A 57,671-nucleotide genomic window follows, 5' to 3' on the forward strand; every position below is an offset into this window, starting at 1 on the left:
AAGGCTGAGATGCGGTCGGTAGCTACCATGACCAACTTTTCACCATTGATGTTGTACACATCACGAACTTTTCCGTGGTACACGCTTTTCTGTCCGGGAAAGTTAAATTCAGTTGCTGTTAATGCTTTCATCTTTGTAATATTTACGATTTGAGAATTTACTGTTTCTGTTCAATCTTGCTATCAGCTTGTTCGGCTTTGCGTCGTTCACGCTCCGCTTTCGCTTCCTTGTCGAACTTCTCGTAGGCCTCCACAATCTGAGTTACCAACTTGTGGCGTACGATGTCTTTCTTGTTCAGCTCCACAAAACTGATGCCTTTTACGCCTTTCAGAATCTTCAGTGCCTGCACCAGACCGGAAGTCTGGGAAGAAGGCAAGTCAATCTGCGTCATGTCCCCCGTGACAATCATCTTGGTGTTCATGCCCATGCGGGTGAGGAACATCTTGATTTGCTGGGTGGTCGTGTTCTGCGCTTCATCCAGAATGACAACGGCATCGTTCAGTGTACGTCCGCGCATAAAGGCGAGAGGGGCAATCTGGATGATGTTCAGCTCCATATACTCTTTCAGCTTGGCGGCAGGTATCATGTCCTGCAGGGCGTCATAGAGTGGTTGCAGATACGGGTCTATCTTGTCCTTCATGTCGCCGGGCAGGAAACCGAGCTTTTCTCCGGCTTCTACGGCGGGGCGGCTGAGGATGATTTTCTTTATCTCCTTATTCTTTAGTGCCCGCACGGCAAGCGCGATGGCGGTATAGGTTTTTCCTGAACCGGCAGGACCGATGGCAAACAGCATGTCATTCTTGGCAAATGCCTCTACCAGCTTCAGCTGGTTCTCGCTGCGCGGGATAATCGGCTTTCCGGTTACGCTGAATACAATGACATTGCCCGACTTTTCCGCTTGCGGGGCATTGCCTTTGATGATGTCTATAATGACCTCTTCTTTCAAAGAATTGTATTCGGCACAGTATTTCTCCAGTTTGGTGATGTTTTCCTCAAATGCACACATTTCCTCCTCATCACCCAATACTTTGATGACATTGCCGCGGGCAACAATGCGGAGCTTGGGATACAAGGCTTTTATCAGCTGCATGTTGGCGTTGTTTACGCCATAAAATATTACCGGGTCAATATCTTCAAGAACAATCAGTTTTTCTATCATTGATATGTTTTAAGTTCAATTCGTTCTTTTAGTGAAACGTTCTGCAAATGTAGTGAAACGTTTGGATACTTAAACAGTTCCATTGGGTATTTTTTTTGCAGTGGCTTCGGGTAGATTGTCGGTAATTGTTGCACGACGATGCCGTTTCCTTTTTTTGAGCATCCGATACGTTGTCGGTTCAGCGTCTGTTCCTTCATGTTGAAGATGATATTGGGGTCGAAGTGCTGCCCGTTGACGCGTGTCTCGAAGTGCAGATGCTCAGTAGAGGCGCGTCCGGTGCGTCCGGTCAGTGCGATGGGCTGTCCGGCTTTGACTGTGTCGCCACAATGTACAAGGTTTTTGAAGTTGTGGCTGTATATCGTTTCCAGTCCGAAGTCATGGCGTACGACGACGACATTGCCGTAGGCGCTATAAGGCTTGGACATCCGTACTACGCCGTTGAAGGCACTCCGTATGGTGTCTTTGGCGCAGGTCTTGATGTCTATGCCGCTGTGGCGTCCCCGCCCCCGTCCGTAAGGGGAGATGACTTTTCCTCCAGGCAGGGGAAAGGAGTATTCCGTGTCCGGAATGTCCTCCAAAGGTAGCTCTATCAGTTCTCTTTGCGAAAACAGTCCCGGAGTGGCAACGCGAATATGGTTGGTTTCCATGGCGGAAAAGACCGTTTTCTTCCCTTGTGCCGTGGCACCAAGGGCTATGAGCAGGAGAGGGACAAGAATACGGATTTTCATTTATTCAAAATATTGTATACTCCCACCGGTAGAGGAAGCATATTTCTCCAACAGTTCCAATATCATTTCGGCTGCTTCTTTCAGACCTTCCTGCCCGTTGTAGCCGTTGACAATGGCAAGGATATGGCGGGTTTCAAGTTTCATCTTGGTGCGTTCGTGGTCGCTGGTCGGGGTACCGATACCGCCTATACGGTCGCGGTAGACGGGCAGCCCTTCTATGTTCAGCATGCCGCGGCCTATACCCTCGAACGATTCCTCGGCACGTCCTATGCCCAGCTCAAGGTCGCTTCCTTGTATCTCGTCGGCATCAAATCCGCCGATAGAGTGGCCCGTACGTAGGGAGACAAGGTTGATAAGGTCTACCAACGTATCTATCTGATAGAGTTCCAATCCGCGCAGCAGTCGCCGTCTCAGTGCTTCGGCCGAGGGACGGTAGCGGCTGGGGTCCTTGCCGCAACGTTTGTAGGCTTCGCGGGTGGCGGCAATGACGGGTTGGTACTTGATGCTGTCCGTGGTTTCACGGGCTCTTAGCTCTTGGGTGAAAGTTGCGATTTCCTGCCACAACCCTTCGCAATATGGGGTATTTGTCACTTCGGCAAATACGGCTGCACCGCGGAATTCGGGGCAATTCTGCTTGATTTCTTTAGAAAGTGTGATATGATACATTAATGCAATCCGTTTGAATGGGTTAACATGATTCCCGACAATATCCTTCCGGATTTGATACCCATCCGGCGTGCCGAGAAAAACTCTTCATATTGGGTAAAAGTACATATATTGGCTGTCTCCACTTGTGCGGAAGGTACTCCGAAGTCCAGTAGTTGCAGTCGGTTGGCAGCCCATAGGTCGATATGGTATTTGTGGGTGGCGGGTTTCCATTCGGAGATGTAATCCATCTGGAAACCGTTCTTGCGGAATGCTTCATAGACTTCGTCGCCTACCTCGAAGGCGGAAAGGGAGATGCCGGGGCCGATGCAGGCTATCACTTCTTTGCCCTCTGTGCCATAGCGGGCACGCATCTTGTCGAGTGTGTGGCCGAGGATGTAATTCACAGTGCCGCGCCATCCGGCATGAACAGCGGCTATCACGGCATTCTTCCGGTCGTAGAGCAGGATGGGAATGCAGTCTGCCGTAGAGATGCAGATGCAGCAGCCCGGTTCACGGGTTATCAGTGCATCAATGCCCTGCAACATGGAGTGGCGTTCTTCTGCTGTTGCATGCAGATAAGTTCCGTCAATGACAAGTGCCTTTGTCCCGTGGGTCTGAAACGGGATGACCAGTTCTTGGGGGCGTTGGGGCAGGGAAGAACATACTATTTCCTGGTTGCGGCGTACAGCTTCGGCTTCGTCTCCCGTGTAAGGTGTACAGTTGAGGGAGGCATAGTTACCTTGGCTGCATCCACCGTGGCGGGTGGTTACAAAACAAGAAATGCCGGGATATGAGGCAAGCAGCTCATATCCCAACATTTTCCTATCTTCTGTAAGAGGAATCATTTTTTATCTTCCTCCCAATCTTCTTCGTATTCAAAGTCCTCGAGGTCCTCTATGTCCTCGTCGTCGTTGACGTATTCATAGCTGAGGTCCTCGTCCTCACCCTCTTCTTTCAATTCTTCCTGCAGGTGGCTGAGGTCTTTGGCGCGATGGGCAATGCTGTCCACTTTGCCTTCTATCTTATTACTTTCCTTGTTCAGCTCTTCCCAAAGGATGTCTTTCAGCGTAGAGATGCCCATGCCGGAGACAGCAGAGATGAATATATGCGGAATCCCTTCGGGCAGTGTCGGCTCTATCTCGTCCATCAGTTCCTGGTCGAGCATGTCGCATTTGGTGACGGCAAGCACTCTCTGTTTGTCCAGCATTTCGGGGTTGAAAGTGCGAAGCTCGTTCAACAGGATTTCGTATTCCTTACGGATGTCGTCACTGTCGGCAGGCACCATGAACAGCAACAATGAGTTGCGCTCGATGTGGCGCAGGAAACGCAATCCTAAGCCTTTGCCGGCACTGGCTCCTTCGATGATGCCGGGAATGTCTGCCATCACAAACGATTTGCTGTCGCGATAGGACACGATGCCCAGATTGGGTTCCAGCGTTGTAAACGGATAATTGGCGATTTTGGGCTTCGCCGCAGAAACGGATGCCAGTAAAGTAGATTTTCCTGCATTGGGGAAACCTACCAGACCGACGTCTGCCAGCAGCTTCAGTTCCATGATTACCGTCAACTCCTGCATCGGTTCGCCCGGTTGTGCAAAGCGGGGAGCCTGGCGTGTGGCGGTTTTGAAGTGCCAGTTGCCCAGACCTCCGCGTCCGCCTTTCAGCAGGATGACTTCTTGTTCGTGCTCGGTGACGTCGCAGATATATTCACCCGTTTCGGCGTTGTACACCACCGTGCCGCAGGGAACTTCAATCACCTTGTCCGCTCCGTCTTTCCCGAAACTGCGGTTCTTGGAACCGGATTCTCCGTGACCTGCCAGGATGTGGCGATCGTACTTCAGATGGAGTAGCGTCCAGTAGTTGCGGTTACCCCGCAGGATGACATGGCCTCCTCGTCCTCCGTCACCTCCGTCGGGGCCTCCGTTGGGTATGTATTTCTCACGCCGCATATGCGTAGAACCTCGTCCGCCCTTTCCGGAGCGGCAATATATTTTTACGTAGTCAACAAAATTCGATTCAGCCATATTCTGTTTTATTGTTATTTCACTGCGTCAATAGCCTTGCAAACATCGGCAAAGATTTCTTCCAATACGCCGAAGCCCTGGATGTGTTGGTATTTGCCGTCCTGCTTGTACCAGTCAATCAGCGGAGCTGTCTGTGAGTGGTAAACCACCAGACGCTTCTTGATTGTCTCTTCATTGTCGTCTGCACGTCCTGATTCTTGTCCGCGCTTGATAAGGCGTTTCATCAGTTCTTCTTCGGGCACGTCGAGGTCGAGCATTACGCTGACTTCCTGTCCGCGTTCGGCGAGCATCTTCTTTAATGCTTCAGCCTGGGCGATTGTTCTGGGGAAGCCGTCGAAAATCACGCCTTTGCTATCCTTGAAGCTGTCGAATACGCTTGCCAGAATATCAATCATCAACTCATCGGGAATCAACTGGCCCTGGTCGATATAACCTTTAGCAGTCTTGCCCAGTTCTGTACCGTTTTTCATTTCAGCACGGAGCACGTCTCCGGTAGAGATGTGGTTGATGCCATACTTTTCTACAATCTTTTTACTTTGTGTTCCCTTACCTGAACCGGGAGCACCAAAAATTACAATGTTCAACATTTGCTTAGTTATTATTTAATGATTTACTATATTATGTCTGTATCAGTCTACTACAGTATAAATGTCGGGATAGTTGCGCCCGAAGCCGTCATAATCCAACCCGTAGCCCACGATGAAATCGTTCGGAATATTCATGGCCACATATTCTATGTTCAAATCAACTTTCAGCTTATCGGGTTTCACCAGTAGAGAGGCAATATGAATCTCCCTGGGACCGCGAGTGCCGAGGGTGTCCAGTAAGCGTTGCATGGTGAGTCCCGTATCTACGATATCCTCTACAATGACCACTGTACGGTCTGTGAGGTCTTCATTGATGCCTATTACTTCCTTGATTACCCCGGTAGAGGATACTCCTTGATAAGATGCCAATTTGACAAACGAAATTTCGCAGGGAATCGTGATTCGTTTCAGCAAATCGGAGGTAAACATGAACGAACCGTTCAGTACGCTGAGGAATAGAGGATTCTTTCCTGCCAGGTCGCGGTTGATTTCGTTCGCTACACGGGTTACTTCTTTCAGTATGTCCTGCTCCTTGATGGAGACTGTGAACATCTTGTCTTTTATTTGTATGGTATCCATAGATGGGATGTTTTTAGAAAGTTGGGGCAAAAATACGATATTTGTTTGAAAGTGAAAAGTTTTGTTCTAGTATATTCTCAAAGGGCTATGAATTAGTTGGATCCGTTACTAAAAACCAGTTTATGAATGCATGGTTTTCATCAACGGAATCGGATGCAATTTCAACCTTGGAAAATTCAAATCCGAGAAACTGACAGAACTTTTTTGTAGTACGCGTCAGGAATAGACAGATAAAACTTTCCACTGGAGTAGAGAACAGTCTAGAATAGTGAAATGTAAAAAATAAGTGGTGTGTGTCGGTTGTCGGCTGACAGAACCAGACAGCTATGTCAATAACTTTAGGAAACTCTTATTTCTCAGTTTCTGGAGATATTGTAACTCCGGAGTAAGACGATATTCAGCTCGAATATTTGTAATGCCATAGTTCCCGACGCTGGACTTTCTTGTAATTTTATTAAGCCAAGACGGTGCTCCCACCGATTATGGTTATAGAATTTCGATTTCTTCAGCTTCTTATGATTTTTCTTCCGGTACAAGCTCTCATTGCATGTAAACTTGTCTATAGGTCTTCTGTAGATGTCGGATCCGAAAATTATGTATCTGCAATATCCTTCGAAGGAACAGTGTTTATGGTGAAAATATTACAGATTTTCATTGATTGATAAGATGCTATGCCAGATAATGGTAGCGGAAGACCTCTTGAAGATAGCATCTGTCGTTACTTCTTTCTTGACTAGGTTTTGTCAGAATCTTGTGTCGATACTGCTATTTCTGATTGGTTATGTATGGTTGATGCACTAATGACAGAAAAAAACAATGCTTAGGAGTAAGAAAACAAAGAGAAATATGTTGAAAAATGTACTCCAAAAGTTTTTTATCTAACCTTTGGAGTACATTTTATTTGAGACAGCTTTCTTTCGACTTTTTATTTTTTATGTTGGAGAATTCGGGATTAGCCGATTCTTCTTTCTGCTTTTCTGTTCCTACTCTAGAAGTGTAACTTTCCTAATCTTCGTTATGCTCGTAATATCTCCGAGTATACCCTATAGATTCCATCTTCTCTTTAATTGATAGTTTAATTATTTGCATTCTTGAATTCAATGTAGGGCAATACTGGAAATCGGTTATCATGATACTAATTTATTCTGTCTTTTTATCAGTAACCAATTACAGATTCGCTTTTTTATATATAATAATTGTGTTTTTGGTGTAAGTCTTGTCATTTCCATTATGATGGCAACGGTCGTCTTAAATTTCGAACATTCTGCTCCGTGCCAGCATGCAGGCTCCAACTACACCAGCCTTGTCTTTTAACTTGGAAACAGTCACCGTGGCGTCTTTGTTGACCAGATTCAATGAGTATTTCCTTATTGCCGTTTTGATTGGCTGTACTATATAGTCTCCCGTCGATGATAATGTGCCTCCGATTATTACCAGTTCCGGATTGAATATGCTGATCAGTCCTGCTATTTGCCTTCCCAACTTTTGGCCTATTTCTTCCACTATCTCAATACATAGCAAATCCTCTTTATTGACTGCAGTGATGATTTCGTCCAATGTGGGTGGATTTTCTATAGTTCGTTTTGACAGTATGGAACTTTCTCCTTTACCGATTCTTTCCAATAGGATGCGGTGCAGTGCCGAACCTGAGGCTTCCGTTTCCAGGCATCCTTTTTTGCCGCAATGGCACAGTATTTCATTGTCGAATACATTGACGTGCCCGAATTCTCCGGAAAATCCGGATTTTCCCGTGTATACCTTCCCGTCTATGATGATGCCAATTCCAAGTCCCCAGCTTATATTGACAAAGATGATGTCTTTTTCCCCTTTGACGCATCCTTGCATATGTTCTCCATAGGTCATGGCCCTTGTGTCGTTGTCTATACAGACTGGGTACCCTATTTTTTCATTCAGCACATCTGCCAAAGGACGCTCTGAAAAGTTGAACATACTGAAACTGTATCCTGATTCCGGATTTACTCTTCCAGAGATGTTGATGCAGATGTTCATTATCTTCTTGTCATTGATTTCTGTTTCCTTTATGAAGCCTCGAATGAGTGCACATAGTTCTTCCAAAGCCTCTTGTGTATTTTCGAACTTGTACGGTATGTTCATCCTGATTTCCACCATATCTCCCTTGAAATTGATTAGTCCTATGTTTATGGCAAATTTTTTAATGTCCACCCCAATGAAGTATCCTGATTCTGGGTTGAGCCCGTATAGGCTTGGGTGACGGCCGCTACTAGTCTCCAGTTTTCCATAGTCATTTATATAGTTGTCCTCACACATTTCATTGATAAATTTGGTAATTGTGGGCACACTTAGGTCAAGTTCCTTGGCCAAATCAGTAATAGTGGAGCTTCCATTATATATATAATGTGTGATGATCCTTTTTTTTAAGAGTGCATTCTTGCTCCCGGTTTCCATTTCTTTTAATAAATCCTGCTTCATTAGTGTATATTTTTAAATTATTCGCCTTATTTTTATTTTATATATTGGTATACTAAAGTATATGGGTTAATATTATTGTATTCTGTCTATTGTTTTGCAATTTATTTAGTAATAACCGGTTAATATATGTTAAATATATGGTATATATTAATTAAATACTTTATTAAGTATTGCAAAGATAATAAATATATCTATATTTGTGACGTGATAAATGAATAATAATGGTTAATGTCCATAACGATGAAAAACATAATTGGATTTTTTTCTAAAATATGCATTCAATAGGGCTTTTAATATATAATGGTTGATCTTAATTTTATTAATGATGAAAACACGCAGGGATTTTTTAAAAAAGACCGCTTTGTTTGGTGCATCTGCATTCATGCCCCCTTCATTGTTGGGGCAAGAGAGTGATGGGAATTGTTCTTTTTCTCGGGAGACTACCTCTTCCATGCTGGTTCCCATGGGTGATGCACTTAAAATTACCGGTACATTTTTAGATGAGATATCTCATGATATTCCCCATCAGAATTGGGGAGAAATAGAATGGGATCGGGATTTCCGGTATATGCGGGATGTTGGGATTGATACGGTTATTATGATTCGTTCCGGTTATCGTAAATTCATTACTTACCCTTCGAAGCACTTGTTAAGCAAGGGTTGTTATATGCCTTCTGTTGATTTGTTGGATATGTTTCTTCGACTGGCAGAAAAATATCACATGAAGTTTTATTTTGGTTTATATGACTCTGGTAAGTATTGGGATACCGGTGATTTGTCGTGGGAGATTGAGGATAATAAGTATGTGATTGATGAAGTGTGGGATAAATACGGTGAAAAATATAAGAGTTTTGGTGGCTGGTATATTAGTGGTGAAATAAGCCGTAAGACGAAAGGCGCTATTGATGCCTTTCGTACAATGGGTAAACAATGCAAAGATGTATCCGGAGGTTTACCGACTTTTATTTCTCCATGGATTGATGGGAAAAAGGCTGTTATGGGAACAGGCAAGCTAACAAAAGAAGATGCTGTCTCTGTTCAGGAACATGAAAGGGAATGGAATGAAATTTTCGATGGCGTTCATGATGTGGTTGACGCTTGTGCCTTCCAAGATGGACATATTGATTATGATGAACTGGATGCTTTTTTTGCTGTAAATAAGAAATTGGCTGATAAATATGGTATGCAGTGCTGGACAAATGCCGAAACTTTTGACCGTGATATGCCCATTGATTTCTTGCCTATTAAGTTTGATAAGTTGCGTATGAAATTGGAAGCTGCCAAACGGGCAGGTTATGACAAAGCTATCACTTTTGAATTTTCTCATTTTATGAGTCCGCAATCGGCGTATTTGCAGGCAGGGCATTTATATAATAGGTATAAAGAATATTTTAATATAAGATGACATGAAAAACATAATAAGACAGTTATTGGTATTTTTTGTTTTTGTCGTCAGCTTAAATTTGGCGGCACAAACTCTACCTGTTATAACGGGACAGGTTAAATGTCAGGGACGTGGAGTTGCGAATGTAGTGGTTACAAATGGTTTCGATTGTGTTTCGACCGATGTTGCCGGCAAATATACTATTCCTTATCATCGTGATGCCCGTTTTGTATATGTTACTACTCCAGCAGGTTATTTGCCCCAACGGGATGGTAGCCTCCCTTTGTTTTATCAACGCATTACTAAAGGGACTTCTGTATATGATTTTTCTTTAGTCAAAAATTCTAAGAATGATGACAAGCATCTTTTCTTGGTTCAGGCCGATGTTCAGCTTGGAAAAGACGAAGATGTTACTGCTTATTCAGAATATCTGAGGGATGTGAAGGAATTTGTCGACAAATGTTCGAAATATGATTTATTTATGCTGGATTGTGGTGATATTGTAGGTAATGCCTTGTCGCTTTTTTCCTCATATAAAAAAGCATCGGACGTGTTGGATGTCCCTATGTATCGAGTGATTGGAAATCATGATATGGAATATGGAGTACGTTCTTACGAGCATTCGTATAAATCCTATGAAGAGAATTTCGGCCCTATTTATTATTCCTTTAACCGTGGAAAGGCTCATTATATCGTGCTTGATAACTGTTACTATATCAATAGGCATTACCGCTACATCGGTTATATTGATGAGCGTACTTTGCAATGGATTGAGAAGGATTTGGCCTTTGTGCCGAAGGACCATTTGGTGTTTGTTTCCATGCATATCCCTTCCAGTTCTACTAAGGAGCTGGAATTTAATGCGCTACTTCCTGATGAGACCAGTAATGCTTCAAGCTTGTATGACCTCTTGAAAGGGTACGAGGCACATTTGCTGACTGGTCATACCCATAACAACGGTAATGTTGTATTCAATGATAGCTTGATGGAACATAACACAGCAGCTGTATGCGGTACTTTTTGGAAGGCTGATATTTGCACCGATGGCACTCCCGCTGGTTATGGTGTATATGAAGTTGATGGAAACAAGCTGACTTGGCGTTATAAGAGTGCGGGGTATCCCATTGAACATCAATTCAGGGCTTATCCGGTAGGAGTTTCAGAGGATTACCCTGAGTATATTCTTGCGAATGTATGGAATTGGGATGAAAACTGGAAGGTAGAGTGGTATGAGAATGGGAAATGTATGGGTGAAATGGAGCATTTCACGGGCTTTGATCCGGAAGCAAAAGCCATTTGCTCGGATAAAAAGCGCGTAGAGTATGATTGGATTTCTCCGATAAAAACAGAACACATGTTTCGTGCTTTACCTAAAAATGGTAGTGCTTCAATGGAGGTGTGTGTGACAGACCGTTTTGGTAATGTATATAAAGTTAAACTATAAACAATGATGAAGAAAAATGTAAATATCGGATATTTAGTATTTCTGTCCTTTGTTGCAGCCTTAGGAGGTTTTCTCTTTGGCTATGATACTGCTGTGATTTCTGGTACCATTGCCCAAGTGACTGTACTTTTTCATTTGGATACCTTGCAGCAGGGATGGTATGTGGGTTGTGCGCTGATAGGCTCTATTGTGGGTGTACTTTTTGCTGGCGTGTTGAGCGATAAGTTCGGTCGTAAACTGACGATGGTTCTTTCTGCTGTGTTGTTTTCCACTTCGGCCATAGGCTGTGCCATTTGTGCTAATTTCGATGAGTTGGTTGTATATCGTATTATTGGTGGTGTGGGTATTGGTGTTGTTTCTATTATATCTCCTTTGTATATCTCAGAAGTTTCTGTGGCCCAATACAGAGGACGTTTAGTCTCTTTGTACCAATTGGCCGTTACAGTAGGATTTTTGGGCGCTTATTTGGTAAATTTCCAGTTGCTTGGATATTCAGAAAGTCATGTCGTTTCTGGTATAGGTTTATTTGAAAAAATCTTTGTAGCTGAAGTATGGCGTGGCATGTTGGGGATGGAAACACTACCAGCTCTTTTGTTTTTTACCATTATCTTTTTTATTCCCGAAAGCCCTCGTTGGTTGATTTTGAAAGGTAGAGAAGAACGTGGTCTTAATGTTTTGCAACGAATTTACAACTCGGCTGAGGAGGCTATGAACCAGATGAACGAAACCAAATCTGTTGTATCAGAAACTAAATCCGAGTGGGCATTATTGTTGCAGCCTGGCATTCTGAAAGCTGTGATAATCGGTGTTGCCATTGCCATATTGGGACAGTTCATGGGTGTGAATGCCGTATTGTATTATGGTCCTTCTATTTTTGAGAAAGCTGGGCTTTCCGGTGGTGATTCTTTGTTTTATCAAGTGTTGGTTGGCTTGGTTAATACGTTGACTACTGTCTTGGCACTTGCTATTATTGATAGAGTGGGACGTAAGAAGTTGGTATATTATGGCGTTTCAGGGATGGTTCTTTCTTTGTTGCTTATCGGTATTTACTTTTTGTGGGAAGAGAGTTTGGGGTTGTCAAGTCTTTTCTTGTTGGTTTGCTTCTTGTCTTATGTGTTTTGTTGTGCTGTATCTATTTGTGCAGTGGTATTTGTGCTTCTTTCAGAAATGTATCCTACCAAAGTACGTGGTTTGGCTATGTCTATAGCAGGATTTTCTCTTTGGATTGGAACATATTTAATTGGGCAGTTGACTCCTTGGATGCTCCAGAATCTTACCCCCGCCGGAACATTCTTCTTGTTTGCTGCAATGTGTGTGCCTTATATGCTCATTGTATGGAAACTTGTACCGGAAACGACTGGCAAATCTTTGGAAGAGATAGAACGGTATTGGACACGTATGAAATAAATTGACCTTATGAACTAAAATATAAAAAAAATATGGACTTTAAAAAATTAGCAACACAGTATAAGGATGAACTGATGAATCATATTCTTCCTTTTTGGCTTGAATGTTCTCAAGATCATGAATATGGTGGATATTTTACATGCTTGGATCGTCAAGGCAATGTATTTGATACGGATAAATTTATTTGGTTGCAGGGACGTGAGGTATGGATGTTTTCGATGCTTTATAATAAGGTAGAGAAGCGTCAAGAGTGGTTAGATTGTGCCATTCAAGGAGGAGAATTCTTGAAAAAGTATGGTCACGATGGTAACTATAACTGGTATTTCTCATTGGACAGACAAGGAAATCCATTAGTTGAGCCTTATAATATTTTTTCATATACGTTTGCTACGATGGCATTTGGGCAGTTAAGCTTAGCCACAGGGAATGAAGAGTATGCAGAAATTGCCAAGAAAACGTTTGATATAATCTTGTCGAAGGTTGATAATCCCAAAGGGCATTGGAATAAGTTGCATGCAGGTACACGTGATTTGAAGAACTTTGCATTGCCAATGATTTTATGCAATTTGGCTTTGGAGATAGAACATTTGCTGGATGAGGATTATCTGGAAAAGACCATGGAAGTCTGTATCCATGAGGTTATGGAAGAATTTTATCGTCTGGAATTAGGAGGTATTATTGTTGAAAACATACAAATGGACGGACAGCTTTCCGATTCGTTCGAGGGAAGACAAATTACTCCCGGACATGCAATTGAAGCCATGTGGTTTATCATGGACTTAGGGAAACGTTTGGGGCGTTTGGACTTGATAGAAAAGGCGAAAAATACCACTTTGACTATGCTCGATTACGGCTGGGATAAAGAGTTCGGAGGTATTTATTATTTTATGGATCGTAAAGGTTGTCCTCCTCAACAATTGGAGTGGGATCAGAAGCTTTGGTGGGTACATATCGAGACTCTGATTTCTCTATTGAAAGGGTATCATTTGACTGGCGACCAGCAATGTTTGGAGTGGTTTAATAAAGTGCATGATTATACATGGACTCATTTTAAAGATACAGAACATCCTGAATGGTTTGGATACCTGAATAGAAGAGGTGAAGTTTTGCTTCCGCTGAAAGGTGGAAAATGGAAAGGATGTTTCCATGTTCCCAGAGGATTGTATCAGTGTTGGACTGTTTTGGAGGAAATAGCAAATTCATAAATAGAATCTGTATGAGCAAAATCATAGTAGTAGGCAGTTCAAATACGGATATGGTAGTGCATACCTCCCATTTACCAGCACCGGGAGAGACAATCCTTGGTGGTAAGTTTCTTATGAATCAGGGTGGTAAAGGAGCAAATCAGGCAGTTGCAGTGAAGCGATTGGGGGGTGACTTGTTATTTGTGGCGAGAGTGGGCAATGATGTTTTGGGACAGCAGACCTTGCGTGTTTTTCAAAATGAAGGCATAGAAACAAGCTATATTGCTTTAGATAATGAAACTCCATCCGGAGTTGCGTTGATAAGCGTGGACCAATATGCTGAAAATTGTATTGTTGTGGCTTCGGGGGCTAATATGTTACTTGGACAAGAGGATATTGACAGTATGGAAAAAGAGATGTTGGTTGGAGATATATTATTGATGCAACTGGAAATTCCTCTTTCAACTGTAGAATATGCTGCACGGAAGGCTTATGAAAAGGGAGTGAAAGTTGTATTGAATCCTGCTCCTGCCTGTTCTTTGCCGGAATCTTTGTTCCAATATTTATATATGATAACTCCCAATCGGATAGAGGCTGAAATGCTGACCGGAGTTAAGATAAACAGCAAAGAAGACGTGGCTATGGCGGCTGGTGTCTTGTATCGGAAAGGTGTGAAAAATATAATAATAACTTTGGGTAGCGAAGGAAGCTTTGTAAGAGAAGGAGAAAAAACTTATTATGTAGATGCCTACAAAGTGGTTCCGGTTGATACTACGGCCGCAGGAGATACTTTCAATGGAGCTGTTTGCGTGGGTGTTTCCGAAGGGATGAGCTTGGAACAAGCAGTATTGTTTGCATCTAAAGCTTCTTCTATTTCTGTTACAAGAATGGGGGCTCAATCATCTATTCCTTATCGGAAAGAGTTGGATATGAATAATTTAGTTTAATCTGTTAAAAGAAGAATATTGTGGATAGACGTCATTTTTTATCAATGTTAGGTCTGGGAGCAGTTGGTTTGGCTCTGCCGGGAGTAGCTCAAGCAGATATTTTAAAGCAAGCAGCTGCCAATCCGAATATAAAACCTATTTCCGGTTCTTGGTTTGAATTTCAGCATCCGGGAGGTAAAGAAGGAGTATATTGGGACAAAGACTTAAGACAGTTTACTGCTGCCCAGTGGAGAGAAAAAATTCGTGAAATCAGTGAGACCGGTATGGAATATTTGGTGATGATGAATGTGGCTGCTCACGGCAAAGCTTTTTTTGATACGAAATTGGCTCCTAAATTTGAAATGGGTTGTGAAGATCCTATTGAAACAGTCCTTTCTGCGGCAGATGAGTTTGGTGTGAAGTTCTTTGTGAGCAATGATTATTGGGGACCGGATCTTGATGCTCATCGGATGATGACAGATAGGGAACTGGGTAAGAAAAGGAATCAATCAATGGAAGAAATCTATAAGAAATATGGGCATCACAAGAGCTTTTATGGGTGGTATTTCCCTAATGAATCGTGGTTAGATCCTTATTTTTGCGATTTTGTGATACCTTATGTCAATGAGTGTGCGCAAGTGGCTAAGTCGTTGAATGCTAACTGTGTGAATATAATAGCTCCATACAATATAAAGAAAGAAAAATGTGATGATTATTTTGTGAGACAGCTTGAACAACTCAATGTGGAAATCGTGGCCTATCAGGATGGAGTGGGAGTAGGTGCAACCAGATTGGAAGATTCTGCCCGTTATTATGAGAATTTGTCGAAAGCGCATCAAAAGGCAGGGCGTTCCAGAATATGGGCTGATATGGAGTTGTTTTACTTTGAACAGACCACTCATGGCAGTTTACTTCCAGCGGACTTTAACAATAGAATAATTCATCAAATGGAAGCTATTTCACCTTTCGTGGACAAAATTTTGGTTTACCAATATCTTGGAATCATGAACAAACCCCAATCTAAGGCTCATGCCGGATTAAGAGGAGAGACGGTAAGGTTATATAATCAATATATGGATTGGTATAACAAACAAAATTTTAAATGAATAGGAATGATATGAAAAGAATTGTATACTTTTTAGTTTCTCTGTTGGGATTTACCAAACTGGCAGCACAAGATCCTGCTGATTTTGTTCTTCCATCTATTATAAGTGATCATGCAGTGATGCAACGTGATGCCGAAGTAAAGCTTTGGGGATGGTGTCCCAGTGTTTGGGATTTGAAGATTGTATGTAGTTGGGCTCCCAATGATACGGTTCATGTATCTTCTGATAAATATAAGTATTGGGAAACTTATATAAACACTCCCAAAGCCGAAGGACCGCACGCCATTCGGTTTTATGGTTGGGAAGGTAAACTTTGCGCAGAAGTGAAAGACATTCTGATGGGAGAAACTTGGCTTTGTTCCGGTCAGTCAAATATGGAGTATTGCTTTAAGTGGCGTGTAGATGACATCACCGATAGAAGTATACTGTTTGACAATAAAAAGATTCGTTTTTTCAAGGTGGCTAAGTCATCCTCCGCGTATCCGGTTGAAAGAATTCAGGGAAAGTGGGAAATTTGTTCTCCCGAAATTGCAGAAGATTTTAGCGTAGTGGCTTTTTGCTTTGGAAAAAGGCTGAATGAAGAATTGGGTAATCTTCCTATCGGGTTGATAGGCTCTTATTGGGGAGGTACAGCCATTGAGCCTTGGATGGACGAATTTACATTGCGTCATGAGAAATTGGAAGAAAAGACTAAAGCATTGACTGCCGGATGGGCACCGACTGCAAATTCTTCTCTTTACAATGCAATGATTCATCCCATTATAAACTACACTATTGCCGGGGTTGTCTGGTATCAAGGAGAAGCCAATAATGAAAGGCATCAGGATTATGGAGTTATGTTTGATGCTATGATTAGAGGTTGGCGTAATGCTTTTCATCATTATTTGCCTTTCTATTTTGTCCAGATAACTCCTTGGAGTGGTTATGCGGATAAAAATGCTGCATATTTGCGTGAACAACAAGCCGATGTGGCTGCTACATTGAGAAATACTGGTATGGTTGTGGCGGGAGACTTAGTAAACGACCTAACAGATATTCATCCGAGTCTGAAGAGACAAGTAGGAGAACGATTAGCTAATATGGCTTTGAAAAATAGTTATCATAAAGAGGATATACAACCGTATTCGCCTATGCTAAAATCCTTTAGAGTAGATGGTCGTAAAGTAATAGTAACAACTACCGCTATTGGCAAACTTGCTTGCAAGGATAAGGTCATTCGTCACTTTGAGGTCGTGGATAAAGAGGGTAATTTGCATCCGGCTAAGGCTTCTATATTAAAGAATGGAGATATCAGTGTCATTGCCGATAAGGTGAAGGAACCGGTAGGAGTACGTTATTGTTTTTCCAATGATGCTATGCCTAATTTATTTGATAGTAACGGATTGCCTTTGGCTCCATTTAGAACAGATCGTAAAAAATGAAAAAGTCTTTATTATATTTAATTTGTTGTTTTATTTGCTTCTCTGCTTTTTCTCAAGCTTCTGATTTGAAGTTTCGTGACGGGAAGTTCAAGATTGTTCAGTTGACAGACCTGCATTGGGTAGAGAGTGATTCTTATAAATTGAAGAATGACAGCACTTGTCATTTGATTCGTGAAGTTATTCGTATAGAAGATCCCGATTTGGTTGTTCTTACAGGTGATGTAGTAGTTTCCTGGAATGCTAAGAAAGGATGGGAGAAATTGACCAAAATATTTGGGGAAACCAAAACTCCTTTTGTTGTGACCTTTGGTAATCATGATGAAGAAACGGATATGAACAATGCTCAGATATTGGACTATCTGTGTACACGACCTTATAACCTGACTTATGATGCTGAAAAAGGACTTTCGGGCTCGGGCAATTGCATGTTGACCGTCCGTTCTTCTGATGCTACATCTGAAAAATGGGTACTCTATTTCTTCGATTCTCACAATAATACCAAAGACCGTTCTTTTGGTTATTATGATTGGATTAAGCATAATCAGATAGAGTGGTATAGGAAAAGTAGCAGTCGGGTTACCGCTCGCAACAAGCGCATATTGCCTTCCTTGGCTTTCTTCCATATTCCTCTGCCAGAGCATGAAACGGCAAGGTGGACATGCCGGGAGTTTGGCGAGAAGCAGGAGGGTGTTTGTGCTCCAAGTGTAAATACCGGATTATACTCTTCGTTTATAGAAAAGAGGGATGTTATTGGGGTGTTTGTAGGTCATGACCATAATAATGACTATATGGTTGATTTAGACGGTAACATAACTTTGGCCTATGGTCGGAAGACGGGTTATCCTTCTGCCTATAATGAAACGCTTAGCCGAGGGGTACGTGTCATTAATCTGCATGAAGACGAATCGGTTTTTGATACTTATATAAGAGATTTGAAAGGAACTTATTTTCATTATCAATTTGAGCAGAAAAATAAGGGCAGTAATATTCCTCGTTTCAGTGGTTCCTTTGTGCAAGAGTTTTTGGTAGCAAATTGGGACAACGAACGTTGGAATCAGGAAATGGATATGCTGAAAGAAGCTGGCATGAAGTACTTGATTTATGCACCTGCATTGCTGGTAGATGAAAAGGGGAAAACAACTACAAATTATCCGTCTGCTCTGACGAAGAAGAAGCAAGGCAATAGAACGCTTGAAAAGTGTTTGCAAAGTGCGCAAAAAAATGGCATTAAAGTATTTGTAGGATTAAACTTTAATGAACGTTGGTGGAAAGTGGATTATGATGCTCGCTGGTTACTGGAGCAAATGGAAATGGGTAATAAGGTGGCAGATGAGCTTGTTGTTTTGTATAAAGAAAAGTATCCGGATGCCATGTATGGTTGGTATTGGGTTTGGGAGGTAGACAACTTGAACTGTATGACTTCTGAGCGTCAATCAATTTTGGCAGAGGCATTGAATACGAATTTGAATCATCTTTCTGAGATTGCTCCGGAAATGCCCCTTATGTTGTCTCCGTTTATGAATTACAAGGTAGGTGGAAATGCTGAAGAATGTGGCAAGATGTGGACGAACGTCTTTGCGCAAACCGACTTCCGTCCGGGAGATATATTCGCTCCTCAGGATTGTGTCGGTGCAGGTGGACTGAATTTGGATAATTTGTGGGAATGGTTTTCTAATTTGAAGAAGGCTGTCAATACTAAACCTGGGCTGAAGTTTTGGGGAAATGTAGAGACATTCGATCAGCGCTTTTGGACTAGCGCTCCTTTAGAAAGGGTTCAAAAACAGTTAGAGATTGTAAATGGCTATGTTGGCAATTTGATTTGTTTTGCATACAATCATTACAATAGCCCGTTTGTAGTTAATCCGGCGTATCATCAGGCATATCTTCAATATTGCCGGACGGGATGTTTGCCTATAATGGATATTCCTGAAAAAGTGAAGAATGCTGCTGTACGAAAGGTGGCTAAGGGAATTGAAGTTTCTTGGATACCGAATGAAATGAAAGCAGTTGACGGATATAGTATCTATCGTGATGGGCAGTTGATTATGAAATTACAAATACGTGACGGACAACTTCCGAGAACTTTTGTTGATGCAGAAGGTACAGTAGATAATGTTTATGAAGTAGCTGTTTATAATGTGATTGGTAAAGAATCTGCTAAAGTAAAAGCTGAATAACAATTGTAAAATTGATAAATATGAAGAATGTAACTTTTATTATTTGGGCTTTTGTTGTACTGTGTGCAGGATGCAGTTCTTCCACTTCAGTTGTGCAAGATGAAGTCTCTATGACTAAAAAACAATTGGCTGATAAAGTGAAAGGTGGTTGGGCAGCGAAAACCATTGGTTGTACCTATGGAGGACCGGTTGAATTTCTGCATAATGGTACTATGATTCAAGACTATACTCCCATAAAATGGTCCAAAGATAGAGTGAAATATTATTATGATACATTTCCCGGATTGTATGATGATATATATGTGGATATTGTATTTGTGAATGTGTTCGACCGTTTGGGTTTAGAGGCACCGGCCGATTCTTTTGCTGTTTCGTTTGCTGATGCCGGATTTCCTTTGTGGCATGCCAACCAAGTTGCAAAATATAATATTAAGCAAGGCATTATGCCCCCCATATCCGGACATTGGTTGAATAATCCTCATGCAGATGATATTGACTATCAGATAGAAGCAGATTTTGCAGGTCTAATGTCACCGGGCATGCCTAATACTGCTTCTGAAATTTCAGATAAAATCGGTCACATCTTTACGTATGGCGACGGCTGGTATGGTGGTGTGTATGTGGGCGCTCTATATTCCATGGCTTTTGTTTCAGATGATATGGAGTATGTGGTAGAAGAGGCATTGAATACAATTCCCGAGCAAAGTGATTTTTATGCTTGCATAAAAGATGTGATTGGTTGGTATCGGCAATATCCAGATGACTGGAAACAGACTTGGTTTGAATGCCAGAAGAAGTGGACTTCGGAAGTGGGGTGTCCCGATGGCGTTTTTGTTCCGTTTAATATTGATGCCAAGATAAATAGTGCCTATGTGGCTATAGGTCTGTTATATGGCAAGAAAGATTTTTATCAGACTATTGATATTTCGGCACGTTGTGGGCAAGATTCTGATTGTAATGCGGCTACTGCTGCCGGTATATTGGGTACAATGCTTGGATATAGTAATATTCCGGAATTATGGAAAGAAAGTCTTTACGAAGTAGAGGACATCCCATTTGCCTATACGGAAGTTTCGCTGAATAAGCTTTATGAGTTAAGTCTGAAACAAGCTTTGCAGGTGATAGAGCAAGAAGGAGGTTCTGTTCAGGGAGAGCAGGTTGTTATTAAAACGCAACAGCCGGTTGCTGTAAAGTATGAGAAAGCTTTTGAAGGTCATTATCCGGCAGAGAAGAAAGCTGTTAACCTTTTGTTACAGGATGCTACAGAGTTTATGTTTGATGGTAACGGATTTGTTTTGAAAGGATATGTGAAGTGTGCTGATGAATCGTATGTTGCGAGTGTTGCGATGTATATAGATGGTGCTTTAGCAGAAACTGCCAATCTTCCCGTTGCTAAATCTACTTCTATAGATGACAGAAGGGTTGATTCGTTTCATAAATACCAGTTGCCTGATACAGCGCACACGGTTGTTTTGAAATGGTTGAATCCTCGTACGGATGCACAAGTTTATTTAGGTGAGGCGGTTATTTATTCCAGCCAGCCCAATCAATTAACCTATAAATAATTAATTGTAATGTATATAGTTGAAAATTATGGATTGGCAGTAGCTCTTTGTTGGGTTACCATGCTTTGCTGGGGTTCTTGGGGAAATACTCAAAAGCTGGCAGCGAAAACTTGGCGGTATGAACTTTTTTATTGGGATTATGTCGTTGGTATTCTTCTCTTCTCTTTGATATGGGGATTTACTCTGGGAAGTACGGGCGAAGCAGGTAGGGGCTTTGTCGATGATTTGCTTCAGGTTGATATCTCTAATTTGGTGAGTGCGTTTTTGGGAGGTGTCATTTTTAATGCATCCAACATTTTGTTATCTTCTTCCATGTCATTGGCTGGTATGTCTGTCGCTTTCCCCGTAGGCGTTGGGTTAGCTCTGGTATTGGGTGTATTTATAAATTACTTTAGTGCTCCTCAAGGTGATGCAACTGTTCTGTTTTCTGGAGTATTTCTGATTGTACTTGCTATTATTTTTAATGGTATAGCTTCTGGGAAAGTTGCTAAAGGAGGAACAGACCAGGCAATGAGGAAAAAAGGGATTATTATAGCTGTGTGTGCAGGTATATTAATGGCATTTTTCTATCGTTTTGTAGCGGCAGCTATGGATTTAGAGAATCTGGAAGCACCGACTGTGGGTATGATGACTCCTTATTCAGCATTGTTTGTATTTGCAGTGGGTATTTTTGTCAGCAATTTTTTCTTCAATACATTGGTCATGAAGAAACCCTTTGTCGGCAAGCCGATTGCGTATAGTGACTATTTCAGTGGAAATGTGAAGACGCATCTTGTTGGAATTCTGGGAGGAACCATCTGGGCATTGGGGACTGCTTGTAGTTATATTGCTGCAGGGAAAGCTGGTGCAGCTATCTCCTATGCTTTGGGACAAGGTGCCACTATGGTTGCTGCCTTATGGGGAATATTTATCTGGAAAGAATTCAAGGGCGCATCTAAGTCAATAAATTTGCTGCTTGTATTTATGCTGATACTTTTCCTTTCAGGCTTGGGGTTGATAATTATATCTGGTGGTAATTAAATTCTTTATTTTAAATAATATACTATGAGACAAAAAAAACAAATGAAAATGTTGGGACTATTGGGATTGTTGGCTGTATTACCAATAATTTCTGCATGTGCGGGAAATAAGGGTTCTGACGAATCTCGAAAAGAAAAAATGGTCCAATCGGTTTCTGTGGTACAGCCTATTACGGGTACATGGATTAATTTAGCCTACAAGGATGTGCGGAATAAGTATACTAATCCACAACATTTCGATAATATGGATCCTAAATTATGGACTGCTAAAGTGCGTGAATTGGCTAACATGGGGATTGAATATTTGGTGTTCATGGAGGTTGCTAATGAAGGGAAAGCATATTATCCGTCAAAGTTGATGCCGTGGTTATATAATGATAAATTGCAAAGCCCCGTTGATGCGATTCTTGACGAAGCTGCCAAACATGGCATGAAGGTTTTTATGAGTACCGGTTGGGCAAAAGATCAGGATGATAATCTGCTTGATCCAGTGATTAAGGAGCGTCAGCTTCAGATTATGGAGGAATTGGCATCTCTCTATAAAAACCATAAAGCTTTCTATGGCTGGTATCTTCCGGTTGAAGATTGTCTTTGCCCTATCTTTGCCGAGCATGCTGTTCAGTCAGTAAATGCATTGACAGAGAAGGCTCATTCTTTGACTCCCGGAAAGAAGACCTTGATTTCTCCGTATGGTATTGGTCTGTCCGAATTTGATCATCCTGATTTTGAGAAGCAGATGGCAAAATTGAAAGTCGATATTATTGCTTATCAAGATGAGGTGGGGTGTGTACGTGACAAATTTACTCTTCCTCGCTTGAAAAAGAATTGGCAAAGGATGCGCGATATTCACAATCGCCTGAATATTGAGATGTGGGCGAACTGCGAAACCTTTACTTGGGAAGAGGGAACCAATGACCGCCAATCTGCTTTGATTCCGGCTGCTTATTCCCGTTTGCTGTCACAGCAGGTAGCGGCTTCGGTTGCTGGTGTCGACAAAATAATTTCGTTTATGTTCGGTGGAATTATCGAAGACCCAAAGTCTGCTTATCAATTGGGACAACCTGTGTGGTCTAATAATTTATACAACAATTATATGGCTTGGAAAGAAGGTGACAGTTTTTGGAAATTATTTGAAGCTACTTTGCTTGACAAGTTGGTCAATTCAGCCAAATCGGAAATGATTGGTAAAGTTGATATGAAGGCACTGGCAGATGGCCGGGTAGCCGAAGAGGATAGTGGGGACAGCCGTTGGGTAAGGTTTGAAAAAGGTCATCATGAGGTAGTGATTGATTTGCAAAAGAATACTTCGCTTCAAAAGGTGCTGGTACGTACTTTGAACTATAATCAGGAAAAGATAGGCGCTCCTTTGAAGGTTTATGTTTACACTTCCCAGGATGGTCAGACTTATAATCTGGCTTCAATAAAGGATGCTCCGTATTTTCCTAACAACAAGCATGATGCTTGGATTGACGCAGTCTTGATTGATAATTTAAAAGAAAAGACACGTTATGTGAAAGTTGCTTTTGACGCTTTGGAAAATGTGTATATGGATGAGATTTTTGTAAATCCAAGTATTCGTTAACCGGGTAATATAATGAAGGAATAATAGGGTCATCCGGAAAATATGAAATATAGTTTGAGATGAATTGATATTATATGGGAATGAAGCCGCCCGGATATGGAAGATGCAGCCATCTTAAACAGATATGTCTAAGTAGAAAAAGTATGATTTCAGGCTAATAGAAACGTCAATTATCGCATTTCATTAATATAATAAAGTGCGATATAAAAAACAATACAATGAAAAAAATCTTAATTTATTAATCCAAAAATGAATCTATGAAAAGATTACACAAAACTATGAATCGAATTGTCGGAGTGCTTTTAATGGCACTTATGATGGTTCCAAGTGGTTTGAAAGCTGAGACGGCAGAAATGCTTCAAACTTCTAAAATTACGGGTGTAGTAATTGACGATTTCGGCGAGCCGATAATCGGTGCTACTGTTCGTGTGAAGAATGCACAGAATGGCGCTGTAACAGATGTTAATGGACGTTACTCTGTAAATGCTACTAAAAATGCGACATTGGTTTTTTCTTTTATTGGCTATAGAACACAAGAGGTAGCTGTTAAGGGTAGGACTACTGTTAATGTAACTTTGAAAGAGGACAGCCAAATGTTGGAAGAAACAGTTGTTATTGGTTATGGTGCTGTTCCTAAAAGAGATTTAACGGGATCTGTATCTTCTTTAAAGAGCGAAGATTTGCTGAAAACAAACCCTGTGAGTGTGAATCAAGGTTTGCAAGGCAAAATGGCAGGTGTAAATGTGTCCCAGTCTGACGGAGCCCCGGGTGCCGGTATAAATATCCAAATTCGTGGTGCCAATTCGTTTACTACCAGTACAGAGCCTTTGTATGTAGTCGACGGTATGCCGTATTCTATGGGTGAAGGACGTACAACGGATTATGGTATGAAACAGAGTAATAATCCATTGAGTACCATTAGTCCACAAGATATATTATCTATTGAAGTTTTAAAAGATGCATCTGCTACCGCTATTTATGGTTCTCGTGCTGCCAATGGTGTTGTGCTTATTACTACTAAATCCGGTGCTGAGGGAAAGGCAAAAGTTCAGCTTTCTGCTAACCTTAGCATCTCTAATCCGGTAAAACGTATTGATGTGCTCGATGCTTGTGATTACGCTTTGTACCGTAATGAACGTATCACGAATGGTCTCTTGTATGACGGTTACTCTGAGGCAGACAGCCAATTGGAATATCCTTTGGTGGGATATTGGGCTCCGGTGAAAGCTCCGGATCCTATTACAGGAGAAATGGTTGTAGTAGGTCAGGAGTATAAGCCAAGTCCATGGGATTACCGGAAGGGTTTTGTCGAAAAAGAAGGAGGACCGGTACGTTATGGAACAAATTGGCAGGATGAAATTTTTCAGACAGCAATAAGCCAAGATTATAATGTTACAGTATCGGGTGGTGATAAGAAAGGTAACTATATGTATTCCGGTGGTTATACTGACCAGCAGGGTGTGATTGTTAATTCTTATTATAGACGTTATACAGCGAGAGCTAACAACAGCCGTAAAATCAATGATTTTTTAGAGTTAGGTACTAACATCAGTTTTGCAACTTCCGATAATCGTTTGGCACGTACCAATAGTGAAACGTATGGTGTAATTCCTGCAGCTATTTCGTTTAATCCTACTCGTCCGGTATTCGATCCCAATAAAGACTCTGGCTTTTCGGAAGATTTCTCTACCGGTTTGGCTAATCCTTATTTGACTGTACATACGGAGAAGAATATCCAAGAGACGTTGAATGTATTTATCTCAAGCTTTGGTGAATTGAAGTTTACCGACTGGTTGAAATTCCGTCAGAATTTTGGTTACGGTTATAGCTATTATGAACGTAATACCTATAATAACCGTTGGACCGGTGCGGGTATAGCTCCTACAAATGGTTATGCAACGAAGTCAGATGATGCTTATGAAAGCATTTCGACAGAGTCTTTGTTGACTTTCAACAAGAAGTTTGGAGTTCATGGCATTAATGCTGTGCTTGGTATGACTTATGAAAACAGCATGTGGCATAGTAAGTGGATGGCTGCATCTAATTTCCCGAACGATATGACTGAAGACAACGTCATTGAAGCAGGAACTAAGGACCGTCGTATGGAAAGTAGTCGTGGAAAGTCTCAGCTGATGTCCTATCTGTTCAGAGCCAATTATAATTTGCTGGACCGTTATTTATTCACTTTTTCTATGCGTCGTGACGGTTCCAGTAAATTGTCAGAGTTAAATCGTTGGAATAACTTCTATTCGGGAGCCGTTGCTTGGCGTTTGTCTGATGAGTCTTTTGTAAAGCAGCTGAATTTCTTCGATGACTTGAAATTGCGTGTCAGTGCCGGACAGACCGGAGGTCAGGGGGTCAGTGCCTATGCTACCCGTTCCCGTTTTGTTGTTTCTAACTACGGTATGGGTGGTTCATTGCAGAGTGGTATGGCAGAATCCCGCTGGGGAGGACCTGCAGCAGCTCTTCTGAAATGGGAGACAACCAATCAGTTTGACATAGGTTTGGACATTGCTTTCTTGAATAACCGTGTTAATTTGACAGTAGATGCCTATTATAAGAAGACAAAAGACCTATTGTTGGATAAGCTTATTCCTATGAGTTCCGGTTTTAGCCGTATTCAGGCAAACTATGGTAATGTAACAAATAAAGGGTTGGAAATTTCCGGTCATTTCATTCCTGTAAAGGCACGTAATTTCTTGTGGTCTATAGATGCCAATATTTCATTCAACCGTAATAAGGTGGGTGGTTTGGATGCCGACCAATATTCTGATGTGGCTTGGGGTATTGAGAACATGTTCTTGGTACGTAATGGTGAGCCTATCGGTACTCTATATGGGTATGTGGAAGATGGCTTTTATGACAATGAGGCCGAAGTCCGTGCAGATCCGTTGTATAGAAATGAGACGGACTCTAAGGTTAAAAGCATGGTAGGTGAAGTGAAATACAAGAATCTTGATGACGATCCTGTAATTGATAATCGAGACCGTCAGATTATAGGTAATACCAACCCGGATTACCAATATGGTATAACCAATACATTGGAATGGAAGAACTGGACATTCAGTTTCTTCTTGCAGGGTACACAAGGTAATGACGTGTTGAATGTCAATCTTAAGAAATTTGATATGGCCAGCGTGGATAATATGCCTTATTTTATTTATAACAATCGTTGGACTGCCGAAAATAGGGCAAATGCCAAATGGCCGCGTGCCAATAGAACCAGTACACGTTCTATGAGGGCATCTGACCGTTACATTGAGGATGGATCTTACTTGCGTTGCAAGAATGTCAGCTTGAGCTACCGTTTCCGCCATCCGATGAAGTTTGTGGAGAGTATTAATTTGGTTGCCAGCGTTTCCAATCTATTTACAATTTCCGGTTATAGTTGGATGGACCCTGATGTGAATTCATTTGGTAGTGACCCTAAACGCAGAGGTGTGGATATGGCTTCTTATCCAAGTGCCCGTACATTTAATTTTGGTGTTCAAATTGGATTTTAAATAATGATGACTATGAAATTTAAGAATATATTAATGGCATTGGGCTTAGGCTCCATGTTGATGACTTCTTGTACGTTGGATGAAGAAGTATATACATTTATTTCAGGTGAAGACTTGTCTGCTGATGGTGAGTATGAACTGTTGGTAAATGGCGCTTACCAACCGTTGGCCTGGATGTTTGAATGGGGTAGTTATGATTCTGCTACTAATTATGATAATGACTATCAGACAGGGCCGGGTTGGGCTTTTAAAGAAACCGGTACCGGTAACTTTTATAACAATGGTAGTATAAATAATGTGTTTGCATATTATTCAACCGCCATTCATCGTGCCAATTACCACTATTATCTGATTGACAAGATGACCAATGTACCTGAGAAAGCCAAGAATAATGCGTTGGGTGAACTTCGTTTTCTCAAGGCATGGTCGGAGTTTGAATTAGTACGTCGTTTTGGTGGTATTCCTTTGTTTAAAACTTCTATTGGTGAAGGTAACAGCAGTTACCAGCCCAGAGCTTCCGTCAAGGAAGTGTATGAGGACATTATAGCCAATTTAAAGGAGGCTGAAACGTTGCTGATGCCTCGTACAGACTCGGATTATAAGAAAGGGCATGTATTTCGTGCGTCAGCCAAGTCGCTGTTGGCTTTAGTCTATGCTACGATTGGTTCTGCTTCGATGGAGAGTGGCAAAGTCATGGTAAAGGGTGGTCCCGGCAAGGTTACGAATCCGGATGGAACAGAATCGGCATTGATGCCTCAGGAAATCTGGCATAACAAGATTCGTCTTCCGGGATATGAAGAGTTCAATTCTCAGGAGTATTACAAACTGGCCAAAGAGAAAGCAGCCGAAGTGATTGCAGAAGGAGAGTGTGTGTTGGCTTCTAGTCAGAAAGAATTATGGAAAATCGACAATAAGAACGGGCCGGAATTCCTGTTTACATTACAGACTTATCCCGAAGGGGATAATCTTGCCGGAAACTATATCAGCGAATCGTATTACGGCTATTGGAAAGAGGATAGAACTCTGGGTTCTGGTTATTATACTTATCGCGATCACTGGCTACAGATGTTCGATGATTGGAAAGATGAACGTATTACATGGGGCATTCTGCACCGTTACCCCGATTCTTATAACGAAGAACTGGGCATTTATACCTGGCGTTACTACCCGTTGCGTGACAGTGTATACGTGAACCGTGAAGAGGCTCCGTATGCCGACCAGGGTATTGGAGCTTATCAGAAGACCGACCAGCCTACGTATGGTGCTTATTACGGTTCTCGTTTTACTAAGTTTACGGCAGTGACGGGTGAAATTGACGGTAATCGTAAAGACTTTAACTGGCCTTTTATGCGTTACGCAGAAGTGCTGTTACTGTATGCGGAAGCTGATAATGAATTGAATGGACCTACCCAAGATGCATTCTCTAAGATTGAATTGTTGAATAAGCGTAACAATAGTACGCTGGTAAGCAAGCGTCATGAGAAGATTCCGTTTACGAAAGAAACTTTCCGTTCGTTTATCTTGGAAGAGCGTGCTAAAGAGTTTGCAGTTGAGGGGAATCGTCGTACCGATTTGATTCGTTGGGGTATTTATTTATCGGTAATGAATGCTATCGGTATGGATGAAAACGGTAATTTGAAGAGACGTGAGGAGAAGCATTGGCTGATGCCCCTTCCGCCCGATGAAATTAACGGTAACCCTTATATTGAGAAAAATAATCCCGGATGGTAATCCTATTTATTAACTATATGATGAAAAATACAATGAAAAAGATATTGAGTTTTAGGAAGATGTATCTCGTCGGTGCTCTTCTTATGGGAATTTCTTGGACATCTTGCTCTGACGATAACGGAGTTGCACTTCCTATTGAACTGACCAATGTGACCACCATTGCTGATATGAATACCACCATTGAAGAAGCTGCTTTGGGGGATTTTATAGCTGTTCATGGAACCGGTTTGGATGTTCATAATATCGATTCTATTTTGATTGATGACATTAAGCTGGATATGCAAGAGGTATATACAGAAGATGATATTCTGTTTATAAAGATACCGGTAAAGCTGGCAACCAAGAAAACCGATAAAATAAGTATTTATAATACGGCCGGTTGTTTTGAAATTCCTTTTAAAACGGTAGCGCCCAATTTAAAGCTTTCCCGCATGTTCAATGAATATACGGCACCGGGTGATACGATTATGATTTATGGAGATTTCTTCAACCTCTATGAAATAGATTCGCTCAATGCTGTTGTCGATTTCAATGGAAAGGTATCTCCGGTCATTAAATCGGCTAATAATTATCTGACTGCTAAAGTACCGGTTGATGTAGATAAGAACATAAAAATTAAAGTGAAAGGGGTGAAGTATAATGTTGAGGCGGTATGCCCCGGACGTTACTACGATTGTGATTTTATGATTATGGACTTTGACGAATATTTGCCCAGTTCTATGACAAATGTGGTGACTGATGAGAAAGATCCACAACGGTTGAGCGGTAACTTCTTGAGAATAGATGATAAATCTGAATATAGCTCTTGGTGGTATATTGCAGAAAGAGGCGATATACCTTATACTGATGATATGTTAGGACTTGAATCATGTAAGAATTATGTGGTGAAATGTGAATTCCGCACATCCAATCAATTCATCAAGGACAGAATAAGGTTCTGTAATTATCTTTATTGGGCTGCTCCCACATGCGATTGGGTTGCTACAGACTTTAATATACAGAACTTCAACCGTTGGGAGACAATTACGTTGCCGTTTAATGTATATTTGTCAGAGGATTATCCGGACTACCATCCAGGTTCGTACACAAGCTTCAATATGCGTTTGGAGATAGATCCTGAGATAGCCCGTAATTTTGCATTCGATAATATTCGTATTTGTAGAAAAGGCGATTGATTGATGTGGTAATTGATCATTACGGATAATGGCCGCTTTTGGGGATTCGCGAATTGTGTTCCGAAGTGAACCCTATTCAGTCGTATACTGATTATAGCCCCTCTCAGAGTGTGCCCTGGAGGGGCTTTTTAAAAACATCGCATGCTGGTAGGGATTATTTACAATAAATTGGATCTTGCAGGCGAGTATAATCTCACTTGATTTTACAAAAAACACAAAGAAATGAAAATTAAAAAATGTGCAGCACTTATGGCTGCAATGTTGATGGGCGCTTGGAGCTTGCAGTCTTGCGACAACGGGCCTACTAAAGAAGTGTGGCTGGATGAATTCGGTCAAGATTCCTGTTATGTTCAGGACTGGGGAATGCTTGAAGTCAACCGTTCCGTAGTACATACTCCGCTTACAGTGAATGGAGTTGTTTATGAACGTGGACTTGGTGCCCATTCCATCAGCCGCCTGCTGTACGATTTGGATGGAAAGGCCGTTTCGATCTCCGGTTTGGCAGGAGCTGATGACAAGAACTTGTTTGCAGGCAAACTTCAGTTCAAGATTCTCGGTGACAAGAAGGAACTCTGGAAGAGTGGAGTGATGCAGAAAGGAGACCCAGTAAAAGAGTTTAATGTAAACCTGAAAGGGGTGGACAAAGTGCTGCTATTGGTAGAAGAATGTGGTGACGGCATTATGTACGACCATGCCGACTGGCTCAATGTGAAGATAACGACTCGTGGCGATGTGAAACCTGTTCCTGCGTGGGCAAAACCGGTGGCAAAGGAGAAGTATATCCTTACGCCTCCTGCTCCCGAAAGTCCGGTCATCAACAATCCGCTGGTCTATGGCGCACGTCCGGGTAATCCGTTCCTATGGTCTGTGATGGCTACCGGCAACCACCCCATGAAGTTTGAGGCCGAAGGGCTTCCGGCTGGTGTGAAATTGGATGCTGTTACCGGTCGCATTACGGGTAAAGCCACAGTAGAGGGAGAGTATAAGGTAACGCTCAAAGCCACCAATGACAAAGGTACGGCCCAGAAAGAGGTAACTGTTAAAATAGGAGATGCCATAGCCTTGACTCCTTCTATGGGATGGAACAGTTGGAACTGTTGGGGGCTTTCTGTGAACGACGAGAAAGTGCGTGACGCAGCCCGCATGATGAACGAAAAACTGCATGCCTACGGATGGGAATACGTGAATATAGATGATGGTTGGGAAGCTGCGTCGCGTACCAAGCAGGGCGAGATACTTTCAAACGATAAATTCCCCGATTTCAAGGCATTGACAGACTATATTCATGGATTGGGCTTGAAGTTCGGTATTTATTCCTCACCGGGACATATCACTTGTGGCGGACATGTGGGCAGCTACCAGCACGAAGAAATTGATGCCAAGACATGGGAACGCTGGGGAGTGGATTATTTGAAATATGACTATTGCGGATATTTGGAGATAGAAAAAGATTCGGAAGAGAAGACTATTCAGGAACCCTATATCGTGATGCGCAAGGCATTGGATAAGGTGAACCGTGACATTGTTTACTGTGTGGGTTATGGCGCTCCCAATGTGTGGAACTGGGCACCGGAAGCAGGAGGAAACCAATGGCGCACTACTCGCGACATCACGGACGAATGGAATGTTGTGACAGCTATAGGTACTTTCCAGGATGTTTGTGCGGATGCTACGGCTCCGGGCAGAAACAATGACCCCGACATGCTGGTTGTTGGCAAGCTTGGTCAAGGCTGGGGAAGCAAAGTGCACGATTCATATCTTACGGCAGACGAACAGTACTCTCATATTTCTTTGTGGTGCCTTCTTTCTTCTCCTTTGCTCATAGGTTGCGACATGGCAAATATGGACGATTTTACGCTGAATCTGCTGACCAACAACGAAGTGATAGCAGTCAGCCAAGACCCCATGGTGGCTCCCGCCAAGAAGATGATGGTAGAGAACGGCCAAGTATGGAGTAAAAAACTGTACGACGGTTCTTATGCGGTGGGCTTCTTCCATGTAGACCCTTATTTCATTCTTTGGGATCAGGAGGATGCTGAAGCTATGCAGATGAGAGAGTATGCTTTTGATTTTGATTTGAAACAGCTTGGCATTGAAGGAAAAGCAATGGTTCGTGACTTGTGGCGACAGAAAGACTTGGGAGAGGTGAACGGCATCTTCCGGACGGAAGTTCCCTATCACGGTGTCACCTTCGTGAAGATTACTCCTGCAAAATAGCAAACTATAAAATAGAGAGACGAATGAAAAAGTTAATTTTATCTTTGTTTTTTTTATCGGCTTTCACACTTCGGGGCTCTGCACAGTTGCAGGGCCTGGAAGTAGTGAAGGTACCGGAAGCACAGCAGCCTTATTCGGGCGAATATATTTATATCCCCGATGTGGAAGGATATAAAACTCTGAAGTGTGATTTTCATACCCACACCATCTTCTCCGATGGAGATATAAAACCTGAAAATCGGGTGTGGGAAGCTGCTATTCGCGGGCTGGATGTGATAGCCATTACCGACCATATAGAATATCGCCCCAATAAAGACTATATCAAGGCCGACCATAACGAATCTTACAAAAGGGCAAAGACTGTAGAGAAAGCTTCCAATCTGATAGTAATTCAGGGAGCCGAGATAACCCGTTCCAAGCCGATAGGGCACATCAATGCTCTCTTCTTGACGGATGCCAATGCGCTGGACGTGGAAGATCCTCTGAGAGCTGTTGACAACGCTTTGGAGCAAGGGGCCTTCATTATGTGGAATCATCCGGGGTGGCCTAACGACACAAGCACTTTATATAATGTCCATAAAGATTTGATTAAGCAAAAAAAGATACATGGAATAGAGGTGGTGAACGGCTTTGAGTACTATCCGAAAGCTTTTAATTACTGTAAGGAATACGGCCTGACATATATGGGAAATACCGATATACATGGCGTTTATAAGCAAACGTATCGTACGGACAAACAAAGTGGACCGATGACGATTGTATTTGCCAAAGAACGTTCTCAGGAAGGAGTGAAAGAAGCTCTCCTTGCCGGGCGTTCGGTAGTGAAGTTCGGGGATATACTGATAGGCTCTGAGAAGAACCTGCTATCTCTGGTCAAGGCGTGCCTCTCTTATGAAGTGAAGGAGGTGAAAGGCAATCAGGCTCTGGTGAAAGTGACGAACAAGTCGACATTGAACTTTGAAATTCTACTGGACAACAAGGCTGGTACTATCCTTGGCAATGCTACAGTAGAGATTAAGGTAAGGCTGGATGATAAAGTAAAGTTTACTACTACACACATCACGGATGATAGCCGGTTGGTGATTGATATAGCATCATTGCGATAGTGGTTTTATAAGACCGATAATCTGATATTTAAGGAACCATTGATTTTGTGTTTTATAATAACTGAAGTTTCTCAAATTTTTCAGATTGTTGATGAACTGTTGTATCTTAATGCTCTCTCTCGGAGGAAGAGCGTTGAGATTGTTTTGAAAGCGCAAAGGTAACTTGCGAAACTTGAAATATTTAATTATTCCTTGAAAAACAATTGTATTATGAAAAACAGATTTTTATGTTTATTATTTGTAGTTTGCACTGTCATTTCTGCCCGTGCAAACAGTACCGATTCTTTGGCTTTGACTCCTCCTATGGGGTGGAATAGTTGGAATTGCTTCAGTTGTAACATTAATGAAAAACAGATTCGTGAGATTGCAGACTTGATGGTGTCTACCGGCATGAAGGATGCAGGATATGAGTATCTCAATATAGATGATTGTTGGCAGGTAGGCCGGGATAATGAAGGAAACATTCTGGTTGATGAAAAGAATTTTCCTTCCGGCATCAAGGCTTTGGCAGATTACATACACTCCAAAGGACTTAAATTCGGTATTTATTCATGTGCGGGAACGCTGACTTGTGCCGGACGACCGGGAAGCCGTGGCTATCAGTTTCAGGATGCACGCACTTATGCGGAATGGGGAGTGGATTATTTGAAGTATGACTGGTGTTTTGATGAAGGCCAGAATCCTCAAGCTGCCTACAAAACAATGAGTGATGCCCTGAAGGCTTCCGGGCGTCCTATCGTATTCTCTATTTGCGAGTGGGGAAACAGCCAGCCTTGGACATGGGCAAAAGGCATCGGACATCTTTGGAGGACTACCGGTGACATTATCAATGCTTTTAAAGGTATTAATTATTGGGGAGGATGCGGTGTCGTAGAAATCATTGACAAGAATGCCGACTTGCACAAATACGCCGGACCGGGACATTGGAACGACCCGGACATGCTTCAGGTGGGTAATGGTGTGCTGACGATGGAAGAGAATCGCTCTCATTTCACGATGTGGTGTATGCTTGCTGCCCCTTTGCTCGCGGGTAATGATATTCGTAAAATGGACAAGGAGACACTTGGAATTTTGACAAATAAAGAAGTGATTGCAGTAAATCAGGACAAGCTTGGCAAACAAGGTGGACGATACATGAAAGTGGGTGAGCATGAAATTTGGGTGAAGCAGTTGTCCAATGGTGAAGCCGCAGTATGTTTCTTTAACCGCGATGAACAACCCTGGAATGTGGAAACCGTTTTGCAGAAAGAAAACCTCTCTTTTGCAGATGTCCGCTTCTGGGAGAAAGAATACAAAGTACGCGACTTATGGAAACATAAGGACATCGGAAGTACCAAGGATAAGATGCAGTTTGATATTCCTGCACACGGTGTCGTGTTGCTGAAGTTGACTCCTAAACAGTAATGATAGATTTAGAAACCATTAATAAAAAAATATGAAGAACATGCATTATGCATCTGTGAAGTGGATTTGCTTTCTGCTTTTCGTGGTAGTAGGAAAGGTGGCGATGGCCGAAGGTATCACTTCGCCTGATGGAAATCTCCGTCTTGAGTTTACCGTAAATGCTTTGGGAGAGCCGGTCTATCAGTTGTTTTACAAAGAGAAAGCCGTGGTTAATCCATCGAAACTGGGCTTGGAATTGGTGGGTGACCCGGGCTTGATGAATGGTTTTACACTTGTGGAAGCCGGGGCTTCAACTTTCGATGAAACATGGAAACCTGTGTGGGGAGAAGTGTCGCAGATACGGAATCATTACAATGAGCTGGCTGTGACGTTGGACCAGAAGGAGCAGAACCGCCATATCGTTATCCGTTTCCGTCTTTACGATGACGGTTTGGGATTCCGTTATGAGTTTCCTTTACAAAGAACTCTGCACTATTTTACGGTAAAAGAGGAGTATACCCAGTTTGCCATGACCGGAGACCATACCGCTTTCTGGATTCCCGGTGACTATGACACGCAGGAGTATGACTATACAGAGTCCCGTTTGTCCGAAATTCGCGGTTTAATGGATAAGGCGGTGACGGTGAATGCTTCCCAGTTCGTTTTCTCGCCCACGGGTGTGCAAACCTCCTTGCAGATGAGGACGGACGATGGTCTATACATCAACTTGCATGAAGCGGCTTTGGTGGACTATTCTTGTATGCATCTCAATCTGGATGAAAAGAACTTGGTTTTTGAATCGTGGTTGACCCCGGATGTTTTGGGAAACAAGGCATATATGCAAGCTCCCGGGAAGACTCCGTGGCGTACCATCATGGTGAGCGATGACGCCCGTGATATGCTTGCCTCCAAACTTACCTTGAACCTGAACGAACCTTGTGCCTATGAAGATGTTTCGTGGATTAAACCGGTGAAGTATGTAGGCGTATGGTGGGAGATGATTACCGGTCAGAAGTCGTGGAGTTATACAGATGAACTGATTGCCATGCGTTTTGGAGAAAACGACTATACGAAAATCAAGCCGAACGGTCGGCATGGAGCCACTAATGAAAGAGTGAAACGCTATATAGATTTTGCCGCCGAACATGGTTTCGACCAAGTATTGGTAGAAGGCTGGAATGAAGGATGGGAAAGCTGGGGTGGAAGTTCGCGCGATTTTGTGTTCGACTTTGTGACTGCCTATCCCGACTTTGACGTAAAGATGCTGAATGCCTATGCACACAGTAAAGGGGTCAGGCTGATGATGCATCATGAGTCTTCTGCTTCGGTACGCAATTATGAACGTCATCTGGACAAAGCCTATCAGTTTATGGCGGATAATGGCTATAACTCTGTAAAGAGTGGTTATGTGGGCGATATAATTCCTCGCGGAGAACATCACTATGGACAATGGATGAACAATCATTACCTCTATGCCATACAAAAAGCTGCCGAATATAAGATTTGTGTGAATGCGCACGAGGCAGTACGTCCTACAGGTTTGTGCCGCACCTATCCCAACTTGATTGGCAATGAATCAGCCCGTGGCACGGAATTCGAGCCTTATGACGGCAACAAGCCTTCCCACACTACTGTGCTCCCCTTCACTCGCTTGATAGGTGGTCCGATGGATTATACCCCGGGCATCTTTGACATTTATCTGAATTTTATGAATCATGACAATCACGGGCAGATTCATTCCACGCTGGCAAAGCAACTGGCATTATACGTCACCCTCTACAGCCCACTGCAGATGGCTGCCGATTTGCCGGAGAATTATGAACCCCATTTGGATGCTTTCCAGTTCATCAAGGACGTAGCAGTAGACTGGGACGACAGTAAGTACCTTGAAGCGGAGCCGGGAGACTATATTACCGTGGCCCGTAAAGCCAAGGGTACGGAGAATTGGTTTGTGGGAGGCATCACCGATGAGCATGCACGCACTTCAGCTTTTGTTCTCGACTTCCTGGAGCCGGGCAAGCAGTACATAGCCACGCTTTATGCCGATGCCAAAGATGCTGATTTTGAAAAAAATGCTACCGCTTATCAGATTAAGAAGGGCATCGTGACGAGCAAGAACAAGATGAATGTGAAGCTGGCACGTAGCGGTGGATTTGCCTTGAGCCTGATAGAAGCTACACCGGAAAATATGGAAGGAGTGAAGAAATGGAAATAAGTTGATTGTTAGATACCATTTTTTATCATTGCTAAAACAAGAATGCCTCTGAAAACACTGAAACAGAAGATACTGTTAGTCCTCTTGCTATTTTGGCGCGAAAGGTGAATCATAAAGGAACGCTTTTTGTCGAGTTGCCATCCTCTGTTTGATGTGACGGGCACTTTCAATAATCCGGGACCGCTGGGCGGGTATCTTGTTGTGGGACTGGTTGTTGCTGTTTTATTGTATGCTTTCTCTTTTGAAAAGGAATACATGTTCTATCAGGCGGATTATTTCAGAAATCATCCTCAATTCGCTTTTCTGGATGTAGCTGACAACGTGACTTATCCCTATAATGAACTGTTGCATATTGCAGTGGAAACCGGAATGTGCGGGCTTGTATTGTTCCTGCTGGTGGTGTCACCGTTTGTCTTTTCTGATGAAAGGACATTGAAAGCCGCATTGGCTGCTTGGCTGATATTCGCCATGTTTTCATATCCGGTCAATGTGGTACCACTTATGATGGACTTTGCATTGTTCATAGAATTGCGTCGTGGCAAAACAGTGTCTGTTCTGGATATAAACAGAATTTTTTGTGGAATTGCTGTTGTTCCTCTTATGGGGTTATTGGCGGTGTGTGGCCATGTAATGTTGTTTTTAATGTGAAAAAAGAGTTGTACTTCGTTGGGTTCTACTTTAAACATGCGATTTTTATTCCACTCCATGCATCATCTTCTGTAATTTCTTTGAAAGCAGGAAGAGGATAAGCGATGCCGTGGCAGACATGACGACGAACACCATGAAGAAATCGTACATTGTCTCGATGCGATAACCCAGCAGCGTCTTTACCTTTCCGGCTTCGGGGTAGAGCCCGCTCAGCGTGCCTGCAAACTTATTGGCAGTGGCGGTGGAGAGGTACCATATCCCCATCATCAGCGAGGCGAAGCGGATGGGCGTGAGCTTGTTCACCATGGAGAGTCCGATGGGCGAGAGGCAGATTTCGCCCATGGTATGGATGAAGTAGAGCCCCGTCAGCCAAATGAGACTCACCTTGATGCCCGGCTGAACATCTTTCACCCCAAAGCAGATGACGAGATAGCCCAGTGAAAGCAGTAGCAGGCCGATGGCTTGCTTGGTGGGCGAGGCGGGCTCCATGCCCCGTTTGCCCAGGGCGCCCCATACGCCCGGCATGATGGCGGCAAGTATCACCACAAAGAAGGGGTTGAAGGACTGAATCCAGGAGGCGGGCATTTCCCACCCCAGGATGACGCGGTCGGTCTGCTCGGAGGCGAAAAGCGTGAGCGAGGCGCCTGCCTGCTCGTAGGCCGCCCAGAAGAAAATGACGAAGAAGGCGATGATGTAGATGACGAAGATGCGGTCGCGCTCCGTCTTGGTGAGTGAGCCTTCCAGCAGGATGCTGACGGGAAACACGATGCAGGCGGTGAAGATGCCGATGCTTATCCAATCGCTCCCGAAACACCAGTAGAAGAAACCGGCAAGCGCGATGGCAAGCAGGGCGAGCAGCAGGTAGTTGCGCATGGGCCGTCCGTTGGCGTGGGCACTCTTCCGGGCGGTGTTGTCTGCCTGGGGCCGCTCCTTGCGGGCGTCGGGGATAATGCCGAGGGGCTTGCCATCGGGGCCGATGAGGTACTTGTTTTTCTGGGTTTCGAAGAGGACGACCGTCAGCACGGTGACGATGGCGGCAATGAGGAAGCCCCATCGGAAGTCGTGAGGGTTGCCCGTCTCGCCAAAATAGCCGCAGACCAGCGGGGCGAGGAAGGAACCCACGTTGACACCCATATAGAAGATGGTGTAGGCGGAATCCAGCCGTTTGTCACCCGGCTCGTAGAGCTGCCCCACCAGGGAGGAGACGGTGGGCTTGAAGCAGCCGTTGCCCAATATAAGGAAAGTCAGTCCGCCGTACATCAGCCAATGCGAAAGCTCACGCGCCTCCAGCATCGAGGCACTGGCAAACATCAGGAACTGGCCGACTGCCATCATCATGGCCCCCCAGAAGACGGAACGGCGGATGCCCCAGTATTTGTCGGCGATGTAGCCGCCGATTAAGGGTGTCAGGTACACCAGTCCGGTGTAGCTGCCGTAGATGGAGGCGGCGTGCTCCTTGTCGAAAAGGAGTGCCTGGGTGAGGAACAGAATGAAGATGGCACGCATGCCGTAGTAGCTGAAACGCTCTGCCGTGCTGGTGGCGAAGATAAGGTAAAGACCTTTCGGGTGTCGGGATGTACTCATTGAATATGCTTTTATTGTTTTGGCTTTTATTATATGTTGAGGGTACAAAATTAGTCATTATTTTGCGTAAGTTAATGGGTATAATTAGAAACTTGCCGACAAGCCTGCGGGAACTTGCCGACAAGCTTGTGCAAACTTATCCGTAAGCCTACGCAAACTTAAAACAGAATTTCTGTTTCTGTAAATAAAGCTTTTGTTTATAGAAATAGAGCTTTTGTTTCTAAGAATAAAGGCTTTGTTCTAAGAATCCTTTGCATTGAAGACAACTTTTCCTTACGGAGCAGATATTTTTTCCCGGGGGGCAAAGCAACTTGATAAAAAACGTCTTCTCTTTGTACAGTTGAAATCAAAGCCCTATCTTTGCTCTACGATTTTAAGATAATCCTATTATGAAGATATTTCCTACTACAAGCATCAAGCAACTGGATGCAGATACCATAGAGAATGAACCGATTGCCTCCATCGACTTGATGGAACGTGCCTCACGCGCATTGGCCCGTGCCATTGCCGAGCGTTGGGAGCCGGACACGCCGCTCACCGTTTTTGCCGGACCGGGGAACAACGGTGGCGATGCGCTTGCCCTGGCGCGACTGCTGGCCGGGAAGGGCTACCGGCTCGAGGTGTATCTCTTCAATACGAAAGGGACGCTTTCGCCGGACTGCGAGACGAACAAGGAGCGGCTGGCCGACGTGCCGGGTGTGGACTTCCACGAAGTGACCACCCAGTTTGTACCTCCCGTGCTGACGGCAGACCATGTGGTGATAGACGGTCTCTTCGGCAGCGGTTTGAACAAGGCTCTGAGCGGCGGTTTTGCAGCCGTAGTGAAGTACATCAACGCTTCGCCCGCCACGGTGGTGTCCATCGATATCCCATCGGGACTGATGGGTGAGGACAATACCTACAACGTACATACGAATATCGTCCGTGCCCATCTGACGCTGAGCCTGCAATTGCCGAAACTGGCATTTCTCTTTGCCGAGAACGAGCCGTATGTGGGCGAATGGCAGTTACTGGACATCGGACTCAGCGAGGATGTCATCCATGACATGGAAACGGACTTCTGCCTGCTGGAGCATGAAGATGTGTCTGCCCTGCTGAAGCCGCGCAGCCGGTTTGCCCATAAGGGGAACTTCGGCCGTGCACTGCTGATAGCCGGTTCGCAGGGAATGGCGGGAGCTTCGGTGCTGGCTGCGCGTGCTTGTCTGCGTTCGGGGGTGGGGCTGCTGACGGTGCATGTGCCGTTCTGCAACAACTTCATTGTGCAGACTTCCGTGCCCGAAGCCATGACGGAGCTGGACATCAGCGACACCTGCTTTGCCGCCGCTACTGATACGGACGATTACCAGGCCGTGGCGATAGGTCCGGGACTGGGAAAGGCGGCAGAGACCGAGGCGGCTCTGCTGGAGCAGATAGAGACATGCCAGACTCCGATGGTGGTGGATGCCGATGCCCTGAACTTGCTGGGCGAGAAGCGTAACTATATAGGGCGTCTGCCCAAAGGGAGTATTCTGACTCCGCACCCCAAGGAGCTGGAGCGTCTTGTAGGCAAATGCCAGAATTCGTACGAACGCCTGATGAAGGCTCGCGAGCTGGCGAAGAGCGCCGGAGTGCACATCATCTTGAAAGGTGCTTATTCTGCCATTGTCACTCCTGCCAGGAAGTGCTTTTTCAACCCTACCGGCAATCCGGGTATGGCAACGGGAGGCAGCGGTGATGTGCTGACGGGAGTAGTGCTTGCCCTGCTTGCCCAGGGCTATGAGCCGGAGAAGGCTGCTTGCCTGGCCACGTATGTGCACGGACTGGCGGGAGATGTTGCCTGCAAGAAGCAGGGGGTAGTGGGGATGACGGCAGGGGATATTGCTGCCTGCCTGCCGCTAGCGTGGAAGATGCTGGAAGAATAAGGAGAGAAGTGTAATTTGGATGGCTTGTCATGTCAACAGAAATAAGATATTTTGAAAACAGAAAAGATTGGCGGAAGTGGCTGGCTGACAATTTCGATACTGCCGATGGAGTCTGGTTTGTGTTTCCTACTAAATCTTCAAGCGAGAAAAGTATTATATACAATGATGCTGTTGAAGAGGCCCTTTGTTTCGGGTGGATTGACAGCACGATAAAGTCACTTGACAAAGAACATAAAATTCAGCGTTTCACGCCCAGAAATCCTAAAAGCACCTATTCGCAAGCCAACAAAGAAAGGTTGAAATGGTTGCTGGAGCATAAAATGATACATCCTGAATTTGAGGATAAAATACGAACTGTCTTGTCGGTTCCTTTTGTTTTTCCAAATGATATAATCGGCAGATTGAAAGAGGATGAAAGAATATGGAAGAATTATCAGAGTTTCTCTGACCCCTATAAACGTATCCGAATCGCATACATTGAAGCGGCGAGGAAACGACCGGAAGAATTTGAAAGGCGATTAAACAACTTTATCTGTAAAACGAAAGAAAACAAAATAATAATAGGGTTCGGCGGGATTGAAAAATACTATTAACGCTAATTCTTTTCCACTTATTTCCCTCTTGTCGTAATGTGGAAGCATCCTTGCTTCAACTCGTACTTGATGTAGCATTTGTCGGCTTTCCGCAGGTCACGGAGCACTTCCGAAAGAACCAGTTTCAAGGTATCTGCGCTGACGTCCTGCAAGGGGCGTCCATCCTCGTCTTCTATTTTCTGGAAGCGCTTCCAACTGACATCGAATGTCGTTCCGTAGAAATGTGCCGAGTTTGGAGAAGCATTGCCGTTGCGGCGGCGCAGGCGTTTTACGTCGTCTTGGGTGCGGAGTACGGAAGTCACAATTATCTTGTTTGGATTCAGCCCCTTGGCGGTCAGTGAATCAAGGAAGTTGTGTCCGATGGTGTCCAGCAGGCTGGCGGCGCCCGGAATGAGATAAGGGATGGAATGCGTCAGTGAATCCACGGCATAGAGCTCGTTTGTCGTGATAGGTTGCAGTTGCTCTCTCATCTTTTCTGCTTCCTCGCGGGATGAAAGTACACGTATGCCGATGGCTTGGGCTACATTGAGATGTTTCTCATTCAAGTCTCCGAACGAGCGCTTGTAGCTGACAACACCCCGAATGTTGCGCGGTTCGTTCAACTTGAGCGACATGTCCTTCTTCTTACAGCCGGCAAAGGTGAATGTTGCGGCAGCTGCGACAATTATCAGTATAGGTAGGATTCTGGAAGAATATCTCATCTTATAAATGTACTATGTCTGTGAAAAATCTGCGTTAATCTGTGTAATCTGTGGTGAAAACCTTGCAAAGATAATTCAAACCTTCTTAAGTTTGCACTATCTTTGCACACAAAAAAGACCGTGCAACGATATTTTATATACCTGGCTTATGATGGCACCGCTTATCACGGCTGGCAAATCCAGCCGAATGGAGCGAGTGTGCAGGAGTGTTTGATGAAGGCGCTGAGTACCTTGCTGCGTCGCGAGGTGGAAGTCGTGGGAGCGGGGCGTACCGATGCCGGGGTGCATGCCTCACTGATGGTAGCTCACTTTGACAGTGATTCTCCTCTGGACACTGTTTTTATGACGGATAAGCTGAATCGTCTGCTTCCTCCCGATATTTCCGTATACCGCTTGCGGGCCGTGAAGCCCGATGCACATGCCCGCTTTGATGCTACGGCGCGGATGTATAAGTATTACGTCACTACTGCCAAGATGCCTTTCAATCGTCAATACCGTTGCCGTCTGTTCCAAACACCGGACTTTGAACGGATGAATGAGGCTGCCCAAACCTTGTTTGACTATACGGACTTTACCAGCTTCAGCAAACTTCATACGGATGTCAAAACCAATAATTGCAAGATTATGCATGCCGCCTGGACCCGGGTAGACGATGTGACCTGGGTGTTCACCATCCAGGCCGACCGGTTCCTGCGGAACATGGTACGCGCCATTGTCGGTACTTTGCTCGAAGTGGGTCGCGGAAAACTTTCTGTTGAGGGTTTCCGACGCGTCATCGAACAGAAGGACCGTTGTCAGGCAGGAACCTCCGTTCCCGGAAATGCATTGTTTCTAGTGGATGTAGCCTATCCGGAAACTACTTTTTTAGAATAAAAGAGGGATGCACTACAAAAACGTACCCCCCTCCTTTTAATTTTTAATTCTTAATTTTTAATTAACTCTATGTGGTTATTGCTTGCTTTCCTCTCTGCTGCCTTATTGGGATTTTACGATGTCTTCAAGAAGAAGTCGCTTCGTGACAATGCCGTACTGCCGGTACTTTTCCTGAACACGCTGTTCTCGAGCCTGATATTTCTTCCTTTCATTCTGGTATCTGCCTTTGCGCCGTCGGTGTTGGGAGGTACGATGTTTGATGTTCCCGTGGTGGGGTGGGAGGTGCATAAGTTTATTGTTGTCAAGTCGTTTATCGTGCTCTCTTCCTGGATATTCGGTTATTTCGGGATGAAGCATCTGCCGCTGACCATCGTGGGACCGATTAATGCGACGCGCCCCGTGATGGTGCTTGTAGGTGCCATGCTTGTGTTTGGCGAACGCTTGAACCTTTATCAATGGATTGGCGTGATGCTTGCCATAGTATCCTTTTTCATGCTGAGCCGTTCGGGCAAGAAGGAGGGAATCGACTTCAAGCATAACAAATGGATTCTTTTCATCGTGCTGGCTGCCGTTGCTGGAGCTGTCAGTGGGCTGTATGACAAATATCTGATGAAGCAGCTCAATCCGATGCTGGTGCAGTCGTGGTATAATGTCTACCAAGTCTTTATCATGTGCCCCATTATCTTGCTGTTGTGGTACCCCAAGCGAAAAGAAAGTACCCCGTTTCGTTGGGACTGGACCATTATCTGTATCTCCATTTTCCTTTGTGCGGCAGACTTTGTCTATTTTTATGCCCTGAGCTATGAGGACTCCATGATTTCCATCGTTTCGATGGTGCGTCGTGGAAGCGTTGTTGTTTCCTTCCTTTTCGGTGCGCTTTTCTTCCGTGAAAAGAATTTAAAAAGCAAGGCTGTCGACCTCATTTTGGTGTTGATTGGAATGTTCTTCCTATATTTGGGGAGTAAATAAACAAGAGATATATGGCAGAAGACCTATATATAAATGCTGGTAGCAAGACAGAGAAATATCGCGCTTTGCTTCCTCAACTGAAAAATCTGCTGGCAGGTGAAGATGACTTGATAGCCAATCTGGCGAATGTTTCGGCGGCGCTGAAAGAGACTTTCCATTTCTTTTGGGTAGGCTTCTATTTGGTGAAGGGTGAAGAATTGGTGTTAGGACCTTTCCAGGGACCGATAGCTTGTACGCGCATCAGGAAAGGCCGTGGTGTTTGCGGCACGGCATGGGATAAAGACGAGACGTTGGTTGTGCCCGATGTGGATGCATTTCCCGGACATATAGCCTGCAGCTCGCTGTCGCGTTCGGAGATCGTGGTTCCGCTGAAGCGTGAGGACGGTGAAGTGTGGGGAGTATTGGATATTGACAGTGACGATTTGGGCGGTTTTGATGAAACAGATGCCCGTTTCCTTGAAGAAATGATTAAAATGTTATGATAAGAAAACTGAGTGCTTTTTTGATTTTGGCTTTCATCGGATGGGGGTATTTGCAGGCCCAGGAAGCCAAGACGTGTTTTAAGAATATGCCGGATTCTATATGTCCGTTGCTTAGTGCCGTGAACCGTGCGGATTTTATAGACTTTCTGGAAAGTAAGATGAAAGCTGAGGTGACCAACAGCTTTGGTGGTAAATCGGAAATGACGGAACTTGCCCCGGATTATATACATGTGAAGATGACTCCCCAGAGCTCGTGGCAGATGAAGCTCTTGCCTGTCAACGACAGCACGAAAGTGGTTTGTGTGGTATCTACGGTTTGTGCTCCGGCTTGCGACAGCCATGTCAAGTTCTATACGACAGACTGGAAGGAGCTGGTTGCTTCGTCCTACCTGCCGGCATTGCCCGTTCTGGATGATTTTATCGCTGAGGCCGCGGATACGGTGGATGTCTATGAGTATCAGGATGCCCGTCGCCAGGCCGACATGCTGCTGATGAAAGCGGACCTTTCTGCGAAGGATGCCACGTTGGCATTCACTTTTACCACGACCGATTACATGGGTAAAGAAGCGGCGGAGAAACTGAAACCGTTTGTCCGCCGTCCTATTGTTTATACTTGGAATCAAGGGAAGTTCGAGAAATCCTCTACTTCACTTTGATTCTGTCGAATCCCTCTCCATAGACTCCGATGACTGCACTTTGTGATACAAAGGCATTGGGGTCTATGTCTTTTATGAGCCGGAAAATGATGGTGGACTCCCGCTTCTTGGCCAGCACGAACAGCATTTTTATCTCTTTTCCCGTATAGAAGCCCGAGGCGTTGATGACCGTTGCACCTCTGTGAGGATATACCTGGATGTGCTTGGCTATCTCCTCATATTTATCGCTGATGATGAAGAATTGTACGGACTGGCGGGCACTGTTCACCACTTGGTCGAGCACGAAGCTGCATATGTATAGAGTGACGTAGCCATACACCACCTTTTCCCAATCTTTTAGAACAAAGTAACTGGACGAGATGATGATAAGGTCACATATCAACATGACTCTGCCCAGCGTGATGTCGCGGTACTTGTTGATTACGGCGGCAATGATGTCCGTGCCGCCAGTACTGCCGTTGTTGGAAAAGGCGATGCCGATGCCGCTACCGCAGAAGGAGGCACCGATGACACAAGCCATGAAAGGCTGGTCGTGCAGGAGGACAACACCCTCGGTCAGTTTCTGGATAATGGAAAGGAAAAAGGTCAGGGTGAATACGGCAAAGATTGTCTTTACGCTGAACTTCCATCCCAACACACGTAGAGCAAGCAATAGAAGCAGGAAGTTGATGGCGAAGTACGTATATTGGACGGGAAATCCAGTGGCAAAATATACGATGGATGCAATGCCCGGTACGCCACCGGTAGTAATATCGTTGGGAAGCAGGAAGACTGTCCAGCCGATACCGTACAAGACCATGCCTAAGGCAATCATCAGATAATCCCGCAGTTCGCGCATGGTGTTCTGTCGGGAGGGAACGTTTACTATTGTTTTCATTATAATTTTATGTGGTTGTGAAAATGCGGTGCAAAGATACTGCTTATTTAGGGTATAATGTTGAAAAAAAATGCGGATTTTTGCAACCAAACTTTATCTTTCTGCGTCTAATAAATAAAAAGAGGAGATTATGAATATGAAAATGAATTTTTCCATGGACGAGATTCGTCTTAAAGTAGAGGAGTATATAAAGAAAGGTGGCCGGGCAGCCGGTCGTCCCGTACTGACTGCTTATTATGTACTGACTGCAGATTCTACTCCGGAGAGTGAAAAGACAAATATCATGATTGCTTTGGTGGCCATTGTATTTCCTACCAGTATAGAAGACCTTTTGGGACAAGTCTTTATGGTAGGGAAGGGATTTGCCGCAGTTTATGCTTATAAGAAAGTGAAGAAATACATCACTCCACAGATAAAAGACAAGGTTGAAGCTAAATTGGATGAGTGGTTCCATGAGAATGTGACGGAGGTGGTGGAGCCACTTTATCTGGAATGATAATGCACCACAGATTACACAGATTTACACAGATTAATTTATCTCAAGGATTTTTATCTGTGCAAATCTGTGTAATCTGTGGTGGCCCCTTTACCGTTTCTTGCTCAAGAAGCGTCTGGCCAGATATTTCCGTACCGGTTCATCATAGAATTTCAGGCATAGATAAGCCAATAATATGTTCCATGCGTAAACACACAAGGCAACCTGCCAAGTCTGCTCCAACGTGAAGAGCTGGTTCTTGATGAGCCATGCATAGAACAAGTACATAAATGGATAATGTATCACATAGACTGGATAGGATATATCTCCCAGGAACTTGCATATCTGGGTCGATTTTTTATCCGTTGTGGTACCGGAAGCTCCTAACCAGACGAGAACCGGAAAAGCGATGATTACACAGAACGCTTCATAAATGCCATTTGTACAGACCGGTGTTGCACCTTCCAAGTAGGGCACTGAAAACAAGGTAACCAATGCAATGGCACATATCCAGAAAGCACCTTTCACCTTGATAGGCTTGAAGTTGCGCGACAAAAGCATGCCCATGGAGAAAGGAAAAAGCATCCTCAGCAATCCGCCGCCAAAGTTTATTCCGTCCAGTGTCCAGCCTACCCCCATATTTCCGTATCCGGAGATGTCGAAAATGGCGAATGATGCCAATGCCACTCCCAGCAATATTGTCAGTACGGCAAGGGCTTTGTTTGATAAGCGGTGGATAAACAAGGCATAAAGGATGTTGCCTAAATATTCAAAAAACAAGGACCAACATGGACCATTCAAAGGAAACATTTCGCCATTACCACGGACTTCATAACCTGCACCTGGCATTGCGGGAATAAAAAATATAGTGCAAAGAAGGGACAGCATAATCATGGAGAGGGCAATATGTGTTCCGTCCCATTGTACGCATCCTTGAAGACAGAAAGTAATGGCACCCAGGACAGCTCCCATAATGACCATCGGATGGAGACGTATCAGGCGCCGTTTAAAGAAGTTTTTCATTGTGAGGTTCCTGCCCCAACGGTCGTCATAAGCATACCCGATAACGAATCCCGATAGTATAAAGAAGAAATCTACAGCTAAATAGCCGTGGTTGAAGGTTTCGATAATGCTACCACCGGCAAAAGCATAGCCTTCGAATATATGATACCATATAACCATCAAGGCTGCTACGCCACGGAGCCCGTCGAGAAGGTCATAATGTGCTTTGGTGTCTGAAAAGGCAGAAGATGAAATGTGCGACATCTGTTTTTTTTCTGTTGTTTGGTTAATGTTTTCGGATCTCAAAGATACGCCATGCGAAGCGAAGTTCTTTTGCTTAAAAGCAAAAAAGAACGGCAATCTTCTATTTTTTTGCGCGTACCCGGCTGAGAGTATAGATGGAAATACCCAGGAAGGCTGCCACATATTTTAGCTTCACCCGATTTATCAGTCTGGGGTAACGGCGGTTAAATTGTTCATACCGCTCTTTGGGAGGCAGTTGGAGCCTTTCCACAAACATATGACTGAGCTCTTTGTTTACGTTCTGATGCAGTATTCTGCCCCAGTTGGCTATATCAATATATGTTTCGTAGAGAGCATTTAACTTGTCTATGTGGATGACGTAGATTTTGCAGTCCGAAAGAGTTTCAATGCTTTCTACTGACGGCTGCTGATAGTACAGTGAATCCATTCCGAAGGTTACATCACCTTCCTGGCTGAACCAAGTGGTGGTATCTTGTCCGTCGTGATGAAATACGGAACGGGTGACCCCTTCCTCAATGAAATAAACCAAACGGTCTGTCACTCCTGCTTGTACTATATAAGTTCCTTTAGGGTAGTGTCTTACCTGCATATTCATCAGCAATGCCTGAAGAGCTTCTTCGGAAACCGGATAAATCTGCCTGATTTTATGAATGATGTTGTTCATTGGAGGGGAGCTTTTTATTCGTTTACAAACTTACATAATTTTATTAACTAAAACTGAACTTTGATATACAAATGTGTGCGTTGCCTTATAAGCGTTTATGGTATAATGGAATTTTTTTTGTAAAAGAGATGTTTGTTCTTTGAATATTGTATCTTTGTAGAAAACAGTAGCGTATGAATAAAATATTGGTAACATTATTGGCTCTAATCGGAGGTAGCTGCATTTCATTCGCACAGATGGAGACTGGAAGAGTTTCCGATACAGCTGAGGATACATTGAGAATAGAAAATGAAATTGTCGCTGTTGATACCGGATTTTACCAGTCAGTAGTCCGCTATGATACGGTGCGCTATAATTTGAAAATGCAGAGTGTTTACAAAAAGGCTTTTCAACTAAAGAATGATGTTTTTGTGGAAAAGATGAAAGAGCCGTGGTTAGATGATATTCTCAGAAATATCTTATTTAAATAACCATGAATTTGTGCTTTGCGTCATTCGGTTGACTTCCTGGTTTAACTCACTCGGTTAAACCACACTAAATTCAGCATTCTCTAAAAACAAAAATCAGATAGAAATCTTGCGATAACTATCTGATTTTCAGAAGAGCGGAAGACGGGGCTCAAACCCGCGACCCTCAGCTTGGAAGGCTAATGCTCTATCAACTGAGCTACTTCCGCAATTTTTTGTGGGCAAAGATGGATTCGAACCACCGAAGGCGTAAGCCAGCAGATTTACAGTCTGCCCCATTTGGCCACTCTGGTATTTGCCCTTTTGCACTTAAGATTCTATCTCAATTCTCTCATTGAGTAGGTTTGTTTCTCAATTGCGGTGCAAAGATACGACTATTTTTGTAAACTCCAAGCAAAATCTATCATTTTTATTGCAGTAATTGCACATTCGTCTCCTTTATTACCCAGCTTGCCACCGGCGCGGTCTTCTGCTTGCTCCATAGTATTGGTAGTAATTAATCCGTAAATTACTGGTACATCGCCACTTGCGTTTAATTGGGTAATTCCTTGGGTAGCACCCATGCAAACATAGTCAAAATGTGGAGTATCTCCTCTGACTACACAACCAATTGCAATAACTGCATCGACTTCGCTGTATTCGATAAGTTGGTTGGCGCCGAAAGTCAGTTCAAAACTGCCGGGTACTGTTTTTACCAGAATATTTTCATCTTTGGCTCCATGTTTTTTTAAGGTGTCTATGGCACCTTTTAGGAGAGCGCCGGTAATATTATAATTCCACTCAGATACAACGATGCCGAATTTCATTTTTTCCGCGCTGGGTACAGAACTGAAATCGTAGTCTGAAAGATTGTGATAAGCTGTTGCCATAAATAAGGAATTAAGAATTAATAATTGAAAATTAAAGGGAGAGGAGAGATAAAAGAGGCACGGACTACACGGATTCACGGCTATTGTGTCTTTCCGTGTTTTCCGTGTAATCCGTGCCTGAGATATTTTTATAATAAGGTATATTACTTCTTCAATAGTTTGGCTTGTTCGATATACTTATCGATATCCATTGCCTGGTATGAACGGAAGTATTTATCCTTGATAGTGGTATACGCCTGGATTGCATCGTCATACTTACCTTGCTTTACCAGGATTTCTCCAGCTTGCAGCAGGTAGATGGGGCTGAGGGAGTTGTTGTCGGCTTCGTTGGCGGCTTTCAGCAGCATGGAAGCGGCTTTGTCCAGTTGGCCGAGCTGCGCATAGCAGTTACCCATAGCACCTTTCATGGCAGGAGCTACCATTTGGTCGTCTCCGTCAAAGCTGTCCAATGCTTTCACTGCTTCGTCATATTTACCGAGGTGTGCATAGCAGAGACCCATATAGGCTTTTGCAAGATTGGCTGCTTTTGTGCCGCTGTATTCGTCTGCCACTTTTACAAATCCGGCAAAACCGATGCTATCACCGTTCAGTGCTTGTGCATAAGCGTCTGCTTCGAAGTATTCTTGCCCTTTGAATAAGGCAGCTTGTGCTTTTTCTTCACGGGGGTCTGCATAAAGGTTCTTGTACATCACTACACCGGCAATGATGATGATTACTGCTACTACAGCGCCGATGATTGCTTTTTTGTTCTTAATGAAAAAGGCCTCCGATTGTGTCAGTGCATCCTCCACGTTTAAGGCTTCATTCGTCTTTTTTTGTTCTGCCATTTTTATATAATCTTTTTGTTATTATTCTTATTTATCTATTTCGACCCGCAAAAGTAAGTTTTTTATAGCTATCAACGAAATTTAGCGGCATCTTTTTTTGTTTTGTATCAGAAAACACCGAAATTATTTCTACTTTTCAATAAGCCGGGCTTCACCTCTGTATTAAAAATAAGCAGGCTTATTTTGTACTGCTTTCGGTTTTGCATTATCTTTGTAACCGAACTCATCGTTACTATAATGATACTGAAACGTATATCTATACTCAATTATAAGAACTTGGAGCAGGTGGAGCTTTCATTCTCGCCCAAGTTAAACTGCTTTTTCGGACAGAACGGCATGGGGAAAACGAACCTGCTGGATGCGGTGTATTTTTTGTCTTTCTGTAAAAGTGCCGGTAATCCCATTGATTCCCAGAATATCTGCCATGATGCCGACTTCTTTGTTATTCAAGGGTTTTATGAGGCTGCCGATGGGACTCCTGAGGAAATCTACTGTGGTATGAAGAGGCGCCAGAAGAAACAGTTCAAGCGAAACAAGAAGGAGTATACGCGTTTGTCGGACCATATCGGCTTCCTGCCTTTGGTCATGGTCTCGCCTGCCGATTCGGAGTTGATAGCAGGAGGCAGTGATGAACGCCGACGTTTTATGGATGTGGTTATCTCGCAGTACGACAAAGAGTATCTGGATGCTTTGATACGATACAATAAAGCTTTGGTGCAGCGGAATACCTTACTGAAGAGTGAACAGCCGGTGGAGGAAGAGCTCTTTCTGGTCTGGGAGGAGATGATGGCACAAGCCGGTGAAGTGGTGTTCCGCAAACGTGAGGCCTTTATCCGTGAGTTTATTCCTATTTTCCAGTCTTTCTATTCATTCATTTCGCAAGATAGGGAGAAGGTGGGATTAAGCTATGACTCCCATGCCCGCGATGCCTCTTTGCTGGAAGTGCTGAAGGAAAGCCGTGCTCGCGACCAGATTATGGGCTATTCGTTGCGCGGTGTGCACAAGGACGAGCTGAATATGCTTTTGGGAGATTTCCCCATCAAGCGTGAAGGGTCGCAGGGACAGAACAAGACTTATCTGGTAGCGTTGAAGCTGGCACAGTTTGATTTCCTGAAACGTACCGGGACCACTGTTCCCTTGTTGTTGTTGGACGATATCTTTGACAAGCTGGATGCCTCGCGTGTGGAGCAAATCATCAAGTTGGTGGCAGGCGACAGTTTTGGACAGATTTTTATAACCGATACCAACCGCGAACACCTGGACCGTATTCTGCATAAAGTGGGCAGTGATTATAAGATGTTCCGTGTGGAGCAGGGAACGGTTGCCGAAATGAAGGAGGAAGAGGCATGAAGCGCAATAATGCCGAACAGATAGGTGAACTTATCCGTCATTACCTCAGGCAGGAAAGTCTGGAGTCTCCGCTGAATGAACGGCGGCTTATCAGTGCGTGGCCCGAAGTGCTGGGGCCTACCATTGCCTCCTACACCCGTGAACTTTATATAAAGAACCAGGTGCTTTATGTGCACCTCACTTCTGCTGCTTTGCGCCAGGAACTGATGATGGGGCGCGAGTTGCTGGTGCGCAACTTGAATCGTCATGTGGGGGCCCAGGTCATAACGAATATCATATTCAGATGAGCATCCTCAGCTCATCTATTCTTTCAATCTTCAGTTCCTTTAATTCCCGGACTGCCCGGTCATAATACATCGGAGTTTCCAAATCCTTGTTGTCATGCGCATCCAGTCCGATGATAGCTGTACAGCCTTCATTGGCAGCGATTCGCCAGAACTCCGGGCACGGGTAGGTGGATAAGCCGTGCGCTTCATTGTAGGCTACATAGCCTATATTGTATTCCAACGGGACATTCAGGCGTGCAGCAGTACGGCAGATGTGCCGGCTGATGGTAGTGCAATGGTGGTCGAACTTCGGATAGGAGCGCATGAACAAGTCCGGATGGGCAAGGCAGGAGAATAATCCGCTTTCCATACCTTCGATGGCGCTCTCTTCGTAAAGTTCGAGCATGTCGCGGCTGTCTGTATGATGGCCGAAGTAGGGGAACTTTTCATCGGTGTGGTAGTGATGGTTTCCGAAGATGATATAGTCCAGTTGGTACTTCTTGGTTTGCTCTTTCAGCCAATGGATATATTGGGGGAAGTATTCACATTCAAGTCCTATTCTGATGTCTATCCGGTCGTGGTATTTCTCACGGAGCGTCTTGAGACTCTCCACGTAGCCGGGGAGCTCCTCGGGGAGCATCCGCATGTCGGCTACGTAGTCAGTACGGTATTTCCAGGGAGTGTGGTCCGAAAATCCGAGTATCCGGTAACCGCCTTTGATGGCGCTGAGCACATAGTCTTCGTCATCTCCGGTGGCATGCATGCAGCGTGTGGTGTGTGTATGATAATTAGTTTTCATTGCGTTATGATTTCATCCATGCGTATATCAAACGGTTCCGCAGGAACTTCTTCTACGAGTTGAAACGGGAAACAGATGCCGGCTTTGTAGGCTGATGGGATGCGGGGCAGAAGTCGGTCGTAGTAACCTTTACCGCGCCCCAGACGGTTGCCGTTACGGTCGAATGCCACGCCGGGAACCGCTATGAAGTCTATGTCTGCATAGTCGGTAAATAGCTCGCCGGTTGGTTCTTCGATGCCGTATGCGCCAGGTTTCAAGTCTTCGGGTCCGGTGTACAGCCGCAGTTCCAGGTCGTCACCTACAACTACCGGAAGCAGTATCCGCTTTTCGCGGCTCCACTTCCGGATAAATTCGTGCGTGTCCACTTCGTCTTTGAGAGAGTGGTAAAGCAGTACGGTTGTTGCCGCCCTGAAAGCAGGATGTGCCTCGAGGGCGGCAAGTATTTCAGCAGACTGACGCGTAGTGGAAGAGCTGTGTCGGGTCTTCAACAAAGCTACCTGCCTGCGCAGTTCTTTTTTCCTTTCCATCATCTTTTGTATCCTCTATGATTGGTGTCGCTTCCGGAGCTTTGGGGAATGCCTCGCCACGTTCCAGAATATCCAATGCCTTCTTGACGGTAGCATCGCTCTGGTTGATGTAGCGGATGTATTGCTCCCTTCCCAGTATGTTATAGATAATGTTGCCGTAAAGACTTCTTTCCAGTAGCTTGTAAGACTTGTGTATAAGCAGGTTGCGTCGCTTTACTCCCTTGGAGTCTGCAAAACGTACAAACTGCTCCACGATACCTTGGTGGCGAAGGTACTTCAACAAATCTTCTTCATTGTCGTATTCACTCAATTTCGCACGGTTGCGGTCGGTATACTGGAAGCTGAATTGCAGAATCAGTCCCTTGTTGCTTACTTCTATCAGGTAAGAAGATACTCCGGTTGTGTCTTGCGGAACGAATACGTCCGGCATAATGCCACCGCCGCCGTATACGGGTCTGCCCAAACCGGTAGAGTAACGCAGGTTTTCGTCCAATTTGATGCTGTCTTTGGAGAAGAACTCGCCGTGTTCGTAACGGGTAATCCAGTCCATTTCGTATTTGCTGTCCTTGCCGTTCTCGTAGGGGCGCTGGATGCAACGGCCCGATGGGGTGTAATAACGGGCAATGGTCAGGCGGATGGCGGAACCGTCACTGAAGTCGATGGGTTGCTGTACGAGTCCCTTGCCGAAGGAACGGCGTCCTACAATGGTTCCGCGGTCATTGTCCTGAATGGCGCCCGCAAAGATTTCGCTGGCCGAAGCGGAACTCTCGTTTACCAATACCACTAGCGGCAGCTTCTGGCAACTGCCGGTACCGTTGGCATATTCCTCCATGCGGGGATATTTGCGGCCGTGGGTATATACAATCAACTTCCCTTCCGGCAGGAATTCGTTCACCATGCGTGTGGCGGCTTCCATGTATCCTCCGGTATTGTCGCGCAGGTCGATAATCAGGCCTTTGCACTTCTCGTGGCTCAGTTGGGCAATCGCATTCAGCAGCTCCACGTGTGTGGTACGTCCGAATTTGCTGATTTGTATATAGCCATAGTCATCATCGAGCATATAGGCTGCATCAATGGTGTTTTGCGGGATGTCACCGCGTGTGATGGTGAAGTCGAGCAACTCCTTTTCCGTGGCACGCTTGACGCCTAACTTCACTTGGCTTCCTTTCGGACCTTTCAGGTTGCGCATGGCCTTTTCGTTTGTCAGGCCTTTGCCTGCAAAAAGACTGTCGTTGACCATCACAATGCGGTCGCCTGCCATCAGGCCCACTTTCTCGGACGGTCCGCCGGGAATCACGCTGTTTACGTGTATCGTGTCTTCCTGAATGGTGAACTGGATGCCTATACCGCTGAAGCTGCCTTCAAGTTCGGAATTAACCTCCTCCAGTTTCTGTGCGGGGATGTAGGTGGAGTGGGGGTCGAGTTCCGCCAATATCTGCGGCATGGCCTTCTCTACCAAATCGGTCATGTTGACGGTATCCACATACTGGTCGTCAATAACACGCAGCAAGGCATTCAGCTTGTTGGACGAGCTATTGATGATTCCCAGTTTATTACCGGCAAAATGCCTGGCGTAAAATGTTCCGATAAGGATTCCCGCGACTACGCTGATTGCGATGATGAGCGGCATAAAGCGGGAAGTATTTTTTGTACTCATGATGTTTATTTACTATTAGACTATTTACAATTTACTATTTGGCTGCGCATGCAACTTTCAACTTTCCATTTTCAACTTTTCATTATCCATTGAAATAAACACTACCTCGATGCCTGCCCGTTTCAAAAGTTCGATACCATCTTCCAGGCGGTATTTCTCGGAGTAGACTACCCGTTTGATGCCTGCCTGGATAATCAGTTTGGAGCATTCTATGCAGGGGGAGGCAGTGACGTACATGGTGGCACCGTTACTGCTGTTGTTTGAACGGGCTATTTTGGTAATGGCGTTTGCTTCGGCATGGAGCACGTATGGTTTGGTGACGTTATTCTCATCTTCGCACACATTCTCAAAACCGGAAGGGGTACCGTTGTAGCCGTCAGAGATAATCATCTTGTCTTTTACAATCAGTGCACCGACCTGGCGGCGTTGGCAATACGAATTTTCGGCCCAAATGCTTGCCATACGTATATAACGCCTATCCAATGCTTCTTGTTTGTCTTTTGTAGAATCGTCCATCATATTTATGCTTTATCGTTGCGGGGTGAATCCCATGACTCTGGTTGTCGGTCCGTCTTTAAAATAGAGGGTCAGTGAATTGGCATCCCCTTCATACTTGTACACGTTTTGCAATCCGGAGATGAATGCCTTGGCCAGTGCATCGCTTTCTGCAGCCCCCGTAACCTTCACACTGATGCTGAGCGAGCCTGAAGCTCCGTCGGCTTTCCAAGTGCCGTTGACGCTTGAGTTGATGCCTTGTCCGTTGACGGTGGTGCCCATCAGTTCTCCATCCAGTTCGGTACCTTCAAAATTGAGGGTGAAGGTGTTTTTCTGATTATATAGCTTGTCCAGACTCTTCTTCATCTCTTCCTCATTGTTGTTCCAAAGGTTTGGATAGAATTGGGCATTGCTGCCTTTATTGGTGAGTCGGCTGAGCTTCCATGTCTTCCCGGTGAATATTCCGATAACATCGTCCTCGTTGTCGCAACCGCTTAGCAGGGGGAGCAGCGAAAACATGAGCAACATGCAAAAGATGTTCCTTATAAGTCTCTTCATTTCTTTATTCCATTTCTGATTAATAATGCGTCGATTGTAGGCTCTTGTCCGCGGAAGCGTTTATAGAGCGTCATCGGATGTTCCGTTCCGCCTTTGGAAAGGATATTCTCTCGGAAGGAGGCGGCAGTCTCCGGGTTGAAGATGCCCGTCTGCTTGAATAGCGAGAAAGCATCTGCATCCAGCACCTCTGCCCATTTATAACTATAGTATCCGGCAGAATACCCTCCGGCAAAGATATGGGAGAATTGTGTGCTCATGCAGGCTTCTGCCACAGAAGGCAGAATCTGTGCTTTTTCCCAAGCCTTCTTTTCATAGGCTTTCACGTCACCTTCAAACGGGGTGTTACGTGTGTACCAAGCCATATCGAGCAGGCCGAAGCTAACCTGGCGGAGGCAGGCGTATGCCGCGTTGAAGTTGGAGGAATCCACAATGCGCTGTACCAGTTCGTCCGGTATCAGTTCTCCGGTTTGGTAATGGCGGGCAAACGTATGCAGGAATTCCTTTTCGATGGCGAAGTTCTCCATGAATTGGGAGGGGAGTTCCACAAAGTCCCAATATACATTGGTTCCACTCAGGCTTCCGTAGGTGGAATTGGCAAACATACCGTGCAGGCTGTGTCCGAACTCGTGCAGGAAGGTTTCCACCTCACCGAAGGTCAGCAGGGCAGGCTTGTCTTGTGTCGGTTTGGTGAAGTTCATCACAATGGATATGTGGGGACGGCTGTTCTCACCGGTCTTTTCGTCAATCCACTGTTCCTTGTAGCTGGTCATCCAGGCTCCCGAGCGCTTGCCTGCTCTGGGGTGGAAGTCGGTATAGAACACGGCAAGGAATTTCCCGTCTTTGTCGAAGACTTCGTAGGCATCCACATCCTTGTGATAAACGGGAATATCCGGATTCTTCTTGAAGGTGATGCCATACAGCCTGGTTGCCAGGCCGAATACACCTTCCTTCACGTTGTTCAGCTCAAAGTAAGGGCGGAGCAGCTCATCGTCGATATTGAACTTCCGGTCCTTCAGTTTATGGGAATAGTACGCCCAGTCCCACGGCATCAGGACGAAGTCTTCTCCTTCCGCTTGGCGTGCCAGGGCTTGCACTTCTGCATATTCTTGTTTGGCGGTGGGCGTGTAAGCCTCCAGCAGTTGGTCCAGCAGCTTATACACGGACTCACTGTTTTGTGCCATGCGCTCCTGGAGGTTGTATTCGGCGAAGTTGTCATAGCCTAGGAGTTGGGCAATCTCCATACGGACATTGGCCAGTTTCTTTACGATTTCCAGATTATTGCTGGCGTTGTCATGCGTACACTTCGTATTGTAGGCCATATACAGCTCACGGCGCAGGTCACGGCTGTCTGCATAGGTCAGGAAAGGGCCATAGCTGGGAGCCTGCAAGGTGAATACCCAGCCTTCGACGCCTTTTTCCCCGGCTGTCTCTGCAGCGGCTTCTACCG

The 57,671-nt window shown here is 44.4% G+C and carries 51 protein-coding genes and 2 tRNA genes (2 of these 53 cut by a window edge); 29 read left to right on the forward strand and 24 right to left on the reverse strand.

Going from position 1 to position 57,671, the window contains the following annotated elements; genetic code table 11:
* The 9 genes from DWZ67_RS13790 to DWZ67_RS13830 all read right to left on the reverse strand — a co-directional run.
* Positions 1 to 131, reverse strand: the 5' portion of a protein-coding gene (locus DWZ67_RS13790; protein WP_022401720.1) for a phosphoribosylaminoimidazolesuccinocarboxamide synthase. It extends 811 nt beyond the left edge of the window; 131 of the gene's 942 nt are visible here — the first part of the coding sequence; its start codon is at positions 129 to 131; its stop codon lies off the left edge, out of view.
* A 26-nt stretch (positions 132 to 157) separates the two neighbouring features.
* Entirely contained in the window at positions 158 to 1,159 is a 1,002-nt protein-coding gene (locus tag DWZ67_RS13795; protein WP_005823681.1) for a PhoH family protein, read from the reverse strand.
* Positions 1,156 to 1,887 carry a M23 family metallopeptidase gene (locus DWZ67_RS13800; protein WP_044468574.1) on the reverse strand — a complete coding sequence of 244 codons (732 nt, stop codon included), beginning with the start codon at positions 1,885 to 1,887 and terminating at the stop codon, positions 1,156 to 1,158. The genes DWZ67_RS13795 and DWZ67_RS13800 overlap by 4 nt, the downstream gene beginning before the upstream one ends.
* Positions 1,888 to 2,553, reverse strand: coding sequence for a B3/4 domain-containing protein (locus tag DWZ67_RS13805; RefSeq protein ID WP_117749139.1), 666 nt, complete (start codon positions 2,551 to 2,553; stop codon positions 1,888 to 1,890).
* On the reverse strand, positions 2,553 to 3,380 hold the full coding sequence (gene pgeF / locus DWZ67_RS13810) for a peptidoglycan editing factor PgeF (RefSeq protein ID WP_009037100.1): 828 nt from the start codon (positions 3,378 to 3,380) through the stop codon (positions 2,553 to 2,555). The genes DWZ67_RS13805 and pgeF overlap by 1 nt, the downstream gene beginning before the upstream one ends.
* Positions 3,377 to 4,558, reverse strand: coding sequence for a GTPase ObgE (gene obgE, locus DWZ67_RS13815; RefSeq protein WP_005823673.1), 1,182 nt, complete (start codon positions 4,556 to 4,558; stop codon positions 3,377 to 3,379). Before obgE ends, pgeF begins: the two co-directional genes overlap by 4 nt.
* Positions 4,559 to 4,572: 14 nt before the next feature.
* Positions 4,573 to 5,145 carry an adenylate kinase gene (locus DWZ67_RS13820; RefSeq protein ID WP_120139098.1) on the reverse strand — a complete coding sequence of 191 codons (573 nt, stop codon included), beginning with the start codon at positions 5,143 to 5,145 and terminating at the stop codon, positions 4,573 to 4,575.
* Positions 5,146 to 5,187: 42 nt separating this feature from the next.
* The gene (hpt, locus tag DWZ67_RS13825) at positions 5,188 to 5,724 is read right to left on the reverse strand and encodes a hypoxanthine phosphoribosyltransferase (RefSeq protein WP_005835372.1); all 537 of its coding nucleotides are present in this window, start codon (positions 5,722 to 5,724) and stop codon (positions 5,188 to 5,190) included.
* Positions 5,725 to 6,972: 1,248 nt separating this feature from the next.
* On the reverse strand, positions 6,973 to 8,175 hold the full coding sequence (locus DWZ67_RS13830) for an ROK family transcriptional regulator (RefSeq protein ID WP_005835379.1): 1,203 nt from the start codon (positions 8,173 to 8,175) through the stop codon (positions 6,973 to 6,975).
* Between the two features lie 325 nt (positions 8,176 to 8,500).
* Here DWZ67_RS13830 and DWZ67_RS13835 point away from each other — a divergent pair, with 325 nt between their 5' ends.
* From DWZ67_RS13835 to DWZ67_RS13925, 19 genes are all read left to right on the forward strand, one after another.
* Positions 8,501 to 9,580 (forward strand): DUF4434 domain-containing protein, encoded by a 1,080-nt coding sequence (locus DWZ67_RS13835; protein WP_005835383.1) that lies wholly within the window; start codon positions 8,501 to 8,503, stop codon positions 9,578 to 9,580.
* A 1-nt stretch (position 9,581) separates the two neighbouring features.
* Entirely contained in the window at positions 9,582 to 11,003 is a 1,422-nt protein-coding gene (locus DWZ67_RS13840; protein WP_005835384.1) for a calcineurin-like phosphoesterase C-terminal domain-containing protein, read from the forward strand.
* Positions 11,004 to 11,009: 6 nt separating this feature from the next.
* On the forward strand, positions 11,010 to 12,410 hold the full coding sequence (locus DWZ67_RS13845) for a sugar porter family MFS transporter (RefSeq protein WP_005835387.1): 1,401 nt from the start codon (positions 11,010 to 11,012) through the stop codon (positions 12,408 to 12,410).
* A 32-nt stretch (positions 12,411 to 12,442) separates the two neighbouring features.
* Positions 12,443 to 13,615: an AGE family epimerase/isomerase gene (locus DWZ67_RS13850; protein WP_016272595.1), complete on the forward strand. Its 1,173-nt coding sequence runs from the start codon at positions 12,443 to 12,445 to the stop codon at positions 13,613 to 13,615.
* An 11-nt stretch (positions 13,616 to 13,626) separates the two neighbouring features.
* Positions 13,627 to 14,541 carry a ribokinase gene (rbsK, locus tag DWZ67_RS13855; RefSeq protein ID WP_005835391.1) on the forward strand — a complete coding sequence of 305 codons (915 nt, stop codon included), beginning with the start codon at positions 13,627 to 13,629 and terminating at the stop codon, positions 14,539 to 14,541.
* Positions 14,542 to 14,561: 20 nt separating this feature from the next.
* Positions 14,562 to 15,626 (forward strand): DUF4434 domain-containing protein, encoded by a 1,065-nt coding sequence (locus DWZ67_RS13860; RefSeq protein WP_016272596.1) that lies wholly within the window; start codon positions 14,562 to 14,564, stop codon positions 15,624 to 15,626.
* Positions 15,623 to 17,047, forward strand: coding sequence for a sialate O-acetylesterase (locus tag DWZ67_RS13865; protein ID WP_120139100.1), 1,425 nt, complete (start codon positions 15,623 to 15,625; stop codon positions 17,045 to 17,047). Before DWZ67_RS13860 ends, DWZ67_RS13865 begins: the two co-directional genes overlap by 4 nt.
* On the forward strand, positions 17,044 to 19,224 hold the full coding sequence (locus DWZ67_RS13870; RefSeq protein WP_016272598.1) for a DUF4434 domain-containing protein: 2,181 nt from the start codon (positions 17,044 to 17,046) through the stop codon (positions 19,222 to 19,224). Before DWZ67_RS13865 ends, DWZ67_RS13870 begins: the two co-directional genes overlap by 4 nt.
* A gap of 20 nt (positions 19,225 to 19,244) precedes the next feature.
* Positions 19,245 to 20,789, forward strand: coding sequence for an ADP-ribosylglycohydrolase family protein (locus tag DWZ67_RS13875; RefSeq protein ID WP_057097203.1), 1,545 nt, complete (start codon positions 19,245 to 19,247; stop codon positions 20,787 to 20,789).
* 9 nt (positions 20,790 to 20,798) lie between these two features.
* On the forward strand, positions 20,799 to 21,809 hold the full coding sequence (locus DWZ67_RS13880) for a GRP family sugar transporter (RefSeq protein WP_044468844.1): 1,011 nt from the start codon (positions 20,799 to 20,801) through the stop codon (positions 21,807 to 21,809).
* A 24-nt stretch (positions 21,810 to 21,833) separates the two neighbouring features.
* Positions 21,834 to 23,390: a DUF4434 domain-containing protein gene (locus DWZ67_RS13885; protein ID WP_035457588.1), complete on the forward strand. Its 1,557-nt coding sequence runs from the start codon at positions 21,834 to 21,836 to the stop codon at positions 23,388 to 23,390.
* A 257-nt stretch (positions 23,391 to 23,647) separates the two neighbouring features.
* Positions 23,648 to 26,893 carry a SusC/RagA family TonB-linked outer membrane protein gene (locus DWZ67_RS13890; protein WP_034528820.1) on the forward strand — a complete coding sequence of 1,082 codons (3,246 nt, stop codon included), beginning with the start codon at positions 23,648 to 23,650 and terminating at the stop codon, positions 26,891 to 26,893.
* Between the two features lie 12 nt (positions 26,894 to 26,905).
* Positions 26,906 to 28,624: a RagB/SusD family nutrient uptake outer membrane protein gene (locus DWZ67_RS13895; protein WP_009037091.1), complete on the forward strand. Its 1,719-nt coding sequence runs from the start codon at positions 26,906 to 26,908 to the stop codon at positions 28,622 to 28,624.
* A gap of 32 nt (positions 28,625 to 28,656) precedes the next feature.
* Positions 28,657 to 29,799: a glycan-binding surface protein gene (locus DWZ67_RS13900; protein WP_034523353.1), complete on the forward strand. Its 1,143-nt coding sequence runs from the start codon at positions 28,657 to 28,659 to the stop codon at positions 29,797 to 29,799.
* A gap of 249 nt (positions 29,800 to 30,048) precedes the next feature.
* The gene (locus tag DWZ67_RS13905; RefSeq protein ID WP_207888812.1) at positions 30,049 to 32,016 is read left to right on the forward strand and encodes an NPCBM/NEW2 domain-containing protein; all 1,968 of its coding nucleotides are present in this window, start codon (positions 30,049 to 30,051) and stop codon (positions 32,014 to 32,016) included.
* A 23-nt stretch (positions 32,017 to 32,039) separates the two neighbouring features.
* The gene (locus tag DWZ67_RS13910) at positions 32,040 to 33,122 is read left to right on the forward strand and encodes a CehA/McbA family metallohydrolase (RefSeq protein ID WP_005835416.1); all 1,083 of its coding nucleotides are present in this window, start codon (positions 32,040 to 32,042) and stop codon (positions 33,120 to 33,122) included.
* A gap of 210 nt (positions 33,123 to 33,332) precedes the next feature.
* Positions 33,333 to 34,526 (forward strand): glycoside hydrolase family 27 protein, encoded by a 1,194-nt coding sequence (locus tag DWZ67_RS13915; RefSeq protein ID WP_005835417.1) that lies wholly within the window; start codon positions 33,333 to 33,335, stop codon positions 34,524 to 34,526.
* 31 nt (positions 34,527 to 34,557) lie between these two features.
* Positions 34,558 to 36,720, forward strand: coding sequence for a glycoside hydrolase family 97 protein (locus DWZ67_RS13920; protein ID WP_009037087.1), 2,163 nt, complete (start codon positions 34,558 to 34,560; stop codon positions 36,718 to 36,720).
* 126 nt (positions 36,721 to 36,846) lie between these two features.
* Entirely contained in the window at positions 36,847 to 37,368 is a 522-nt protein-coding gene (locus DWZ67_RS13925) for a hypothetical protein (protein WP_009037086.1), read from the forward strand.
* A 45-nt stretch (positions 37,369 to 37,413) separates the two neighbouring features.
* On the opposite strand, the gene DWZ67_RS13930 is transcribed toward DWZ67_RS13925, so the two are convergent.
* Positions 37,414 to 38,952: a peptide MFS transporter gene (locus tag DWZ67_RS13930; protein ID WP_005835421.1), complete on the reverse strand. Its 1,539-nt coding sequence runs from the start codon at positions 38,950 to 38,952 to the stop codon at positions 37,414 to 37,416.
* A gap of 389 nt (positions 38,953 to 39,341) precedes the next feature.
* Between DWZ67_RS13930 and DWZ67_RS13935 the strand changes: the two genes are divergently transcribed.
* Together DWZ67_RS13935 and DWZ67_RS13940 are read left to right on the forward strand one after the other, a co-directional pair.
* Positions 39,342 to 40,853, forward strand: coding sequence for an NAD(P)H-hydrate dehydratase (locus tag DWZ67_RS13935; protein WP_120139104.1), 1,512 nt, complete (start codon positions 39,342 to 39,344; stop codon positions 40,851 to 40,853).
* 29 nt (positions 40,854 to 40,882) lie between these two features.
* Positions 40,883 to 41,446, forward strand: coding sequence for a YdeI/OmpD-associated family protein (locus tag DWZ67_RS13940; protein WP_120139106.1), 564 nt, complete (start codon positions 40,883 to 40,885; stop codon positions 41,444 to 41,446).
* Between the two features lie 17 nt (positions 41,447 to 41,463).
* Here the strand turns inward: DWZ67_RS13940 and DWZ67_RS13945 are convergent, their stop codons facing one another.
* A complete protein-coding gene (locus DWZ67_RS13945; protein WP_087332972.1) occupies positions 41,464 to 42,147 on the reverse strand; it encodes a DUF5715 family protein in 684 nt (227 codons plus the stop codon).
* 120 nt (positions 42,148 to 42,267) lie between these two features.
* On the opposite strand from DWZ67_RS13945, the gene truA reads away from it, so the two are divergent.
* The 4 genes from truA (at position 42,268) to DWZ67_RS13965 (ending at position 45,127) form a co-directional block, all read left to right on the forward strand.
* Positions 42,268 to 43,020: a tRNA pseudouridine(38-40) synthase TruA gene (gene truA / locus DWZ67_RS13950; protein ID WP_034523355.1), complete on the forward strand. Its 753-nt coding sequence runs from the start codon at positions 42,268 to 42,270 to the stop codon at positions 43,018 to 43,020.
* Between the two features lie 69 nt (positions 43,021 to 43,089).
* Positions 43,090 to 43,989, forward strand: coding sequence for a DMT family transporter (locus DWZ67_RS13955; protein WP_005823661.1), 900 nt, complete (start codon positions 43,090 to 43,092; stop codon positions 43,987 to 43,989).
* A gap of 11 nt (positions 43,990 to 44,000) precedes the next feature.
* The gene (locus DWZ67_RS13960) at positions 44,001 to 44,471 is read left to right on the forward strand and encodes a GAF domain-containing protein (RefSeq protein ID WP_005835425.1); all 471 of its coding nucleotides are present in this window, start codon (positions 44,001 to 44,003) and stop codon (positions 44,469 to 44,471) included.
* Positions 44,468 to 45,127 carry a DUF3256 family protein gene (locus DWZ67_RS13965; RefSeq protein WP_035449988.1) on the forward strand — a complete coding sequence of 220 codons (660 nt, stop codon included), beginning with the start codon at positions 44,468 to 44,470 and terminating at the stop codon, positions 45,125 to 45,127. Before DWZ67_RS13960 ends, DWZ67_RS13965 begins: the two co-directional genes overlap by 4 nt.
* Here DWZ67_RS13965 and DWZ67_RS13970 read toward each other — a convergent pair.
* On the reverse strand, positions 45,114 to 46,004 hold the full coding sequence (locus DWZ67_RS13970; protein ID WP_005823655.1) for a YitT family protein: 891 nt from the start codon (positions 46,002 to 46,004) through the stop codon (positions 45,114 to 45,116). The genes DWZ67_RS13965 and DWZ67_RS13970 overlap by 14 nt on opposite strands.
* Positions 46,005 to 46,134: 130 nt before the next feature.
* Here DWZ67_RS13970 and DWZ67_RS13975 point away from each other — a divergent pair, with 130 nt between their 5' ends.
* The gene (locus DWZ67_RS13975; RefSeq protein ID WP_117749655.1) at positions 46,135 to 46,500 is read left to right on the forward strand and encodes a hypothetical protein; all 366 of its coding nucleotides are present in this window, start codon (positions 46,135 to 46,137) and stop codon (positions 46,498 to 46,500) included.
* A 90-nt stretch (positions 46,501 to 46,590) separates the two neighbouring features.
* Here the strand turns inward: DWZ67_RS13975 and DWZ67_RS13980 are convergent, their stop codons facing one another.
* Both DWZ67_RS13980 and DWZ67_RS13985 read right to left on the reverse strand, forming a co-directional pair.
* Entirely contained in the window at positions 46,591 to 47,745 is a 1,155-nt protein-coding gene (locus DWZ67_RS13980) for an acyltransferase family protein (RefSeq protein WP_117749700.1), read from the reverse strand.
* A 100-nt stretch (positions 47,746 to 47,845) separates the two neighbouring features.
* A complete protein-coding gene (locus tag DWZ67_RS13985) occupies positions 47,846 to 48,409 on the reverse strand; it encodes a Crp/Fnr family transcriptional regulator (RefSeq protein ID WP_005823628.1) in 564 nt (187 codons plus the stop codon).
* 173 nt (positions 48,410 to 48,582) lie between these two features.
* On the opposite strand from DWZ67_RS13985, the gene DWZ67_RS13990 reads away from it, so the two are divergent.
* Positions 48,583 to 48,879 carry a hypothetical protein gene (locus tag DWZ67_RS13990; protein ID WP_005823625.1) on the forward strand — a complete coding sequence of 99 codons (297 nt, stop codon included), beginning with the start codon at positions 48,583 to 48,585 and terminating at the stop codon, positions 48,877 to 48,879.
* Between the two features lie 133 nt (positions 48,880 to 49,012).
* Here the strand turns inward: DWZ67_RS13990 and DWZ67_RS13995 are convergent.
* The 4 genes from DWZ67_RS13995 to DWZ67_RS14010 form a co-directional block, all read right to left on the reverse strand.
* Positions 49,013 to 49,085, reverse strand: a tRNA-Gly gene (locus DWZ67_RS13995).
* Between the two features lie 9 nt (positions 49,086 to 49,094).
* A tRNA-Tyr gene (locus DWZ67_RS14000) sits at positions 49,095 to 49,177 on the reverse strand.
* A gap of 73 nt (positions 49,178 to 49,250) precedes the next feature.
* Complete coding sequence (ribH, locus tag DWZ67_RS14005) at positions 49,251 to 49,745, reverse strand: 6,7-dimethyl-8-ribityllumazine synthase (protein WP_005823623.1); 495 nt, start codon at positions 49,743 to 49,745, stop codon at positions 49,251 to 49,253.
* A 143-nt stretch (positions 49,746 to 49,888) separates the two neighbouring features.
* On the reverse strand, positions 49,889 to 50,572 hold the full coding sequence (locus DWZ67_RS14010) for a tetratricopeptide repeat protein (protein WP_057282025.1): 684 nt from the start codon (positions 50,570 to 50,572) through the stop codon (positions 49,889 to 49,891).
* Positions 50,573 to 50,809: 237 nt separating this feature from the next.
* Between DWZ67_RS14010 and recF the strand changes: the two genes are divergently transcribed.
* Positions 50,810 to 51,922 (forward strand): DNA replication/repair protein RecF, encoded by a 1,113-nt coding sequence (recF, locus tag DWZ67_RS14015; RefSeq protein ID WP_005823617.1) that lies wholly within the window; start codon positions 50,810 to 50,812, stop codon positions 51,920 to 51,922.
* Positions 51,919 to 52,209, forward strand: a complete 291-nt coding sequence (locus tag DWZ67_RS14020; protein WP_005823615.1) for a DUF721 domain-containing protein — start codon at positions 51,919 to 51,921, stop codon at positions 52,207 to 52,209. The genes recF and DWZ67_RS14020 overlap by 4 nt, the downstream gene beginning before the upstream one ends.
* Here the strand turns inward: DWZ67_RS14020 and DWZ67_RS14025 are convergent.
* The 6 genes in view from DWZ67_RS14025 to DWZ67_RS14050 are tightly spaced (at most 57 nt apart) and all read right to left on the reverse strand, a layout consistent with a single transcriptional unit that may run on beyond the window.
* Positions 52,202 to 52,987, reverse strand: coding sequence for a histidinol-phosphatase (locus tag DWZ67_RS14025; protein ID WP_005835445.1), 786 nt, complete (start codon positions 52,985 to 52,987; stop codon positions 52,202 to 52,204). The two genes, DWZ67_RS14020 and DWZ67_RS14025, sit on opposite strands and share 8 nt — an antisense overlap.
* Complete coding sequence (locus DWZ67_RS14030; RefSeq protein ID WP_120139138.1) at positions 52,984 to 53,514, reverse strand: 5-formyltetrahydrofolate cyclo-ligase; 531 nt, start codon at positions 53,512 to 53,514, stop codon at positions 52,984 to 52,986. Before DWZ67_RS14030 ends, DWZ67_RS14025 begins: the two co-directional genes overlap by 4 nt.
* The gene (locus tag DWZ67_RS14035; RefSeq protein ID WP_008666099.1) at positions 53,432 to 55,171 is read right to left on the reverse strand and encodes a S41 family peptidase; all 1,740 of its coding nucleotides are present in this window, start codon (positions 55,169 to 55,171) and stop codon (positions 53,432 to 53,434) included. The genes DWZ67_RS14030 and DWZ67_RS14035 overlap by 83 nt, the downstream gene beginning before the upstream one ends.
* 57 nt (positions 55,172 to 55,228) lie before the next feature.
* Positions 55,229 to 55,687: a deoxycytidylate deaminase gene (locus DWZ67_RS14040; protein WP_005835453.1), complete on the reverse strand. Its 459-nt coding sequence runs from the start codon at positions 55,685 to 55,687 to the stop codon at positions 55,229 to 55,231.
* Between the two features lie 12 nt (positions 55,688 to 55,699).
* Positions 55,700 to 56,224 carry a DUF4847 family protein gene (locus DWZ67_RS14045; protein WP_044467541.1) on the reverse strand — a complete coding sequence of 175 codons (525 nt, stop codon included), beginning with the start codon at positions 56,222 to 56,224 and terminating at the stop codon, positions 55,700 to 55,702.
* A protein-coding gene (locus tag DWZ67_RS14050; RefSeq protein WP_057282052.1) for a M3 family metallopeptidase crosses the window boundary here: on the reverse strand, positions 56,221 to 57,671 show its 3' portion. It continues 607 nt past the right edge of the window; 1,451 of the gene's 2,058 nt are visible here — the last part of the coding sequence; its start codon lies beyond the right edge, outside the window — the gene reads right to left on this strand; the stop codon is at positions 56,221 to 56,223. Before DWZ67_RS14050 ends, DWZ67_RS14045 begins: the two co-directional genes overlap by 4 nt.

Origin of the sequence: Bacteroides sp. AF34-31BH, from assembly GCF_003602795.1 — a bacterium.
Classification (GTDB): Bacteria; Bacteroidota; Bacteroidia; order Bacteroidales; family Bacteroidaceae; genus Bacteroides; species Bacteroides uniformis.

What these genes read in the sequence shown, in the direction of transcription:
- DWZ67_RS13840 (WP_005835384.1), top strand. Translation starts at nt 9,582, where the DNA reads ATGAAAAACATAATAAGACAGTTATTGGTATTTTTTGTTTTTGTCGTC.
- DWZ67_RS13955 (WP_005823661.1), top strand. Translation starts at nt 43,090, where the DNA reads ATGTGGTTATTGCTTGCTTTCCTCTCTGCTGCCTTATTGGGATTTTAC.
- DWZ67_RS14010 (WP_057282025.1), bottom strand. Translation starts at nt 50,572, where the DNA reads ATGGCAGAACAAAAAAAGACGAATGAAGCCTTAAACGTGGAGGATGCA.
- DWZ67_RS13990 (WP_005823625.1), top strand. Translation starts at nt 48,583, where the DNA reads ATGAATAAAATATTGGTAACATTATTGGCTCTAATCGGAGGTAGCTGC.
- DWZ67_RS13895 (WP_009037091.1), top strand. Translation starts at nt 26,906, where the DNA reads ATGAAATTTAAGAATATATTAATGGCATTGGGCTTAGGCTCCATGTTG.
- DWZ67_RS13850 (WP_016272595.1), top strand. Translation starts at nt 12,443, where the DNA reads ATGGACTTTAAAAAATTAGCAACACAGTATAAGGATGAACTGATGAAT.
- DWZ67_RS14025 (WP_005835445.1), bottom strand. Translation starts at nt 52,987, where the DNA reads ATGAAAACTAATTATCATACACACACCACACGCTGCATGCATGCCACC.
- rbsK (WP_005835391.1), top strand. Translation starts at nt 13,627, where the DNA reads ATGAGCAAAATCATAGTAGTAGGCAGTTCAAATACGGATATGGTAGTG.
- DWZ67_RS13910 (WP_005835416.1), top strand. Translation starts at nt 32,040, where the DNA reads ATGAAAAAGTTAATTTTATCTTTGTTTTTTTTATCGGCTTTCACACTT.
- DWZ67_RS14020 (WP_005823615.1), top strand. Translation starts at nt 51,919, where the DNA reads ATGAAGCGCAATAATGCCGAACAGATAGGTGAACTTATCCGTCATTAC.
- DWZ67_RS13965 (WP_035449988.1), top strand. Translation starts at nt 44,468, where the DNA reads ATGATAAGAAAACTGAGTGCTTTTTTGATTTTGGCTTTCATCGGATGG.
- DWZ67_RS14030 (WP_120139138.1), bottom strand. Translation starts at nt 53,514, where the DNA reads ATGGAAAGGAAAAAAGAACTGCGCAGGCAGGTAGCTTTGTTGAAGACC.
- DWZ67_RS13870 (WP_016272598.1), top strand. Translation starts at nt 17,044, where the DNA reads ATGAAAAAGTCTTTATTATATTTAATTTGTTGTTTTATTTGCTTCTCT.
- DWZ67_RS14045 (WP_044467541.1), bottom strand. Translation starts at nt 56,224, where the DNA reads ATGAAGAGACTTATAAGGAACATCTTTTGCATGTTGCTCATGTTTTCG.
- DWZ67_RS13800 (WP_044468574.1), bottom strand. Translation starts at nt 1,887, where the DNA reads ATGAAAATCCGTATTCTTGTCCCTCTCCTGCTCATAGCCCTTGGTGCC.
- DWZ67_RS13880 (WP_044468844.1), top strand. Translation starts at nt 20,799, where the DNA reads ATGTATATAGTTGAAAATTATGGATTGGCAGTAGCTCTTTGTTGGGTT.
- DWZ67_RS13975 (WP_117749655.1), top strand. Translation starts at nt 46,135, where the DNA reads ATGAATATGAAAATGAATTTTTCCATGGACGAGATTCGTCTTAAAGTA.
- DWZ67_RS13930 (WP_005835421.1), bottom strand. Translation starts at nt 38,952, where the DNA reads ATGAGTACATCCCGACACCCGAAAGGTCTTTACCTTATCTTCGCCACC.
- ribH (WP_005823623.1), bottom strand. Translation starts at nt 49,745, where the DNA reads ATGGCAACAGCTTATCACAATCTTTCAGACTACGATTTCAGTTCTGTA.
- DWZ67_RS13905 (WP_207888812.1), top strand. Translation starts at nt 30,049, where the DNA reads ATGGCTGCAATGTTGATGGGCGCTTGGAGCTTGCAGTCTTGCGACAAC.
- DWZ67_RS13970 (WP_005823655.1), bottom strand. Translation starts at nt 46,004, where the DNA reads ATGAAAACAATAGTAAACGTTCCCTCCCGACAGAACACCATGCGCGAA.
- DWZ67_RS13885 (WP_035457588.1), top strand. Translation starts at nt 21,834, where the DNA reads ATGAGACAAAAAAAACAAATGAAAATGTTGGGACTATTGGGATTGTTG.
- DWZ67_RS14040 (WP_005835453.1), bottom strand. Translation starts at nt 55,687, where the DNA reads ATGGACGATTCTACAAAAGACAAACAAGAAGCATTGGATAGGCGTTAT.
- DWZ67_RS14035 (WP_008666099.1), bottom strand. Translation starts at nt 55,171, where the DNA reads ATGAGTACAAAAAATACTTCCCGCTTTATGCCGCTCATCATCGCAATC.
- DWZ67_RS13945 (WP_087332972.1), bottom strand. Translation starts at nt 42,147, where the DNA reads ATGAGATATTCTTCCAGAATCCTACCTATACTGATAATTGTCGCAGCT.
- DWZ67_RS13890 (WP_034528820.1), top strand. Translation starts at nt 23,648, where the DNA reads ATGAAAAGATTACACAAAACTATGAATCGAATTGTCGGAGTGCTTTTA.
- DWZ67_RS13920 (WP_009037087.1), top strand. Translation starts at nt 34,558, where the DNA reads ATGAAGAACATGCATTATGCATCTGTGAAGTGGATTTGCTTTCTGCTT.
- DWZ67_RS13935 (WP_120139104.1), top strand. Translation starts at nt 39,342, where the DNA reads ATGAAGATATTTCCTACTACAAGCATCAAGCAACTGGATGCAGATACC.
- DWZ67_RS13865 (WP_120139100.1), top strand. Translation starts at nt 15,623, where the DNA reads ATGAATAGGAATGATATGAAAAGAATTGTATACTTTTTAGTTTCTCTG.
- DWZ67_RS13830 (WP_005835379.1), bottom strand. Translation starts at nt 8,175, where the DNA reads ATGAAGCAGGATTTATTAAAAGAAATGGAAACCGGGAGCAAGAATGCA.
- obgE (WP_005823673.1), bottom strand. Translation starts at nt 4,558, where the DNA reads ATGGCTGAATCGAATTTTGTTGACTACGTAAAAATATATTGCCGCTCC.
- DWZ67_RS13985 (WP_005823628.1), bottom strand. Translation starts at nt 48,409, where the DNA reads ATGAACAACATCATTCATAAAATCAGGCAGATTTATCCGGTTTCCGAA.
- DWZ67_RS13820 (WP_120139098.1), bottom strand. Translation starts at nt 5,145, where the DNA reads ATGTTGAACATTGTAATTTTTGGTGCTCCCGGTTCAGGTAAGGGAACA.
- DWZ67_RS13900 (WP_034523353.1), top strand. Translation starts at nt 28,657, where the DNA reads ATGAAAAAGATATTGAGTTTTAGGAAGATGTATCTCGTCGGTGCTCTT.
- hpt (WP_005835372.1), bottom strand. Translation starts at nt 5,724, where the DNA reads ATGGATACCATACAAATAAAAGACAAGATGTTCACAGTCTCCATCAAG.
- DWZ67_RS13835 (WP_005835383.1), top strand. Translation starts at nt 8,501, where the DNA reads ATGAAAACACGCAGGGATTTTTTAAAAAAGACCGCTTTGTTTGGTGCA.
- pgeF (WP_009037100.1), bottom strand. Translation starts at nt 3,380, where the DNA reads ATGATTCCTCTTACAGAAGATAGGAAAATGTTGGGATATGAGCTGCTT.
- recF (WP_005823617.1), top strand. Translation starts at nt 50,810, where the DNA reads ATGATACTGAAACGTATATCTATACTCAATTATAAGAACTTGGAGCAG.
- DWZ67_RS13845 (WP_005835387.1), top strand. Translation starts at nt 11,010, where the DNA reads ATGAAGAAAAATGTAAATATCGGATATTTAGTATTTCTGTCCTTTGTT.
- DWZ67_RS13940 (WP_120139106.1), top strand. Translation starts at nt 40,883, where the DNA reads ATGTCAACAGAAATAAGATATTTTGAAAACAGAAAAGATTGGCGGAAG.
- DWZ67_RS13795 (WP_005823681.1), bottom strand. Translation starts at nt 1,159, where the DNA reads ATGATAGAAAAACTGATTGTTCTTGAAGATATTGACCCGGTAATATTT.
- DWZ67_RS13875 (WP_057097203.1), top strand. Translation starts at nt 19,245, where the DNA reads ATGAAGAATGTAACTTTTATTATTTGGGCTTTTGTTGTACTGTGTGCA.
- DWZ67_RS13960 (WP_005835425.1), top strand. Translation starts at nt 44,001, where the DNA reads ATGGCAGAAGACCTATATATAAATGCTGGTAGCAAGACAGAGAAATAT.
- DWZ67_RS13915 (WP_005835417.1), top strand. Translation starts at nt 33,333, where the DNA reads ATGAAAAACAGATTTTTATGTTTATTATTTGTAGTTTGCACTGTCATT.
- DWZ67_RS13980 (WP_117749700.1), bottom strand. Translation starts at nt 47,745, where the DNA reads ATGTCGCACATTTCATCTTCTGCCTTTTCAGACACCAAAGCACATTAT.
- DWZ67_RS13805 (WP_117749139.1), bottom strand. Translation starts at nt 2,553, where the DNA reads ATGTATCATATCACACTTTCTAAAGAAATCAAGCAGAATTGCCCCGAA.